Here is a 56983-nt window from a genome sequence, read left to right on the forward strand (position 1 = left end):
ACTAGATTTTATGGCTTCGATGGTCCGAATGCAGGTTTTGTCCGGTTCTGAGTTTGAATGGGGCTTTCGATGATTGTTTAGGATTGGGCCCCGCTTGGTTAATGCCGATGAGATATTCCCCAAGGCCGCTAACTCTGGAGAAGCTCTATACATCATCTTTCGTCGCCTAACTCTGACGGCGCTTGGGCAATCAACCTGGTTGTTATCGGCCTTGGATCAGAGAATCCATGATTGGAGATCTTGTGTTCGCAGGGTACTTGCTGCGTCAATGATTCACTCAATCCGCAACGGTTTTCCAATTGTGCTCCTGTTTGTACACCAAGTTTTGGCCCGTTTCCCTTAGTAAGGCTCAATCCCTGCGTCTTTGCATGTCGTTTAGATTGCTTTTTCGTTGTTCGGTTAGTCGAGACGCTTTCCGTGAGTAGTCCCATTCTGAGCCGGATGGTAATTGCGATTATAAATTTGCATAGCTGTGCAATTGGTGCTTGTCCGGCTTGTGAATGTGCAGGTAGAGACAGTTTCACTGATAGCGGCGCCAGCCCGGACTGACCTTTTGCCCGTGGGCGACGGTGTTGGCGCCTGTTCCACTTCGCCGTCCTTAGTCTCGGTGTAAGGCACAGTTTCGAAAAGCTTCCTACGGATGGAACGCATGAAAGTAGACATTCCACCGCCGATTTCTTTATTGCGATTGCAGCCGCGGACCGTTTCATCCTTGGGTGGCGGCGACGAGTGGGGGCACGGAGTTGCTATGGGCCTCACGGCGCCTTTTTAGTTTCGGGGGATCCCATCCGAACCGAGGTAAGTAGCCCTTTCAAGTTTTGTCGTTTCGTTTGCGTTGCGGCGGCTCTGCTTTCATCGTCCGCGGAGCGTTGTGTCTTAGTCGTTCGGGGTGACCTTAGGTCGCGGACTATAACTCCAAGTCTGTGGCTTGTTCGTGGTTGCTGTAACGGGTCGTGCTTGTTTGGTGGATCGCTCGCGTCTGGGGTGACTGCTTTCTGGTCGGGTCCAGGGCGCGATAGCGCGTGCACGAATGCTCTATCACGCCCTGTATTTTTAAGTGGGCGGGGCTTGGCTTTTGAAAGTTTGGAATGCGGGTTGGCGGTTTTTATTTCCTTTCTTTTTAGTGGGTTGGGCAAAAGATGAGTTTATGGAGTCTCGTGATTTTCCTGGTGAAAAGTTCGATGGGATCGACGAACGAATTAGAACATTTATGGGTGAAGAAAATTATGGGCGACGAGTGGCAAATTTGAGGAGAATTCGCGAGGCTTACCCGACAGTGGATCGGTGAATGAGATATGCGTTGCGGTCAGATGCATCGGGACGCGCATATCCTCCGCGTCGGCGGGATAGATGACGGGGTATACGGGGTCGCCAAGGATGGGTACACCGGCTTGCCACATGTGGAGTCTTAGCTGATGGGTCTTACCCGTCCTTGGCTTGAGCGTGTAGCGAGCGAGTGGGGGTTGCTTGCCATGAATGTTTTCGTAAGCGGTGTTGTCCACAGCAGTCACGCCGGCGAGGATGGTGATCGCGTTTACGGGGCCGTCCACAATCCGCCCTTGGATTTCGCCAGGGGTCTTTTCGATGCGTGACTCCCACACGGTGCCTGCCGCGACGTCGGAAAGCGGGGCGATAGCCTCGTAAGTCTTTTGCACACGCCTTTCCGCAAATAGTGTCTGGTAGGCGCCGCGTACGTCCTTCGTCTTTGTAAAAACCAAGATTCCGGAAGTAAGTCGGTCGAGGCGATGTGCCGGTGAGAGCTCGTTGATTCCGGTCTTGCGGCGCATCTGAACAGTGGCCGTCTGGACGATGTGCTTCGCGCGCGGCATCGTTGCCATAAATGGCGGCTTGTCTACTACGAGCAGGTGCTTGTCTTCATAGATGATCGGGATGTCATAGGGCACCGGTGCTTCGGGCGCCGGCATGCGGTAGAAGTACACGTCAGTGTCGGTGCTGAGCATTGTTTCCGGGCGCAGGACCGTTTGGTCGCGCAGAACCACCTCATCGTTGTCGAAGCGCGCCTGGAGCGCCGCGGCGTCGTCAAGCGGACTGCGATGGCGCTGTGCTGTAATCACTTCTTCCAAAAATGCCCAGGCTGTAATTGGTCCGGCTGGTACGCGCACCCTGGTCGGATTCAGACCATTTTTAATTGGCAATGGGCTGAACCCCTTGCGCATATGTACTAGTCTGTTTCCCATGGATTTTGACTCTCTTCTCGCACCGGTAATTGAATTCTTCTCCAACGGTATTGGCGCCGTAATCGCACAGATTGCGGAGTTCTTTTACTCCGTATTTTTCCCAGCTAATGCAGACGCTGCAACTACTGCGGATCTTGGTTAGTACGTACTAGACTGAGGGTATAACCAGCTGAAAGGAAAACATCATGGCCAAGGAAGACATTGTTGTTGTTGCCGTAGACGGTTCGGAAGCCTCCAAGAACGCTGTTCGTTGGGCTGCTAACACCGCAACCAAGCGCGGCATCCCGCTGCGCATTGCCTCCAGCTACACCATGCCGCAATTCCTGTACGCAGAGGGCATGGTTCCTCCGAAGGAACTCTTCGATGATCTGCAGGCAGAAACCCTGGAGAAGATCGAAGAAGGCCGCGCCATCGCTCATGAGGTTTCGCCGGATCTGAAGATTGGCCACACGGTGGCTGAAGGCTCCCCGATTGACATGCTGCTGGAAATGTCGAAGGACGTCACGATGATTGTCATGGGCTCCCGCGGCATGGGTGGCCTCTCCGGCATGGTGATGGGTTCCGTTTCAGCTTCCGTGGTTTCCCACGCTGCCTGCCCGGTTGTAGTTGTCCGTGAGAACAACAACGTCACCGAGCTGAACAAGTACGGTCCGGTTGTTGTCGGTGTCGATGGTTCTGAGGTTTCCCAGAGGGCTACCGCTTATGCCTTCAAGGAAGCAGATGCTCGTGGTGCTGAGCTCATCGCAGTTCACACTTGGATGGACATGCAGGTCCAGGCTTCCCTCGCTGGCCTATCCGCAGCACAGGCTGAGTGGGCAGACGTGGAAAAGGAGCAGGCAGAACTGCTCAGCGAGCGCATTGCTTCCCTCCAGGAGGAGTACCCAGGCGTTCAGGTGAAGAAGGTTATTGCCCGTGACCGCCCGGTTCGTGCACTTACCGACGCCGCCGATGGCGCCCAGCTGCTCGTCGTTGGCTCCCACGGCCGCGGCGGATTCAAGGGCATGCTTCTTGGCTCCACCTCCCGCGCACTCTTGCAGTCGGCACCATGCCCGATGATGGTTGTGCGTCCGGACTCCGGGGAATAGAGCGCTAGTTTCTGGGCGTTCCCTGGCAATTAACTAACGATTCATCAACGCTTCGAGGGGCGACCTGCGGAAACGCAGATCGTCCCTTTTGTGTTTATATTTTTTGCTGGCACCATAGTGCTTGTAGCTGAAAGAACTAATAAAAGGAGATAGCTATGGGCATGGGCCTTGGATTTTTCGGTTCGATCATCGTCGGTATTATCGCTGGCTGGTTGGCAGAGAAGATTATGAAGCGTGATCACGGTCTGCTGACCAACCTGATCGTTGGTGTTTTGGGTGGCCTTATCGGTGCGGGCATCATGTCCCTTATCGGTGGCAGCACCGGTAGCAGCTGGATCTTGATGATTGTCGTTGCAACCCTCGGTGCTTGTTTGCTGCTGTGGATTGTCGGCCTGGTTACCAAGAAGTCTCCCAAGTAAACAACGCTAATTAGCGTACATACCGGTTTGTCTATATTGTATAGATGAACCGGTTTTGTCGTTTTAGGAGAGGATATGCCAGAAAAGAAATCGCGCAGGAACCGTCCAAGTCCGCGCAGCCGACTCCTTGAGTCCGCAACCAATCTTTTCACCACCGAGGGCATTCGCGTCATCGGTATTGATCGCATTCTCCGCGAGGCGGATGTGGCCAAGGCATCCCTTTATTCCCTCTTTGGCTCTAAAGACGCCCTCGTCATTGCATATGTGGAGTCGCTTGATGAAAAGTATCGGGCCGATTGGGAAGCCCGTACCGCAAACATGACCGATCCGTACCAGAAGGTGCTGGCCTTCTTCGATAAAGCAATCGAGGAACAGCCAGGAATCGAATTCCGCGGCTCCCACTTCTTAAACGCGGCGGGCGAATATCCACGCCCTGAAACCGATGCTGAACGCGGCATCGTGGCAGCCTGCGTAGAGCACCGCACCTGGGTGCACAACACCATGACTGCGCTGCTTACCGCAAAGAACGGCTATCCTTCTGCCACGCAGGCAAGCCAGCTGCTCATCTTCCTGGACGGCGGCATGGCAGGCGCGCGCCTTACCCGTGAGCTTTCACCGCTGAAGACCGCGCGCGAACTGGCTATTCAGCTTCTTTCTGCGCCTCCTGCTGACTATTCGATTTAAGCTGCTTGCGAGCCTCCGCCACGATGCGCATGTTTTCCTTGCGCTTCGCCTTTGCCTCCTTGCCGGAACGGGCTTTCTTTTTGCGCTTTTCTTCCTTGGAACGCCAGCGGCCGATGGTCTCACGGCGGAAGGCATGGACTTCCTCTGGTAGCGGGTAACGGCGGCGCAGGATTAGCTCATAAACCACTGTCTGGATGAGCGTGTAAAGATACGTCCAGCCCCAGTAGTAAATGATTGCCACCGGGATAGGTGCGTTCATTGCGGTGTTCCACAGCAGCCACGGCACCAAGAAGATAAGCAGGACCGTAAACCAGAGCATGCGGCGGTTGAACTTCTTATCAAACTGCGTGGTCAGATAAGAGCGGTAAAGCGTGATGACCATGTTCAGAACGGTGAACAAAAGCGCTAGCACCAAGATGGGAATCACAAGATCCTTGTGCTCACGGGCGAAATCCGTAATCGGTACTCCGTTGAGCAAGGTGGTGCGGAATGCCGCGACGTCTGCGGGATTTAAAAGGCCCACATGGTCGCTGTTGCCCTCGCGGGAGGCGCGCAAAACCACCTGGTAGAGGCCCAAGAACATCGGCATGATGATGAAGATGGGCAGGCAGCCTACCGCCGGGTTGAATTTGAATCGCTCACGCAGTTCCTTTTGCTCGGTGAGGATCTCCATCGCCTCTTCCACCGTGGTTGCCTCTTTGAGGCGGGCATCGAGAGCGACCTGCTCGGGGCGCATGAGCGCGCCAATGCGCCCCGACTTCACCGAAAGCCAATTCAGCGGTGCAATAAAGCTACGGATTGTGATCACAAGGAAGACTATTGCCACCAACCATGCCAGCGAGCTATCGAGGAATTGGGCGAAAAGTATGTGCCACAACTTCATGATTCCGGAGACCGGGTACATGAATATTTCGAGCATGTTAATCCTTCACGAGGCGCGGATAGGGCTTTCTGTACTGTACAGCGATTAAGTTTAAATTATGAGCAAAAATAGAGTGAGCACCGTCATCGGTGAGCTATTGCTGACCATTGGCGTCATCTTGCTTCTCTTTGCCTTCTATGAGGCCTACTGGACCAACCTTGAGTCTGACCGCCTGCAGGAAAAGGCGAGCGAAAAATTGGAAACTCAGTGGCATAACCCCCGCGGAAAACTCCACCCCAAGCTGGGTGAGGCCTTTGCCCGGATGTATATCCCGACGTTCGGCTCGGATTTCCAATTCGCCATCGTTGAAGGCACGCAGGAAGAGGAACTGCTGCGCGGTCCAGGTCGCTACACCGATAGTCAGATGCCGGGGGAACTCGGAAACTTCGCCGTCGCCGGACACCGCGTGGGCAAGGGTGCCCCATTTAATGACTTGGCTAACCTTGAGACCTGCGATGCCATCGTGGTCGAAACCCAGTCGGAGTGGATAACTTACCGCGTGTTGCCAATCGACGGCGCGCCAGCTGATTGCTTTAGCCCTGAGCAGAAGGCTAAGCCTGAGTACCAAGGTTTGAGCGGTCGGCATATCACGCTGCCTGGCGACGTCGGGGTTATCGCCCCTGTCCCGGGCTGGGATACCCCGGTCGAGCAGGCGTCGGAAGCCTTGCTCACCCTAACCACCTGCCACCCGCAGTTTTCGAATGCGGAGCGCATGATTGTCCATGCCATGGAAGTCGCACATGAACCGAAGGTAGAGGGCAAGACCCCTGCCGTACTGGAGGAGGGCTAGATGTATCGCGCACTATGGAATCTTTTGCCAGGGCCCACCGCCGTTAAAGCGGTGCTGGCTCTCGCGATTGCGGTTGGCGTATTTTTCCTCCTGATGGAGGTTATTTTCCCGTGGGTTTCGACGATAATGCCGTATAACGACGTGGCGGTTTAAAGGCCTAAGTTCTTGATCGCCTCTTGGGCGATGAGCTCAGCCTTCAATGTCTGGAGCTGATTCGACCACACCAGCACGGCCTTGTTGTCCTTTTGCACGGCGTATACGGAATACGCTTCGTCAAAGACACCGCGGCCGCCGGACCAGCCTGCGAACTCGGCTAGTTCCGTGGAATCGACCGGGGCGGCCCAATCCACCACGGCACGGGCCTGTTCAACGTCCGGCATCTCGCGGACTACGACCGTGGCCTGCGGGTCTTCCGGATAGGACCAGAAGATGCACGCGGGGGTGCTAAAGCGCTTGTCGACGGCCGTGCGGGTCATCCTCTGCCCATTCGTATCAGCTACCCACTGGGTATCGAGATAGGGGCAGGCTTCTTCGGCATTCGGCTCGGCGGTGGCATCGACGGGCAGGCCGTCTCCTGGAGCCGCGGAAGACGGCGCGGCGTCGTGAGGCGCGGGTGCGGAGTCGGTGGATGCGGTCTCCTGGGAGCTGCAGGCGCCGAGGGCGAGCGTGACGGCCAGAAGGCCGGACAGTAGGCTTTTGCGCATGATGTCCACAATAGACCAGCGTTCCTCAGAGACTGAGGCTTTGCGCAATGGCATTCATATCCTTACCGCGACCTTGCTCGTGGTGGCCATCTTCAGCACGGTGCGCCTGCCGTTGTGGCAGGCCGTGATTAACCTGTTGCTGCTGACGGCGTTTGCGGCAATTTACTTCGCAGGCTCGGTCTTTTTGGAGCAATGGCCAAAGGGCGTGCGATACCTATGGCTGGTGATTCTATCCGTCGTGTGGATGGCAGACATGTTCGTCGCTCCCGTTGCGATTTACCTGGTCTTCGCGCTGTTCTTTTTGTATCTCTACGTACTGGACCTGTACGTGGGCATAGTCTGCGTCATTGCGGCGACGGCGATTTCGGTGATCATGCAGATCCCGGGTGGGTTGACCTTCGGCGGTGTCATGGGACCTGCGGTCTCTGCGCTAGTGACGGTGGCTATCTACTACGCATTCCGAGCCTTGTCCCTGATGAATCGCGAGCTCATCGAGACGCGTTCGCAGCTGGCGGAATCGGAACGTGAAAGCGGCATGATCGCAGAGCGCCAGCGCATCGCGCACGAGATTCATGACACCCTGGCTCAGGGGCTTTCCTCCATCCAGATGCTGCTGCATGCGGCAGATCGGGACTTGGGGAAGGAAGACATCAAGCGAGCCCAGGAGCGCATCGAACTCGCGCGGCGAACTGCGGCCGATAACCTGCACGAAGCCCGCGCCATGATTGCGGCGCTCCAACCACCCGCGCTGGCGGAGGCTTCACTGGAGGCGGCGCTTAACCGCATGGCTGAGAACTTCGCGGCCACTAGCGGCGTGAACGTCGAGGTGGAGGCAGAAGGTGAAGAAGTTAAGCTGCCGATGAAGGTAGAGGCGGCGCTTTTGCGTATCGCGCAGGGCGCGGTGGGCAACGTCGTCAAGCATGCGGGTGCCACCCGCGCGCGCATCACCGTGACTTATGCCCCGGACGAGGTGCGTGTCGACGTCGTGGATAACGGGCATGGCTTTGACGTAGCGGAGGTGCAGGACCAGCCCGCGGGCCTGGGGCATATTGGGCTCAGCGCTATGAGCCGGCGCGCGGAGGAGCTCGGCGGTGAGGTCGTGGTGGAGTCAACACCAGGTTCCGGTACTCGGTGTCAGTTAGTATGCCCTTGGGCGGCACGGTAGATTAAACTTTTGGATGATTGTCTCGACCACTTTAGGAGGAAGCGCGCGTGATTAGGGTCTTGTTGGCCGATGACCACGAGATCGTTCGCCTCGGGCTGCGATCCGTACTCGAAGGCGCTGAAGACATCGAGGTTGTAGGCGAGGTGGCAACTGCGGAGGCCGCGGTGTCCGCGGCACAGGCCGGCGGAATCGATGTCATCTTGATGGACTTGCGCTTCGGCGCCGGTGTGGAAGGCACGCGCGTGATGGGCGGTGCTGAGGCAACCGCAGCTATTCGCTCCTCCATGGCGCATCCGCCGAAGGTTCTCGTAGTGACTAACTATGACACCGACGCCGATATTCTCGGCGCCATTGAGGCTGGCGCAGTGGGCTACCTGCTCAAGGACGCTCCGCCGAACGAGCTGCTCGCTGCCGTGCATTCCGCCGCAGATGGTGACTCGGCGCTTTCGCCGATCGTGGCAGATCGTTTGATGACCCGCGTGCGCACTCCGCGCACCTCGTTGACCCCGCGAGAGCTAGAGGTACTCAAGCTGGTGGCTGCCGGCGCTTCCAACCGTGAGATCGGCCAAGACCTCATGCTGTCTGAGGCAACCGTGAAGTCCCACCTGGTGCACATCTACGACAAGCTGGGCGTGCGCTCGCGTACCTCCGCTGTGGCGGCTGCTCGCGAGCAGGGCGTGTTGTAGAGCCTTCTCGGCCCTACTGCCCACAAGGGGAGGGGAACGGGATATTACTGGGCGCCTGCTGCGTTGTAGGCGTCCACAATCTCGTGCGGAATCTTGCCGCGGTGAGCAACCGGGATGCCCCGCTTGCGTGCCCATGCGCGCACCTTGCTAGGCTCGATGTAAAGAAACCGCCCCTTTTTAAGGTTCTTATTAGAGGCCCAAAACTTGGTTGAGCCTTCATAAGAAAAATAAAAAAGGCGGCGTGGAGAACTGCTCTGCTGGTTGACCTTATGCGGACAGACGCTGCTGGATTTCAGCGGTGATGTTGTCAATCTCCGCGTTGATGGTCTTGTGCACGCGGCGGCGCTGCTGGTCGGTCATATACTCGGCGTTATCGATGGAAGAGTCAACCTCGTTGAGGCGCTCCTTCACGTCACGCTTGAAGCCGGCCGGGAGGTCAGAATCCTTGAGGGTGTTGCGGATGCCTGCGGTGCGAGCCTTTAAGGAAGCACCGTGGCCGGAGAATGCCGCCATCTGATCGGTAGTCAGGCCGGCTTTCTTAGCGCGGTTGGCCTCAAGCTGGCCCTGTGCCGCAACGATGCCACGGTAAACGAGCGGCAGCAGCAGTGGGGCAGCGGTGCGCAGAGCACCGGCGTAACGCTTGACATTGTCCTTGTTAAGGCGGCCGTGCTTGAGCTTATCGAGCTCGAGCTGTGCCATCTTCTTTTCGTGCTTGCGGCGCTTCTTAAGGCCCTTCTCCTCGGACTTGATGAGCGCCTTTTCCTGCTTGGCCAGGAGCTTCTGCTGGCGCTGCTGGGCCTTGGATGCTTCCTTAACCTCTGCCTTGACGCGGGTCTTGGCGGCCTTGACCTCGGCGCGTGCTTCGCGGCGAGCCTTCCTAATCTTCTTCACGATGCTCATAAATTTTTCCTTTACTTAATTGTCTGGGTTCAACTTTACCTTGCTGTTCTATTAAGCTCACCCGTTGTGAAGGATGTGCTTGGTGCTGCGGACCTCGTGGGGTGCCGCTATAGGCTGGTGCAGCGGCGTGCCCATCCGGAGATCCAACCAACTGAGGCCTCCAAGGCCCGGGCCGAAAGGCACGTGGCCGCCGTAGAAGCCGCGATGGCGAACCTGCCGGTCAAGGCTCCCGGCCGCTTCCGGCGCATCGACTTGGAAGGTGATGAGTGGGAGCGTTCTATGGCCACGCTAGAAGCGTTGGCTTATGGATACACGCATATTACGGGAGCCATTTTCGCCACCGGCGAATGGAAGGTAGAAATAGACCTTCTGCTGCGTGAGGGGGAGGCCTATACGCCGATCATCGTCTCGAATCACCGCGTAGCGCGCCGTAACGAAAATGCGCGCACTCTGGCGGTGCCCACCCACAGGGTAGGCCTTAGTGAACCACTAGAGGTGCCTTATAAGCTGCGGCATCATTCCGTCGACGGCTATCGTCTGGCATTTGCAGCGCGTGCGCTGGAGGACCTTGATCTAAATTCGGGCCGGGGTGGAGCGATTGGTCAGGATCGCTCGCGGGTATTTTTCACCGACACCGCACGTTTCGACGTCGCGAGTGCGTTGGCGCAGCCTTTGCCCACGGGTCCACGCCGCGTCAAAGAGTGCGCAACCTGCCGTTTCTGGAAGCTGTGCGAGCCTGAGCTGCGCGCCCGCGACGACATTTCACTGTTCCTGCCGGGCGATCGCGCCAAGCCCTATCGCGAAAAGGGCATTGAGACGGTGCAAGCGCTTATCGACGCCCAGTTGGGCGAGCCCTCCCAGCTCGCCAAGGCCTGGCGCGTGGGCGAGCCACTTTTGCGCCGCGATAAAGCTACACAGAGCGCTCAGCCCGGACTCACCGTGCCACGTGCCGACGTCGAAGTCGATGTAGACATGGAGGCCTACCTGGACCAGGGCGCTTATCTCTGGGGTGCTTGGTATGAGGGTGAGTACCACGCTTTCGTGACCTGGGAACCGCTCGGCGGGCGCGCTGAGGCTGCTAACTTCGCGGAGTTCTGGGAGTGGCTGATGGGCCTGCGCGCCCAGGCGCATGCCGCGGGCAAGACCTTCGCGGCCTATTGCTATTCCGCGCACGGTGAGAACCACTGGATGCGCATGTCCGCCAAGCGTTTTGGCGCCCCACAGCTTGAAGAGGTCGAAGAGTTCATCGCCTCGCCCGAGTGGGTCGACATGTTTGTCCAAGTCAAGCGCAACTTTGTGGGACCTTACGGGCTCGGCCTTAAGACCGTGGCGCCTGTTGCCGGTTTCCAATGGCCCGAGGATTTCGACGGCGAGGAATCCGTCAACGCCCGCCGCGAAGCTTTGGCAGGGGATATGGAAGTTCGCCAGCAAATCCTTGATTATAATTCTGGCGACGTGCAGGCCACCCGTGCCGTGCGCGACTTCATGAGTGCCGGCGCGCCGGGCGTGCCTGCGCTTATTTCTTTCTGATCTCTCTAACTCAGAGCTAGCTTAGGGCTAACTCAGAACGGAATATCCAGGTGTCCGCACATAAACCTGCGGCGAAGGTCGCTGTCCTTATCGCCGCAGTATTGGTTTTGGTCCTTATTGGTTTCGGCATTGGCCGCGCGCTCTCGGGCGGCGACGATGATGGGAAGGACCATGGAACGCAGGTGTCGGTGACCGCGGCGTCGGCAAGCAGCAGCTCCCAATCGGCCTCGCGCACAAGTTCCAGCAGCGCCTCGAAGACCTCGAGCGCCGAGCCCACGGTTACCGAAACGGCCTATGCTGAGCCCACCGATTTCCAGGCCACGGAACCTACCCTTCTCTACTGCGATCAAGGCGCGCTGACCATTTTGGGTACGTTCTCCGATGGAACGCGGCGCCCCACCCCGGAATGCGATACCGCCAACCACCGCAGGGCCGTGCGCGCGGAGACCGTGTGCGGCAGTCTCAACGGCCGACTGATGTACCCCGATGAATGGGTTGAGCTGTGCAACGGTGGCCGCCCGATGGAGTCGGGCGACCTCAACGGCTATCCAGACGACGATGACAGCTATAACTCGGATGACAGTTACGACGCGGACGCCAGCGACGGGTATGACTCCGCGTACGAGTCCAATTCTGGATACGGCGAAACCTCCGCTGCCAGCACCGAGTCTGCGTACTAGAACAGCAGCAGTGGCGCTAGGATGGCCGCGCCGATGCCCAGCTGGTGCCACGGAATGGTGGTTTCCGGGGCAGGACCCTCGGTCTTCTTCTGCAGCACTGCCTTTTGGGCTTTCACCGCGCGCACGATGAGCACCGGGTAAACCGCGAGGGAGCCGATGCACAAGAGGGCGGCGCACAGGGTGACCCAGACTGTCGTCGAGGACATCCAGATTGCCACGCCGCCGTTGATGAAGGTGGCGCGCAGCAGGCCTAAACGGTTGAGCTCCTGCAGGCCCGCACGGGTGGCTGCCGGGCCGCCGCCCATTGTGATGGGAAGCAGGTAGCTCATCACGCCAAAGAGGAGCTGCGCGGCAAAGCCCACCACCAGTCCAAGCGTGGGAATGCCGGGCTCAGGGCTAAAGAAGTGTTGCACCGTGTAGTAGGTCAGCGCGCCTACCAGCCAGAAAGCGGAGCACAGAACGGAGATCGAAGGGTAGTTCACCCGCCCACGCGGATCCTTAGCCACGTTTAGTACGTTGGTGACCCATCCCTCGAGGCTTAAGACCCAGCCCACGCAGTAGACCGCGAGCCCGAACTCTGGGTGGTTAACAATGGTGCCGACCAAGGTGATGACAACGCCGAGCGCCAACAAAAGGAAGCTCGGGCGCATACGCTTGTTGACGCCCTTGGTGCGCCAGATGGACGGGAACAAGATGGTCAGCGAGCCGGCCGCGGCCAAGCCCGCGAAGCCGGCGACGTTGGCCGTGACGTGGGCGATGAGCAGCTGTGGGAGAGCAGGATGCACCGAAAGCAGTGCGCCCAAAGCAGCGCCCACCGCGAGGAAGAAGGCGGAGGCGACGTAGGCGGCAATGACGGGGCGGAAGCGTTTGCCCTTGCTTCCACGCCACTGGCCGAACAAGGAAACGCCATGCCAGGCAATCATCGCAGCAACTATCGTGGCGCCGACCTGGGTGAGTATCCAGTGCTGTGACCACGCATGCAGAAGCAATTGACCGATAAGCACCAGCACAATGCCCGCGTTGAGCACGTAGATGCGGGTGAGCTGGGCGGGCCGGGCGGAATCCGGCAGGCGGGTTTGCACAAACTTCTCAGAAAGGTGCTGGGACCACACCACGATGGAGTTGCTCAGAATACCCAGCGTGAAAATGTGAATGAGCACCCAGCGGGCATTTGGGATAAAAGCATGGATGGCGCCCACAACGATAAAGACCATCATCCAGATTGTCACGGGACGCGAGGCCCGGCGATGCCACGTGCGCGCTGACCATTTATCCATAAAACACGAGTTTATTCGTTTTTTCTCAAGGTCAAAGTCAGGCCTGTCAGTACCAGCGCCGCGCCGCAGTAACAGGCGATGAAGCCGGCCCAGGGCAGGGCGTCGAAAAGCAGGCCTGCCACCGCGCCCAGGACGGAAGAACCAAAGTAATAACAAAAGACGTACATGCTGGAGGCCTCCGCACGGTCATGGGTGGCCAGGTGGCCCACCCAGCCGGAAGCCGTGGAGTGCGCGGCAAAGAAACCGACCGTCAGCGCCACGATGCCCAGCAGAACTAGCGGAAGGGGCCCAGCGCAGGCAAAGATGCCGAGCGTGAAAAGAAGGCAGGAAGCAAAAAGCGTCTTTCCATGGCCGATCTGCTGTACCAGCCGGCCTGCGCGAGCCGAGGCCCACGTGCCGCTCAAGTAGAAAAGGAACACCGAACCCGCCAGCGCTGGCGCCAGACCAAAGTGCTGGATGAGCCGGAATCCTAAGAAGTTGTACATCGAGACAAAGGTGCCCATCGCCAGAAATGCCACCAGGTATAGCCCCACCAGCTTGCGGTTTCGCAGATGGCCAAAGATGGCGCGTAGCTCGTTGCCAAAGCGCAGTGCCTTAGGGGTGAAGTTGCGCTGTGCAGGCAGCAACACGATGCAAACGAGGGCGAAAAACAACGAGACGCAGGCTGAGCCGAACAACGCCCAGCGCCAAGAGCTGAACTCCACGATGCCGGTGGGCACGAGGCGGCCGGTCAGCCCGCCGATGGAGGTGCCGGCGATGTAGAGGCCCATCGCGCGGGCGAGATCGGTGGCAGAAAGCTCTTCAGATAACCAGGCCATAGCCGTGGCTGGGGCACCGGCAATCACCGCGCCCTGCAGGCCACGCAAAGTAATGAGCAATGCTGCGTTTGGGGCCAGCGGTACGACTAAGCCCAGCAGCGTCGCACCGACCGCTGAGACGATGAGCAGGCGGCCGCGTCCGAATCGCTCCGAAAGGATGGAAGCGGGAATCACGCATAGAGCCAGCGCGCCCGTGGCCGCCGACACCGTCAGAGCGGCCTGCGTGGAGCTGAGCCCCATCTGTTCCACCAGCGTGGGCAGTAGGGCTTGGGTGGTGTAGAGACAGGAAAAGATCGCCAGCCCCACGAAGAGCATTGCGAGCATGGCGCGCCGGGTTCTAGTCATATAAACAGCATGCGTGGCGGCAATGCATGTGTAAAATGTCTGAAAATTAGAAATTTAATGCAGACGGCGCATATAGAAAAGTGGGTGCGGGAATGAACCTGGATGACGTTCGTGGCGTCGTCGCCGTTGCGGAGCTCGGGCAGGTGGGCGCCGCGGCCGATGAGCTAGGCATTTCCCAGTCTGCGCTCACCCGCCGAGTGCAACGCATGGAGCGTGCGCTGGGGGCAAGTCTTTTCAACCGCGTGGGGCGCAGGCTGGTGCTCAATACCCGCGGTGAGGCATTCGTAGTGCACGCACGGAAGATGCTCGCCGCTGAGCGCGCCGGGCGGGATATGGTGTCCCGGCTCATGGACCCGGAACGCGGCGCAGTTCGCCTAGATTTCATGCATTCGCTGGGCACCTGGATGGTCCCTGACCTGGTCAAGGCTTATCGCGCACAGCATCCGAACGTGGATATTCGTCTGCATCAAGGCGCGGCGCAAGAGCTGGTTGGCCGCGTACTCGCGGGCGAGTCTGACCTAGCGCTGGTGGGCCCGCGGCCTACTTTGCCCGAAGCGGCGGAGCCGACAACTAGTGCACAGATAGGTTGGCATCAGATCGAGAGACAGCGGCTGGGGCTCGCCGTGCCCGAGGGACACTGGGCCGCAGACCGCGCGGAGGTAGGAATCGCCGAGTTCCGCGAGGAACCCTTCATCGGCATGCTTCCCGGGTATGGCACGCGCATGCTTCTCGACGCCCTAGCAGACAGTGCAGGCTTTAGCCCACGGTTGGTCTTTGAGTCGATGGAGCTAACCACTGTGGCAGGACTCGTTGCCGCCGGCCTGGGTAGCGCGCTTCTGCCCCTCGACGACCCCTACCTGCAGGTAAGAAACCTCGTTCCGCTGCAGCCGCCCGCTTACCGCGAGCTTGGCCTCGTCTGGCGGCAAGGAGATGAGGCTCCGCCGGTCGCGCAGTTCCGCGACTTCATCGTGGAAGGCACCTGGGCAAAAGGCGGGGCCTAACAAGGGCTCGAGAAGTAGGTAAAACAAAAAGAAAGCCGGCCTTCCTGCCAATCAAAGGCGGGTAAAGGCCGGCTCTAAAAGCGTTAATTAACGCTTACTTGGAAGCTGCAGCGAAGCGCTCAGCAACGTCATCCCAGTTGAATACGTTCCAGACTGCCTTGACGTAGTCAGCCTTCACGTTCTTGTACTGGAGGTAGAAAGCGTGCTCCCACATATCCAGCATGAGCAGCGGGGTGAAGTTGATGGAGGTGTTGCCCTGCTGATCGGTCAGCTGCTGAACGAGGAGGCGGCCAGCGATGTGGTCGTAGCCCAAGACAGCCCAGCCGGAGCCCTGCAGGCCAAGAGCCGCAGCGTTGAAGGCCTTCTGGAAAGCCTCGAAGGAACCGAAGTCACGGTTGATAGCCTCTGCCAGCTCGCCGGTTGGCTCGCCGCCACCGTTAGGGCCAAGGTTCTTCCAGAAGATGGAGTGGTTGGTGTGGCCACCCAGGTTGAAGGCCAGGTTCTTGTACAGAGCGCGCAGGCGGTCAGCGTTGCCCTCGCCCTTAATCTCAGCGTCGATAGCCTCGAGAGCAGCGTTAGCGCCAGCAATGTAGTTTGCGTGGTGCTTGGTGTGGTGCAGCTCCATGATCTCTGCGGAGATGTGTGGCTCGAGTGCGTCGTATGCGTAGTCGAGTTCTGGTAGTTCGTAGACAGCCATTGTTAATTCCTTTCTTTGGGTACGGTGCCCAATGATAGGAGCGCTGAAAGTATTCCGCCACAATTTTTCCACCCCGCGCTACACTCGTCCGCATCGAAGAGCAGGCCTTGGCCCTAAACGGTGGCCAAACGGCCCGAAGAAAATTCGTGAAAACCATCAAATTCAAAGTGAAACGAGGAAGAAAACATGTCGTGGTTGTTTAAACCAGAACCGAAAATCGTTAGCCGGGAAGATGCTCTGCCGGGGCGCGCGGAACCGATCTTGGAGCCGCAGCCGCACGCTGTGTTGGGCACGCCGATTACCGGCCCCTGGAAGGAGGGGCAGAAGTCTCTCGTGATCGGCATCGGCTGTTTCTGGGGTGCGGAGAAAATGTTCTGGGAAACCCCCGGTGTGGAGTCCACGTCCGTTGGCTATGCCGGCGGCACCACCCCAAACCCCACCTATTACGAGGTCTGCCGCGGGCTGACCAATCACGCGGAGGTCGTGCAGATTACCTATGACCCGCAGCAGGTAAGCCTGAAAGAGCTCGTGGTCAAGGCTTTGGAGGCACACGATCCAACGCAGGGCTTCCGCCAGGGCAATGATGTGGGAACGCAGTACCGCTCGGCCTTTTATCCAGAGACCGAGGCCGAGCGCGTGGAAATTCAGGGCATCGTTGACTCTTACGCGGGCAAGCTTGCCGACGCCGGCTTTGGTGACACCACCACCGAAGTAGTCGTGCTATCTGAGACCGACGCAGGCGAGTATTACCTCGCCGAAGACGAGCACCAGCAGTACCTGCACAAGAACCCACACGGCTACTGCCCGCATCATTCCACCGGCGTGAAGTGCGGCTAAGAGTTGCTACGCACTAGGGCGAGAGCGCTATAGACGCTTTTTTACCTGGTGCCGGAAATCGGAAGGCTTATTTAGCTGGTCGCGCTCGACAAAGGCGCGCATGCGCTCTGCCAGTTCTGGCGTTAGCTGTGTACGCGCCTGTGAGCCGAGCACGCTATCCCAGTACCAGAAGGTTTCCTCGAAATAGTTATGCCCGTGTCCGCCAGGGACGTTGAGCGAATTGAGTTGGTCGAGAGCTACTTGCCAGAAGGTGATGAAAGGCACCCATGGCAGGCGCCTGAAGGTATCTGCGTACAGCGTCCTTGGGGCGGGTTCCTGGATCCAGTCTGGACGTATAAAGATGAGGCGGCGATCCCACCAGACGATGGCGTCGGATGCATGCTGGGCAAAGACCACGCGGGGACGCTGCCAGCGCTGGTATTCGTTGCCAAAGGCGTCGTGCTCCATGTGTTCTGGGGTGGAAGCGAACCTGACGTGTTGCCCGGCGTCGATAAGCGGTAGCCGCTCCAATGAACCGCGGTCGCGGGCGCGGGCCAAACGGCGGGTAAAAGCCGTCATCCGCGGCGGGCCGGTAAAGACCGCGCCATCGCAAGCCGCCAGCAATTCCTCCAAGTCCCGATAGTTTTCAACGATGCCGTAGCAGCCCAAAGATTCCCCGGCGAAGTAAAGCTTCGGCCGGTTATCCTCCGGCATATCGTTGATGCGTGATTGCACCGCGGCGATGAGTTCGCGCGCAGCATTGATTGGTGCTTTGCGGTCCACGACGTAGCAAAAGACCGAAGGAAGATAGGAAAACTGCAGCGTCACGGTGGCGCAGTCGCCATGGGTTAAAAACTCATAGGCGGACACCGAGTAGTTGTTGATCCACCCGGAACCTGCTGGCAACTCAATCACGATGGTGTCGCGGCGGAAGGCACCGGTGCGTTCCAGCTCGGCGAGTGCCTGTTGAGCGGCGGCGATGGGCCCGCGGCCTTGGACCAAGCCAATGAAGATGCGGATCGGCTCGTGCGCATCAGAGCAGAGCATGACGTCCTTGATGTCGTGCGCGCGGGGGCCGCGATCCAAAAAGGCGCGGCCTTGTGAGCCCACGGCAGTCCATGGCTCCAGGGACCACGGGCTGCCGGAGCGCTCAGGCTCCCACGGCATCACAGAGCCGGGATAGACCAGCTTATTAAGCTGCAGCGCCTGCATCGAGGCGTCGTGAATGAAGCGCCGCCACAGCATGCGGTCACTAAATAAAGCCATGAGATAACCCACGGTTGATCCGGCCAATGGCCACGCCAGCCAGCGTGGCAGCCAACGTTGGGCCTGGCGGGAGAGCTGGGTGACGGTGAGCTGGGCGGCCTCGCCGATGACGAGCAGGCTGCCATAACCTAGGGTTCCGATGGCGATGCCGAGTGCCGCTGACTGGGGGCCGCGCTCGTTGTACTTGTTGACCAGCTTGGCCTGCTCGCTCTGATTGCGCAGCGAGCGCGCGCCCATCAAAAGCGTGATTACGCCCAGGGCGAGGTGGGTGCGGCTACGGGTGGTGGGCCCAACCCTGTCTTGTGGGCGCTTACCGATGTAGCGCAGGCCGCGTTTAGTGATAAACGCAGCGGTGGTTGCCGTGAAATGTCCGGCTGCCTGACCGATGGCGACGTTGGCTGCGGTGACCCACCAAGGACGTGGCAAAAGCGACGGGGAGACTGCGGCCCAGGTAGCAATTTCCGCCACAAAGATGCCGGGCGCCATATTTTGTGGCAAACGTCTCCTGCCCGTCATGCGTACTCCAGGGGTAAGATCGCTGAGCACTTCCAGACCGAAAACCGCAGCTGAAAGGGTATGTATGGCTGCGGTGCGGGCGAATTTGCGGGCGATATCACGCATGCGAACCATTCAACCAGCATCCTCACCCTCGTGCAGGGGATGTTTGATCGGGCATAAATGATGTGAAATCGGACAGTCCCTTGTGTGAGATCGGGCGTACAACAGGCAAAGTTGGGAGACTCGGGGCACAATAGGGCTCATGGGAAATCATGTAGGAAACAAAGTCGTGCTCATCGGCGCAGGTGATGTTGGAGTTGCCTACGCATTCGCACTCGTTAACCAAGGAACCGTCGACCACCTGGCCATCATCGACATCGACGAGAAGAAGCTCGCCGGCAACGTGATGGACTTGAACCACGGCGTGGTCTGGGCGCCTTCGCGCACCCGCGTCACCAAGGGCACCTACGCGGATTGCGCTGATGCCGCAATGGTGGTCATTTGCGCCGGCGCCGCGCAGAAGCCGGGTGAGACCCGCCTGCAGCTGGTGGATAAAAACGTCAACATCATGAACTCGATCGTTTCCGACGTCATGGCCAACGGCTTCGATGGCATCTTCCTGGTTGCTTCCAATCCAGTGGACCTTTTGACCTACGCAGTGTGGAAGGCTTCCGGCCTGCCGCATGAGCGCGTCATCGGCTCCGGCACCATCCTGGACTCCGCGCGTTATCGCTACATGCTCTCGGAGATGGATGACATCGCTCCGACCTCCGTCCACGCCTACATCATCGGCGAGCACGGCGACTCTGAGCTCCCGGTTGTCTCTTCGGCCAATATCGGCGGTGTGTCCTTGTCCCACCGCTCCGAGGAGGATCCAGGCTACAACGAGCGCATCGAGAAGATCTTCGAAGATACTCGCGACGCTGCCTACACGATCATCGACGCCAAGGGTTCCACCTCTTACGGCATCGGCATGGGCCTGGCACGCATCACTCGTGCAGTCATCCAGAACCAGGCAGTTGTGCTTCCGGTTTCTGCGTACCTGCAGGGCCAGTACGGCGTTGAGGATGCCTACATCGGCACCCCAGCGGTGATCGACCGTTCCGGTATCAACAAGGTTGTTGAGCTGGCGCTCGACGAGCACGAAAAGGAGCGCTTCCGCGCTTCCTTTGAAACGCTCAACAAGATCAAGACTGAGATCTTCGGATAGTGAAAATTGTCGCGCACAGGGGATACTCCGGTAAATATCCGGAGTTGTCCTCTCTTGCATTTGCTAAGGCGCTGGAGCTGCCGATTCACGGCCTCGAGTGCGATATCCGCCTGTCCCGGGACGGCAAGGTGGTGGTCAACCATGACGCCACCCTTGACCGCACCGCGGGCCGCCCAGGCCGCATCGCGCAGATGGATTGGGAGGAGTTGCGCCAGGTCGACATCGGCGGCGGCCAGCACATGCTGCTGCTCGATGAACTGCTGGAGATGCTGGGCGATAACCCGCATCACCTTTACATCGAAACCAAGCATCCTTCCGGCCAAGGCGATGTTCTTGAAGAACAGCTGGTGCTGCGCTTGCGCTACGCCGGGCTTCTCGATGACCCCCGCATCCACATGATTTCCTTTTCCCACAAAGCAGTCCGGCGCATGCAGTCTCTTGCCCCGCAGGTCGATCGCTTCTATCTACGTCGCGACTGGGAGCGGCACTTCCCGGATGTTTTGCTTTCCCGCCCAACGGGCCTGGGTATGTCGTTGTTGCGTGCCAAATTGCGCCCCGATGACATCGGGGCCTTTGGGCTTCCTACCTATCTGTGGACGGTGGATAAACCGGATGACATGAAATGGGCGTGGTCCAACGGGATAGACATTTTGGCCACGAATCAACCAGAAGTGGCCCTACTCGCCATAGAGCTCTAGCCAGCAGGTAGATTGGTGAACATGGCCAAGAAGAAAAAGAACAAGGAACAGCTGCCTGAGGGAATGTCTCGCCGTCAGGCCAAGCTAGCTGCTCGCGCCGCAGAGCGCGCGGCCCTAGAAAAGGATGCCCGTCCCTTCGGTGGCTTGAGCGCTGAGGCTTCCCTCGTTGCGATGCAGGAATTCGTTCCTTCCGCGACTGCAAAGCTTTCCCTCAAGGGCTTTGACAAGGACGTTTATGTCGCCACCGTTCTGCCGGGCGCTTCTGCCGCACTCATCCGTGACGATGAGTTCGGCGGCGACGCATTCGTGGGCTTGCAGGTACAGTCCCACACCCACAACCCGGGCCGCGACCTCGCATTCGCCCTGAACTGGGTAAAGAATAATGAGCCGGGCTCTACCCTTGAGTCCACCGCGGCAGACGGCTCTGAGCCGGCTCTTAGCGAGCTGCTTGAGGAATCTGCAGACTTGGACATTAACGTCTACCAGGATTTCTCCTGGTGGATGCCAGAGGGCGCTCAGATCACCCCGCAGGTGGCGCAGTCTATGCAGATGGCAAACGACTCCGTCATCGAGTCCCACCAGGTAGGCAACGACATCGAGGGCATCGCCTTCTGGGCAAACGCCGGCGGCGGCAAGGCGCACATCCGTTGGGTACGCCCGAACGATGATGAGAACGCCTTCTTAAACGCCCTGGCCCGCGTTGCAGCACGCGGCGAGCTGAACCTTGGTGAAAACACCAAGTTCGCCGGCGTCTTCCGCACCCACGGCCTCATCGCGCCGGTCTTTGACCTGCAGCCAGAGGTAGCATTCGACTCCTACGAGGCAGAGCTTGCTCGTGTCGACAAGGCGCTCGCCGCAGAGATCGACAACGACGAGAACCTGAACTCCGACGAGCGCAAGCAGCTCGAGAACATCAAGTCCCGCCAGGTCACCCTGCGCTAGAAAGTAGCTGTTTAGTACTTTCCGCGCGTACGATGCGCCTACAAAAGACACAAAGAAGGGGAGGCACCTCCGATGAGGTGCCTCCCCTTTTATGATCGCTGCTTTACCGGGAGCGGTCTTACTTCAGCGAATCCCACAGCTGCTGGGTTGCTTCTTCATCCCAGAGCACCACGTTGCCTACCGTGGTGTCCTCGAAGCCGCCGATTGGCACGGTCTCGGTCTCCACGCCGCTGGCCATGGCCAGCGCCACGCGGGCCAGGTGCCAGACGTGGTCTTTTTCGCCCACGATGAAGGAGCTGGCGGTGTGGTTGACCAGGGAGATGGTCCTAAACGGATTGATCAGCGTGCTCGGCGAGGTGATCTTATCCAGCAGCGCTGCGAAGAATTCACGCTGGCGCTGGACACGGTCAAGGTCACCCATCGCGGTAGCGCGCGTGCGCACGTAGCCCAGCGCCTCCGGTCCGCGCAGCTCCTGGCAGCCCGGCTGCAGGTTGATTCCGGCGAGCGGATCATCAATCGCTTCCTTGACGCAGATATCTACACCGCCAACAGAATCAACCACGTTGGCCAGGCCGCCCATGCCGATTTCGGCATAGTGATCGATGTGCAAGCCAGTGGATTGCTCCACGGTTTCCGTCAGCAGCTGCGGGCCACCATAGGTAAAGGCAGCATTGATCTTGTCCATGCCGAAGCCAGGTACCTCGACGTAGCTATCGCGCGGAATGGAGACCAGCTTGGCCTTGCCGGAAGCCGGAATGTGCAGGACCATGATGGTGTCGGTACGGCCGACGCCCACGTCACCACCGGTGCCGAGCTCTGCCTGCTGTTCCTCCGTCAGCCCCTGGCGGGAATCGGAGCCCACCAACAGCCAGTTGGTGCCCGCTGTATTGGAGACCTGCTGTTCCGGCATCGCCTCGATGCGGGTCAGGCGCGAATCCGTCCACAAGGTAAAGACCAAGGTCAGCACGAGCATGATCGCCACGAACCAGCCCAGGCAGCCCAAAGACTTCTTAATCGGGTTTACCTTCTTGCGGCGGCGATGCGGACGCTGCGGTTTTACGCCCCTTGGGCCTTCAGGTGAGCGATAGCTGCGCGGTACATCTGGCGTTGCGCGCCGAGGCGCACGCTGGGGCATGCTCTGCTGTTCGCGCCGGGGCGGCGTGCGCCGTGGCGCGCCCTGATTGCGCTCCATGTATGCGCCCACATCAAAACGGGTTTCTTCCGGGCGGGGAGAGGTCGGGCGGGCGCTAGGGTTACTCGCCGCAGATCCTGCCCGCGGTGGGCGCGGCGCTGCTTGGCGACGCCGCACTGGGCGCCCAAAGCGGTCCCTTATAGGTTTGCCGTCAGCACCGAGCACGTAGTCTGCGGCCGAGCCTGCGCCGGAATCTGCTCCGGAGGCGGGCACAGGGCTATCACCTGCGCGGCGTGCCTCGCGATGCGGGTCTCGTCCAGATTGAGTCATGCGCTCAACTCTACATCGAATTCACTCCTGTCCCATATGTGTACATGCGTTTGTCCACATACGTTTGTTCCGAACTGGGCTGTGCATAAACAGAATGCGCCGTCTAGAAAAGCAGGGAATATCCCACGAAAGCCACTGCGTCGATGAGAAAGTGCGCGATGACAAGCGGCCAGACTTTGCCGGTCTTGGCATAGAAGTATCCGTAGACCAGCCCCATCACGATGTTGCCGAAACCTGCCGATACACCCTGGTAGAGATGATAGGAACCGCGCAGGATTGATGACGCCGCGAGGGTAGCCGGCAGCGCCCAGCCTGATTGGCGCAGGCGGGTCATAAACCAGTAGACCACCACGACTTCCTCGGCAAAGGCGTTCGCGGCCGACTTCAAAAGCAGCACTGGCATTTCCACCCAGGCATTATCGAAGGAGGTTGGGACCACTTCCTTGGTCCAACCAAAGTGCAGCGCAGTGTAGTACAGTGCGAGCCCCGGCAACCCGATGAGTGCGGCCAGGCCTGCGCCCTGCAGCCAATCCCTTACACGCAGGAAACGCTCAAGCATCGCCGCGGGTTTGTTCCGGACCGAAAGCAAATAGAGCGCCAGCGCGCCCCAGGAAAACAGCACGGCGGCGGAGCAGAGCTGCAGGCCCAGGTCCAGCCACGGGGAGACAGATTGGCTCGAGTTGATGGTCACCGATTGCGCGTTTAGTGGTGCTGGATTGAGCAGGTCATCGATGAGCCGCAGCACCGAGCGCACGCCCGAAATACCAAAACTCAAGGCCAAGACGATGAGGATTTCCGTCAGCCTCGTCCGGTTCTTTTGGTTTCCGGCCTCTTTAAGATGCCCGCGCGTCATGGGTGCAGCACCTTCGCTAAGCCGAGCAGCTCGGCGTCGTCAAGCGTTATGCCTCCCAAATGCACGCCCACCGGCGGGTGGTCTGGCACCTTCCAGGGAATCGAAACCGCGGGCAGCATCGCGACGTTGAACAGCGAGCCCCACGGCGACCACCGCGTTTGTTCGTCGAAATTCTCCTGGTGCGGGAGGGAGGTAAACGCGCCGCGCCTGGGCGGATCATAGGCCAGCATTGGCGTGAGAATGGCGTCTACCTGCCAGTACTCCGCCAACAACGCCGGCAGCTGCGCCGCGTGCTCGCGCGCCGCCGCGTGCTCGGCGTTGCTTACCTGCATCCCCAGTTGGCGGATCCACTCGGCGTAGCCGGTGGTCTCCGGGAGCTTGGCCAGCTTGCGCATGAATAGGCGCTGGAAAGCCTGGAAAGTCTCGCCTGCCTGCGGATAGGGCGAAATCGCCACCGTTTCAAAACCCTGGCCCTCCAGTACCTGCGCTGCTTCTTTGACCGCCTGCAGCATGTGCGGGGCAACGGCCGTGGAAGCAAAGAGCGGATCGACCAGCACGCCTACCCGTGCGCGTGGCGTCCGTGGGCGCAGTTCGTGGAGAAAAGCGGCGTCGTCAAGAGTGCGCGCAATAAAGCCCTGCACCGCCAGCTCCTCGCCGGAGGGCTTGAAGCCCACCACGCCACAAGCCGCAGCAGGCACCCGGATGGAGCCGCCGCCGTCCGAAGCATGAGCCGCACGCAGTAACCCTCGGGCCACCTGCACCGCCGCACCGCCCGAGGAACCACCCGGCGTCTTTCCTGGATAGAGCGGGTTATCCGGATGCGGCAGGCCCACCGGTTCCGTATCTACCCGCAGGCCCAACTCCGGTGCCGCGGACTTACCCACGATGCGCGCTCCCTGCTGCTCCAAGCGCTCGATGAAAGGATCGCTGAACTCTGGGAGATAGGTGCGCTGCACATGCCCCATGGTGGTAGGCATGCCCGCTACATCGTTGAGATCCTTGGCGGAGAGTATCCACCCGCTTAACCGGCCTTCCGCCTGCGGTGCGCGCTCCAAGTCGAGGTGGGTAAATCCATGCTCTTCGGCGCTTAAATGCGCAAGCGATTCGCGGAGAGCCGCCAAGCTGAAATCCGGGGAAAACTCCATGGCGCCACAGTCTAGTGGGCTAGGGTTGCCAGCATGAGCACCGCAACAAAAATTGCCTTCCTTGGTCCCGCCGGTACCTTCACCGAGGCTGCTCTGCAGCAGATGGCCAGCGAATTCGCCGCCGTGGAGCCGCTGCCAGTGGACTCGCCCGCGGCAGCTGTGAACGCGGTGCGCGCAGGTAAAGCGGACTATGCCTGCGTTGCCCTGGAAAATTCGGTCGACGGTGCGGTGACCGCCACGTCCGACGCCCTAGTCGATGGCGACGCAGTGCAGATCTATCGCGAAGTCGACCTGTCTGTTGCGTTTAGCATCATGGTCCGGCCCGGCACTAAGCCCAATGACGTGCGTACCTTTTCCACCCATCCGGTGGCCTTGCAGCAGGTCCGTGGCTGGTTGGCAGAGAATCTTCCCGCTGCCACGTTTGTTGCCGCCAGCTCCAATGGTGCCGCAGCCCAGGCGGTAGCTGCGGGGGAAGTCGATGCGGCAGCAGCGCCGACCCGCGCCGCGGAACTCTTTGAGCTGGACACGCTCGCCGATGCCGTGGCCGACGTCCAGGGCGCCACCACCCGCTTCGTCCTCGCGGGGCTGCCCGGAAAACCAACGACCCGCACCGGTCGTGACAAGACCGCAGTGGTCTTTACCCTGCCCAACGAACCAGGTTCGTTGGTCGGCGCACTGGAGGAATTCGCCCACCGCGGTGTGGATCTTTCCCGTATCGAATCGCGGCCTACCCGCACCGGACTCGGCACGTATAGGTTCCACGTGGAACTAGTAGGCCACATCGATGACGAACCCGTGGCCGCAGCGCTGCGCGCATTGTGGTTGCGCGCGGAAGAACTCGTCTTCTTGGGTTCGTGGCCCTCCTATTCGGATAAGGGCACGCAGCCGCGTGATCTATCGCGCTTGAAAGCGGCAGATGAATGGGTAGCGCGGGCACGGAAGGGCCAATAGTGTAGGAAACTATGAGCGGAAGAATCTTTCTCGTGCGCCATGGCCAGACCTACTCCAACGTCGAGCACCTGCTCGATACACGCCCGCCGGGAGCCGAGCTTACCGAGCGTGGCCGTGGTCAGGCCACGGACGTTGGCCAAGAGCTTGCGGAGCTAACCGCAGGCCGCAAGGTGCGCTTTTATTGCTCTATTGCGCTGCGCGCCCAGCAAACCGCGATGCTGGCGGCGGAGTCTTTTGCCAAGGCCACCGGCCAAATCCGTGTGCCTGTGGAGGTAAAGACGGGCATCCACGAAATTTTCGCCGGCGACTTCGAGATGGACGGCAGCGAGGACGCCCACCGTTCCTACATGGTGGCGCTGCGCGGCTGGCTCGACGGCGACGAGAACGCCTGCATGGAAGGCGGCGAGACCTACCGCAACGTGCTGGAGCGCTATCAGCCAGTTATTGAAGAAATTGCCGCTAACCTAGGCGAGGACGAGGACGCGGTCGTTGTCAGCCATGGCGCCGCCATTCGTGTGGTCAGCCGTCACGCCACCGGAGTCGACGCGGACTTCGCCTACACCGGGTACATGGCAAACGGACGTTTTACGGTGATGGAGCCCAACGGCCAGCCCTTTGGCAAGTGGACACTGAAACGCTGGGCAGATACCGATATGGAAGAATCCAGCAGCATCTAGCCGAGGGCGCTAACCCCAGCCCAGATGGTGTAGCTCGTGTTCTTCTAGCCCGAAGTAGTGGCCGAGCTCGTGGAAGACGGTCACCTCGACTTGGTGCGCCAGCTCTTCTTCCGTGTTGCACCATTCCTGCAGCGCACCACGGTAGATGAAGATGGTGTCGGGGAGAAAGCCCGTGTGGTCGAAAGTGCGATCCGGAAGGGCCACGCCCACGTAGAGGCCCAACAGGTGGGGATTTTCTGCGTTGAAATCCTCCACCAAGATGGCCAGGTTGCGCATCCGCTGGACGAACTCGTCCGGGAGTTTATCGAGCGCATCGTTGACCATCTCATCGAAGCGCTCTTCGCTTACTAAATACACCTGCTGCTCGTTATCGCCTTTTGTATTACCGATTTGCTCGGCTTATTACTGTGCGGCAGGTGCCGGAGTGTTAGCCGCCGAGCTATTGTCTGCTGGGGCGCCCTGTGCGTTAGGCGCTGGGGTGGGCGCTGCGGAAGGGTTGCGCACCGGATTGCGCTCTGGCTGGACTGCTGGTGGCGCGCCGTCGATAGTCAGAGCGTTACGGCCGCCAGTGGCTGAGCCGGTGATGGTGGAGAAGTGGCCATCGTTTGGGTGCATCAAAGAGCAGTTCACGGAGCGGCTGCCACCGTTCCATGCGGCCTCGTTGACCGAGCCCCAGAAGGGTTGCAAGGTGGACTGATAAAGGTTTTCTTCCTCGCCCAGGTACTCGATGGCGGCGGCCGTACAAGTTTCGTTGAGGTAGGAGTTGAGTTCCTCACCGTTGGGGTAGCCACCGGTGAAGTGCTCGCCCAGGTTCACGATGGATACGGTCTCCAGCTGGTGCGGCTGCGCACAGTCCACGGTGCGCACGATCTGCTTGTCATCGATGCTGCGGCATTCGCCAGGCTTGGCGACGACCGCCTGATCTACCGCTTCCACGTTGCCGGTATTTAGCTGTGGAACGCCTGCCTCATCGGTGGTCTGTAGGCCACAGAGTAGGGTGCGATCTCCTTGCTGCCATGCCGCCTGTGGCGGCAGGACGGATGCAATGTCGAACTTGCCGTTTGGATCCCATTTGCCGTGCAGGTAGCCCAGGGTGCTGGACTCGCACAGCTCATCGCGCAGGGCATTCTGGCGGGTTACGTCGGGACGTTTGGCGTCGGGGCCGAACTCACTGGTGGGGTAGGTGCTGAGATCCTCGCGGGCAGCAACCTCAAAGCGGTGCGGCTTATCGCAGGAAATCTCTGCGAAGTTAGAGATTTCTCCCTTGCCATCTATGTCCCAGGATAAGCAGGTGCCGGACTCGGCCGAGGTAAACGCAATTACCTCTGGCTCGGCGGAGGGCTGCTCTGCTTTATCGGGAGCAGACTGGTTATTCGTGCTGCCAGTATCCGGGCTAAGCAGCCCGTATGCACCGAGAAACGCGGCGGCTGCGAGGGTGGCCACCAAGAATAACCGGACGGCAAACGATGAGCGCCAAGGAGAATTTTTACTCATAAGGCCTCCCATAGTACCCGTCTGCCTGGGATTCTTCTTATCCTTTAGGCGTCGAGAGCGCGGCTGACCCGCGTGGTGAGCCGGTAGCGGTCGGTGCGATAGACCGAAGAGCACCACTCAACTGGGCGATCGCCCGAGCGGGACTTGCGGATGATGTGCAGCAGTGGGGTGCCGGGCTCGACGTCGAGAAGCTGCGCTATCTCCGCATCCGCCGCAATCGCCGTGACCGTCTGATCCGCCTCCGTGATTGGCAGATCGAAGTTGGAGTCCAGGATGGCGTAGACCGAGTTGTAGATGTCATTTTCCAGAAGGTTGGGAACAAAGGCAGAGTTATACCAACCGTCATCGATGGAATAGGGCTCCCCATCGCCCAAGCGGAGGCGGCGTAGGTGGGTATGCGTCACGGAAGGATCGGCGCCGAAGAACTCGGACACCTCATCCGGGGCTGACGCGCGGCCGCCCAAGAGGATTTTGCTGGAGGCCTGGACACGTTGGGCACCCATTTCATCGGAGAATGAGGCCAAATGCAGACGAGATACTAGGGGATTAGGGGCGACGAAGGTGCCTTTGCCGCGCACGCGCCGCAGGCGTCCGGCGGCAACCAAATCACCGATGGCGCGGCGCACCGTGATGCGAGAGACGCCATAAGTCTCTTCCAGAATGCGCTCACCTGGGAGGATGTCCCCTGGCTTCAAAGTGGTGTTGCACAGCTCGGTGAGGATGTCACGCAGCTGGGCATGCTTTGGGACGGGTCCATCGGTGATGATTTGTGCGGTCATAAACACATAATAATTCGCTGGTTATTACCACTGCAAGGGCAGCCTAGTGCGCTAAACTTTTAAGCGTGATTGATCTAAAGTTCCTCCGCGAAAACCCAGACGTTGTCCGTTCCTCCCAGGTAACCCGTGGTGAGGATCCAGCTCTTGTTGACGAGCTTCTGGCCGCCGACGAAGCCCGCCGTTCTGCCATCCTGGCAGCCGACGAGCTGCGCTCCGAGCAGAAGGCCTTCGGCAAGAAGATTGGCCAGGCCTCCCCAGAAGAGCGTCCAGCCCTGCTGGAGGGTTCTAATGAGCTGAAGGAAAAGGTCAAGAAGGCCGAGGCGGAACTGGCTGCTGCTGAAGAAAAGGTAAACGAGCTGCAGTTCCAGCTCTCCAACGTCGTGGAGGGCGCGCCGGCTGGCGGCGAGGATGACTTCATCGTCCTCGAAGAGGTTGGCACGATCCCAGAGTTCGACTTCGAGCCGAAGGATCACTTGGAACTCGGCGAGTCCCTTGGGCTTATCGACGTAAAGCGTGGCGCCAAGGTGGGCGGCGCCCGCTTCTACTACCTGACCGGTGACGGTGCCTTCCTGCAGCTGGGCATGCTCATGCTCGCGGCACAGAAGGCGCGCGAGGCTGGCTTCCAGCTGATGATCCCGCCAGTTCTGGTTCGCCCAGACATCATGGCCGGCACCGGCTTCTTGGGCCAGCACTCCGATGAGATCTACTACCTGCCGGCAGATGATCTCTACCTCGTCGGTACCTCCGAGGTTGCGCTCGCGGGCTACCACAAGGATGAAATCCTGGATCTCAGCGACGGCCCAATCAAGTACACCGGTTGGTCCTCCTGCTTCCGCCGCGAGGCTGGCTCCCACGGCAAGGACACCCGCGGTATCCTGCGTGTTCACCAGTTCGACAAGCTGGAAATGTTCGTCTTCTGCAAGCCGGAAGAAGCAGAGCAGATGCACCAGATGCTGCTGCAGATGGAAAAGGACATGCTCGCTGCGATGGAGCTGCCTTATCGCACCATCGACATCGCTGGTGGCGACCTTGGCTCGTCTGCTGCCCGCAAGTTCGACAACGAGGCATGGGTTCCAACCCAGGGCTGCTACCGCGAGCTAACCTCCACCTCGAACTGCACCACCTTCCAAGCGCGTCGTCTGCAGACCCGCTACCGCGACGAAAACGGCAAGACCCAGTACGCCGCAACCCTCAACGGCACCCTGGCCACCACCCGCTGGCTCGTTGCCATCCTGGAAAACCACCAGCAGGCCGATGGCTCCGTGGTTGTCCCAGAGGCGCTGCGCCCATTCGTGGGCAAGGACGTTCTACGTCCGCGCTAAAGCAGATTAGTTAACAGTTATATATACGTCCCCCGGGTTTTCCTGATCCGGGGGACTTGTCGTGCTTAACTAGTAATTGTTTTGTCCGAGCTACCTTTAGCCTCCACAAAGTCCCGCATTTTTAACCAGGGGGAAGAACTATGAACGCCGTTAAAGACTTCTTTTATCAACGCATTGTCACCCTGGCACGGGGCGTTACTATTGCGCAGGGGCTTAAGTTTCGCACCTGGGGCGAGGAGAATATCCCGGACAAGGGCGGTGCGGTGCTCGTGGTCAATCACACCGGTTACATGGACTTTGTCTTCGGCGGTTTTCTGCCGCATAAGAAGAAGCGCCTGGTGCGCTTTCTGACCAAGGCCGGCGTCTTCAAGACCCCAGTCGTGGGCCCACTGCTGAAGATGATGGGCCACATCCCGGTAGACCGTATCGATGGTGGAGCTTCCATCCGCCAAGGCATCGAGCTGGCCAAGGCCGGCGAGCTGGTCGGCGTCTTCGCCGAGGGTACGATTTCCCGCAGCTTCGAAATCCGCAGCATGCGTGGCGGCGCAGCCCGCATCGCTTATGAAGCCGGCGTGCCGATTATCCCGATGGTCACCTTCGGCTCCCAACGGTTGTGGACCAAGGGGCAGAAGAAGAACCTGGGCCGCAGCAATACCCCGCTGCTCATCCGTGCCCTCGAGCCTTTTAAACCGACTGGCGACGTCGAGGCAGACACCGCCGAAATTCGTCGCCGCATGCAGGAAGGCCTCGAGATGCTCTGGAAGGACTACGAGGCGGAGTTTGGTCCAATGCCGAAGGGCGCTTTTTGGGTTCCAGCCCGCATGGGCGGCGGAGCGCCGAGCCTGGAGGAAGCAGAGCGCGAGGATAAGGCGGTCGAGTCGGAGCGCTACCGCGTGCGCCGCCTGCGCGATGACCTGATGGGGCTCAAGACTCGCATCTCCGAAGCCACCTCTGAGCTGTTCAAGGACCGTCTGGCCATTACCGCAAAGCCGGCCAGCGGCGAGGTGGAGGAGCTCAAGCGCACCACCCCGGAGACACTCGAGTGGATCAAGGAAAACCTCAACATCGTCATCGAGGAGGCCACTCGTGGCTTGGGTGAGGGCCGCGACAAAGTCACCGAAATCATGGGACAGCTCAAGGTTGATGTGGCTGAGACGCAGGCCAACCTCGCCACCAGTAGCAAGGAAGTCTTCGCGGGCTCCAAAGTGGAGCAGGGCTTGTTGAGCGCTGCGACCCAGTCGCGCCTTATCGTCTCCCGCCTGCCACACCGCATGAAGGCGCACTTCACGCAGATCCCGCGCATCGTTGTGGCAGATGAATCCACCTTGAATTATGAGGATGGTTCCGTGACCAAGCGCCTGCATGATGCATTCGCCGGCGTTTATCCGGAGTCGCAGATGCTGGTGCTGATGTCCCCGCAGGCGGCGGCTTACCCAGACTCCACCTTTGCCAATATCCAGCAGGAACTTTGGAGGATTGAGCATCAGGGCGGCGTCGTCAAGCATGGCTCCGAGGTTATTGCCATGCATCCGCTTTCCGACGCCGCCGTTGCTGCCATCGAAGCACACAGCGACATTGTCGTCGAATGGGCCTACGAAGGTGGGGAAGTGGTCTCTGGTCATATCAAGCGCGAGCTGCGTGAGGTGAAGGACGTCCTGGGTGAAGTATCCGGTGCCCGTTTCGTGGACACCCCAACGGGGCTAATCGTGGTTGCAGATGAGGCATGTCGGTGGGCTGCTACTGAGCAGATTCTTGAGCTAGTGGGGGCGGCCCCGCGTGAGGTGATCGTCTTTGCTGGTGAGGCAGGAGACGAGGTTTTCTTGGACCACACGCAGGTGGTCGCGCTGGAGACCGCACCCATTGAGCTGGTCAAAGAAGCAGGTTCCGTGACCTACTCGGCAGAGCGCGCTGGCGTCTCCGAGGTGCTGGAGGCGATGGCGAAGTTGAATAAGAAGAAGTAGACCTTAATAAAGTTAGGGGAACCGCAAGGAGCGTCTGGATATGACCAGAGGCTCTTTTTATTTGTCCGCCTATACCCCCTTATAGGGGTGACATAAGTTTCTTTCCTTTATAAAAATTAATGAAAAATGCTGGTTACGGTGGAGGAACTTACGAGTGAGTAGCGCAACAGCGCGCTTTCTGTCGTGACCCCTAACATAAGATTCAGGAGAAAAGATCTTCAAGGCCCGAGGCGGGGAATGGACCACTTTGGGCGACCATGAGGCTCCGCCTGTCACCGTAGCGCGCGCCGTGCGAGAGCACGGCGACGGTATTGCGATGGCATAAGGGGCAAGTTAAGGAGATGAGTTTAGTAATGACAAAGCTAAGCAATCAGAGTTTCAACCCGGAATACTTTGAAAAGGCATGGGAGAACTACTCCGATGAAGAATATGACGTCGTCATCATCGGCGGTGGCTCCGTTGGCGCAGGTGCAGCGGTCGACGCCGCTACCCGTGGCCTGAAGACCGCAGTTGTCGAGTCCCGCGACTTCGCGGCAGGTACCTCTTCCCGCTCCTCCAAGATGTTCCACGGTGGGTTGCGCTACCTGGCGATGTTCGACTTCCGCCTGGTCGCCGAGTCTCTCCATGAGCGCGAGCTCAACATGTCCACCCTGGCTCCGCACCTGGTTAAGCCGCTGAAATTCATCTTCCCGCTGACCCACCCAGTCTGGGAGCGCGTGATGATGTTCGGCGGCTTTACTTTGTATGACCTCATGGGCGGCGCAAAGAGCGTTCCGATGCAGAAGCACTTGACCCGCAAGGGCGTGCTCAAGGTTGCCCCGGGCCTGAAGGATCACGCAGTGGTTGGCGGCGTGCGCTACTACGACACGCTTGTCGACGACGCTCGCCACACCATGACCGTCTTGCGTACCGCCGCCGAGTTCGGCGCCAGCGTCCGTACCGGCACCGAGGTCGTGGGCTTTGAAAAGGACCGCGGCGGCCGCATCACCGGCGCGCATGTCCGTGACGTTGCAACCGGCCGCGAGGCCACCATCAAGGGCCGCGTCTTCATCAACGCCACCGGCGTGTGGAATGACAAGATTCAAGAGATGGCCGGCGTGGAGGGCAAGTTCACCGTCCACGCTTCCAAGGGCGTGCACATCGTTGTGCCGAAAGACGCCCTCGACGCCGATGCTGCACTGTGCTTCGTCACCGAGAAGTCCGTCCTCTTCGTTATTCCATGGGGCGAATACTGGATCATCGGTACCACCGACACGGACTGGGAAAAGGGTCTGTCTCTGCCGGATCCAGCACCAACCAAGGCTGACATCGACTACATCCTGGATCAGGTTAACCAGCGCGTTTCCCGCACCATTACCCGCTCCGACATCGTCGGCGTTTACTCCGGCTTGCGCCCGCTTTTGACCGGTAAGTCCGACACCACCACCAAGCTGTCCCGCAACCACGCCGTGGCCAAGGTTGCTCCGGGCCTCGTCTCCGTTGCCGGTGGCAAGTACACCACCTACCGCGTCATTGGTAAGGATGCCGTTGACCTGGCCGTCAAGGAGCTGATTTTCGACGCTCCAGAGTCCGTCACCGAACGCACCCCAATCCTGGGTGCCGAGGGCTACCACGCTCTGGCTAACCAGGTACCGACCTTGGCTAAGCGCTACGGAGTGCACCAGGACGTCATCGAGCACCTGCTTGGCCGCTACGGCTCCCTGCTGGGCGAGGTCCTCGCTCCGGCAGAAGAAGACGCTGAGCTGCTGAAGCCGGTCCCAGGTGCAGAGCAGTACCTGTGGGCTGAGGTGCGCTACGCCGTTACCCACGAGGGTGCACTGCACCTGGATGACATCCTTTCGCGCCGCCTGCGCATCGCCATTGAGTACGCACACCGCGGCGTCGATTGTGCCGATGCGGTGGCCAACTTCGTCGCTCCGCTGTTGGACTGGGACGATGCTACCAAGCAGGCAGAAATCGCCGCATTCAAGCAGCACACCGAAGCCGAGCTGCAGGCAGAAGCAGCACTGACCGACCAAGAAGCAAACGACATCCTCGTGCGCGCGGCAGGCAAGCCGCAGGTATAAGGACCATTCAAGAGAAAGACTAAAAGCATGACCGCAATGGATGCTTTCCTCTGGGAGTTCATCGGAACTGCCCTGCTCCTCCTGCTGGGTAACGGCGTGTGCGCCTTGGTTACCCTGCGCACCTCCGGTGCCAAAGGATCTGACTGGATTGTCATTGCCCTGGGCTGGGGCATGGCAGTTTTCGTGGGCGCCAGCGTGGCGGACCCTTCCGGCGGCCACCTCAACCCGGCCGTGACCTTGATGGTTGCCATCAACGGCGGCCTTGAGTGGAACCTCGTTCCTGCTTACATCGCAGGCCAGCTATTGGGCGCAATGCTCGGCGCATTGCTTGCTTGGGCGGCCTTCAAGCAGCTTTTCGACGCCAATAACCTCGACGAAGCTGGCAATGAAACCGGTGCGAACGCCTCCACCGGTGGCATCTTCTTCACTGGCCCTGCTCACCCGAATAACTTCTGGAATGCGGTCACTGAGTTCATCGGTACCTGCGTACTGTTGATGTTCATTGCCTTTGGTCCTTCCGGCGGTGAGATTGGTGCACTGAAGTATTTCGCAGTCGCATTCGTCGTCGTTTCGGTCGGCCTTTCCCTGGGTACCCCAACCGGCTACGCCATCAACCCGGTCCGTGACCTGGGCCCGCGCTTGATGTACGCATTCGTCCTTCCCATCAAGGACAAGGGAAGCGCCAACTGGGGCTATGCCTGGGTGCCAATCGTCGCCCCGCTGCTTGCTGCAGTAGCCATCGGTTTCCTTTCCATGGCTTTGGCTTAAATACGCATCTCACCGCATCTTTGAAACTACGCAAGGAGTAAATCCATGAGCGAAAACAAGTTCGTAGCAGCAATCGACCAGGGCACTACGTCCACCCGCTGCATCATCTTCAACCACGACGGCGAGCAGGTCTCCGTCGGCCAGTTCGAGCACGAGCAGATCTTCCCGGAAAAGGGTTGGGTTGAACACGACCCGAAGGAAATCTGGGACAACACCCGTCGCGCCGTCGGCGAGGCTTTGGCCAACGGCGACGTCTCCGTCGAGTCAATCGTTGCGCTGGGCATCACCAACCAGCGCGAGACCACCGTCGTGTGGGATAAAAACACTGGTGAACCGGTCTACAACGCAATTGTTTGGCAGGACACCCGTACCACCCAGATCTGCAAGGAGCTGGCGGGGGAGGAAGGCCCGGACAAGTGGCGTCGCCGCACCGGCTTGGTCATCAACTCCTACCCGGCAGGCCCGAAGGTCAAGTGGATCCTCGATAACGTCGAGGGCGCTCGCGAGCGTGCCGAGGCTGGTGACCTGCTCTTCGGCACCATCGATACTTGGCTGCTGTGGAACCTGACCGGTGGCGCCGAGGGCGACGGCGACCAGCCGCCAGTTCACGCAACCGACGTCACCAACGCATCCCGCACCTTGCTCATGGACATCGAAAAGCTCGAGTGGGATGAGGAACTGTGCAAGGAGATGGGCATTCCTACCTCCATGCTGCCGGAGATTCGTCCTTCCCTCAGCGACTTCCGCACTGTGCGTGCCCGCGGCTCCCTGGCTGGTGTGCCGATTCGCGCCATCCTCGGCGACCAGCAGGCAGCAATGTTCGGCCAGGGCTGCTTCCGCCCGGGTTCTGCAAAGAACACCTACGGCACCGGCCTATTCTTGCTGCTGAACACCGGTACCACCCCGAAGTTCTCCGAGAACGGTCTGCTGACCACGGTGTGCTTCCAGCGCGAGGGTGAACGCCCTGTCTACGCGCTCGAGGGCTCGGTCTCCATGGGTGGCTCCCTGGTGCAGTGGCTGCGCGACAACCTGCAGATGATTCCGAACGCGGCCTCCATCGAGAACATGGCCCGCTCCGTCAAGGACAACGGCGGTGTTTACTTCGTGCCGGCCTTCTCCGGTCTCTTCGCACCGTACTGGCGCCCGGATGCCCGCGGTGTCATCGTTGGTCTTACCCGCTTTGCTAACCGTAATCACATCGCCCGTGCGGTTCTGGAGGCAACTGCCTACCAGACTCGCGACGTCGCCGATGCCATGGTTGCCGATTCCGGTGTGGAGATCACCGAGCTGCGCGTCGACGGCGGCATGACGCACAACGAGCTGCTCATGCAGTTCCAGGCGGACATCCTGAACGTCGAGGTGCACCGCCCGAAGAACGTGGAGACCACCGCAACCGGTGCTGCTTTCGCCGCTGGCCTGCAGGTTGGCTACTTCGAGGATCTAAAGAGCCTGGACACCGGCAGCGGTGAGTTCAAGGTCTGGAGCCCGAAGATGGATGAGGAGGAGCGTTCCAACCTCTACAGCGAGTGGAAGCGCGCCATCAAGCGTTCCCTGGCTTGGGAAGACTCTGAAGACGATGACGTCATTCAGTAGGCAACCCTCCCGCTAGCTCTCGATTAGCTAGCGCGCTCTAGGTCCCGCATCTTTTTGGTGCGGGACCTTATTTCTTGCAGGAGGTGCTAATTGCCTGCGGGCGCGAAGTAGACTGTGGGGCATGGTTGATTCCTTATGGGCGCCGCGCCTTATTGCCAGTGACATCGACGGAACTTTGTTGGATAAGAACCATCGCGTCACCAAGCGAAACCGTGAAGTAATAGCCCGAGCCGTGGCTTCGGGTGCGTACTTTGCGCTTTCCACCGGGCGCCCGTTCCGCTGGATTGCGCCCGTGCTGGAGCAGCTGCCCGTCCGCCCGGTATGCGTGACGTCGAATGGCGCCGTCATCTACGATTCCGCGGAAGATAAGCTCCTCAATGTGCACGCGCTCTCGCCCGCGGCCATCACAGACGTCATCGCCGTGGCGCAGGAGGTACTGGAGCCGCTTGGGGGAGCAGGCTTCGGCGCGGAACGCGGCGGGACTTCACTCGCTGATCCCGTGGAGGAGCTTTTTGTGGTGGAGCCCCACTATTCCGAGAACGCGCTTTTTGACGGCTTTGGGGTCGTTTCCATTGATGAATTAGCGGCTGAGCCCGCGGTGAAATTGCTTATCCGTAACACGCAATTTAGCGCCCCTGAACTCTACGATTTGATTGCTCCGCGGGTGGACCCAACGGTTGCCCATGTTACCTATTCGATGACGGAGGGCATCCTCGAAGTCGCTGCCCCCAACGTGACCAAGCGCAAGGGCGTGTCCTGGCTGGCGGAGAACTTCGGCATCGAACGTAGCGACATAATCGCTTTTGGGGACATGCCCAATGACATCGAAATGCTGTCGTGGGTGGGGCGCGGCGTCGCCATGGGCAATGCGCATCCTGCCGTGAAGGAGGCCGCTGACGAAGTCACCATGGCCAACCATCAATCGGGCGTGGCAAAGGTGCTAGAACAATGGTTCTAGCATCTTAATCCTGCAGGGGCTGACACCCCTGCCAACTAGTCGGTGAAGACGTTAATCTTCTCGGTTGCTGGGTCGTACTGGATGTAGCCACCCTGGAAGTCCACGCGGATTTCGCGGCCGTTGCCGGTGGAGACCTCGTCGGAGGTCGGCAGGCCGAGTTTGGTGGAGTTGTCGCCTTCGGACCAAGCCTCAGCGACCTTGCCCGTCAGGGCGTGGGTGCCCGTTTCCTTGGAAGAGAGAACGACGCCGTTTTCAAAGAGCTGGGAGACAATGCCCGCCTTGAAGTCCGGGCCGCCTACTGCGAGGCCGAGAACCGGGCCGAAGGCGTTCAGGATTGCCGTCCAGGACTGCTGCAGGCTCGGGTTGCCGGAGATCTGGACGACCTTGGAGACAATGTTTGGAATCTCCGAGGTGGTCAGGCCACCGACGACGGTCTTATTGCCGTCGACCTTCTGGCCCGAGCGAGCCAGGAATATGCCGACCAAGGTTGCGGCGATACCGGCAACCGCCTGGACTACTGCAACCGGCACCTGGACGCCGCCCAGGGAGGAGGTAGCGCCGTTCGTACCGGGGTTTCCGCCGGTGGTTCCGCCGGTGTTTCCACCCGGATTATTGGTGCCCGGCGTCGTGGTACCGGGGTTCGTGCCGGTGTTGGTGCCAGTGCCCGTGGTGGTGTCATCGTTGGATGGCAGCTGCGCACCGGAGCCGGCAGTGCCGTTCTTGATGGACTGGTATTTGCGGTAGGTTGCCTCACGGATATCGCCCCAGCGCTGCACCGCGTACTGGCCCGGGCAGGCGGTGTAGTGCAGGTCATTGTGGCCGTGGAAGGTCGGAACGTGAGCAACCGTGCCTGCTGGGAAACGGGAGCCACCGAAGCCGCCGGAGACCAGGTCGGTGTAACCCTTTGGATTGATGTTGGAGATCGCGGCCTTCCAGCCGGCGATTTCCGCCACGGAGTTCAGCATTGTCTCCGTCGGTGCTGCGGTCTCGTAGTTACCAATCATGGAGATGCCCCACGTGTTGGTATTGAAACCGCCAACGTGTGCGCCCTGCACGGCCTTATCGAGGCCGCCGTAACGGCCCTCGTAGATGGTGCCGTATTTATCCACCAGTGCGTTGTATCCGATATCGCACCAGCCCAGGTTCTGCGCGTGGTACTGGTAGATTCCGCGCACCTGCGCTGCAGCATCAGCCTTGGTGTAGTTGTTGCTGCCCGCGGTGTGGTGCAGGGTCAGTGCCTTAACGCCGTCGTCGTAGTCTGGCCCCATGCAGCGCTTAGACTCGTCCGCACCCCAGCCTGCGCGGGAGACGACCTTTGGCATGCCGTCGGTGACAGCGGTCTGCTCGATAGCCTCGCCAGCCTGCGCATTGCCGTCAATGAAGACAGCCTCCATGCCCTCGGTGCTGGTGTTGTTTGCCGACGCGCCGGAATCCTGTGCGTCAGAATCCTGTGCGCCGGAATCCTTAGTGTCCATCTCCTGCACGTCAGCCACCGGCGCAATGTTACCGACGTTGTACGGCAGCGGCGCCGGTTGCGGGTTGGCTGCTGCTTCCGCGGCCTGTTCAATCACGGACTGATTGGAGTCCTCCGCCGGTGCGGAAGCAGGCGACTGGCTTGCCGACGCCGCCGGTGCCGAGGTTTCCGGTGCCGCGGACTCTGGGGCCTGCGTACCGTCTTCTTCCACGGGGGTTTCCTCGAAGCTCTTGTCCAGGTTGGTGCCCGAGACAAGATCGACGTTGTTGATGGAAACCTGCACGTCGTTGGTGGTTCCTGTGTAAATCAGCTCGGTGCCGTTAGTGGCGTTCGGATCGTCGTTGGTATAACCCGAGTTGTCCATGTCGTACCACTGCGACCACGAACCGTCCGCCTGCTTGGCGCGCACGAAAGCGGCGACGTCACGAGCGCCCTTCCAGGTCACGGCGAACATGGAGAAAGGCTCGTCCCGGTGGAACTGCTTGACGGCGCGGGGGCCGTCGCCTTCGCCCTGGGCAGAGATAGCAGCGTCGTCGACCACAACGGTTTCGCCGTCGCCAAAGCTCGTCGAGGCGGAAGCTACTTCGATGGGGCCGGAGCCGTTTTCTTGGGTGCGCAGCACTTGGTGGCCACCGAAGGCGGCAGCCGCAACCATCGAGACAGAGGTGACAGCAGCGATGATCGGAGTGGACCACTTCGACTTGGTAGGAACGAGACGGCGTCGTAGTTGCACGTTATCTCCCTTGAGGTTTTGCGTAACGCGTGCGGGTGGTTTAGACAGCTCAAACCGAATTACGAAAGTTAACAGTTGCGCAAAATGTTACTTATGTTGTTTCTGTTAATTCTGTTCCGACACGCGTCAAAAGCGCATTCTTGATGAAGTTCTTTGTGGGTGTCATCCCCGGCGACAAGGGCGATCTCCAATAAGGTGGGGTACATGACTTCTTATGACCTCATCGTTGTTGGATCTGGATTCTTCGGCCTGACCGTTGCAGAACGTGCGGCCTCTCAATTGGGCAAGAAGGTGCTCATCGTCGAGCGCCGTAACCACCTGGGCGGCAACGCCTACTCGGAGGCGGAGCCGGAGACCGGCATCGAGGTGCACAAGTACGGTGCGCACCTGTTCCACACCTCTAACGAGCGCGTGTGGAACTACGTCAATCAGTTCACCGACTTCACGGACTACCAGCACCGCGTCTTTGCTATGCACGACGGCACCGCGTATCAGTTCCCAATGGGTCTGGGCCTTATCAATCAGTTCTTCGGCAAGTACTACTCGCCGGATGAGGCACGTCAGCTCATCAAGGATCAGGCCGGCGAGTTCGACGTTGATGAAGCTCAGAACCTGGAAGAGAAGGCCATCGCTCTTATTGGTCGTCCGCTCTATGAGGCATTCATCCGCGATTACACCGCAAAGCAGTGGCAGACCGACCCGAAGGAGCTGCCGGCGGGCAACATCACCCGCTTGCCGGTTCGCTACACCTTCAACAACCGCTACTTCAACGACACTTACGAGGGCCTGCCGGTAGACGGTTACGCGGCATGGCTGGAGAACATGGCAGACCACGAGCTTATCGACGTCCAGCTGGACACCGATTGGTTCGAGGTTCGCGAACAAGTTCGCGAAGAGAATCCGGATGCGCCGGTTGTGTACACCGGCCCGCTGGATCGCTACTTCGACTTCTCTGAGGGCGAGTTGGGCTGGCGCACCCTGGACTTTGATCTTGAGGTCTTGCCGACCGGCGACTTCCAGGGCACCCCGGTGATGAACTACAACGATGCTGACGTTGATTACACCCGCATCCACGAGTTCCGCCACTTCCACCCTGAACGGCAGGATAAGTACCCGAAGGATAAGACCGTCATCATGAAGGAGTACTCGCGCTTCGCCGAGTCCGGCGACGAGCCTTACTACCCAATCAACACTCCAGAGGATCGCACCAAGCTGGAGGCTTACCGACGCCTCGCAGCGGCCGAGGCAAAGGAGAACCAGGTTCTCTTCGGTGGCCGCCTGGGTACCTACCAGTACCTCGACATGCATATGGCCATTGCTTCCGCGCTGAGCATGTTCGACAACAAGCTGGCCCCGTTCTGGAACGAGGGCAAGGCCCTCGAACAGGAGCGCGGCCACTAAGCCGAACTTCGTCAACATAACACTTAATACTCAATACACCACCCAACACTCCACCCAACACTCCACACTGTGGAGTGTTGGGTGGAGTGTTGTATGTAGTGTTATGTAGTGTTGCGCAGACCGGAAAAATTATGATTGACCTGCGTGATCGTTCCGTGCTGTGGGGATTTCGGACGAGGAACACGTGCGAACACTACACAACACACCACAGTGTGTGTAGTGTTGTGTGTAGTGTTTGAGGGTGTTCAGGAGCGTTGAGCGCTGATAGGGGTGAGTGATTGTGGTCTGGGACGATGACCAGGTGGAGATCGCCGAGATCATTGGAAGCCTGCGATCTCAGGGCACCGATACGCGCGCCGTAGAGGTCAAGGCAGCTGTGGGAGGTTTTCCCAAGAAGCTCGTTCGCTCTATCTCTGCCTTTGCTAACGGGACCGGTGGAATCATCATCTTGGGGCTGGATGAAGACAACGGGTTCGTTCCGGTACCAGGCTTTGATGCTACTGCCATGGCGGATGCCCTGGCTGGCGCATGTGCAGACCTCGTGACTCCGTCGGTTCGCGCCCAGATCGACATTGTTGAGTGGGAGGGCGCGAGCATTGTCGTTGGCACCATTCCCGAATGTGCTCCTTTTGAGAAGCCTTGCTGGGTCGTTTCTCAGTCGAAGTATCACGGCAGCTATATCCGGGTCCATGATGGGGACCGCGTACTAAAGCCATACGAGATCGACCGGCTGGAGGAAAACAAGACCCAGCCGGAATGGGATCTGGAGCCGGTTCCGGATGCTGACATCGACGATCTGGATCCTGACATTGTGGCCGAGATCTTGGCCCGCGAGCGCTCCATCCATGAACGCATTTTTGGACGGTTGAGCGATGAAGAGGCGATGTTAGCGCTCCACCTGATTACCCGGAACGACAACGGAAAATTAGTGCCAACTCTGGGCGGGCTTATGGTAGCGGGCACTTACCCACAACAGTTTTTCCCGCGGCTCAACGTGACCTTTGCAGCATATCCCGGCACCGATAAATCGGCCGGGATGGGCAAGCAGCGCTTCCTCGACAACGAAAGTCTGGTGGGGCCCATTCCGGTGCTGGTCGCGGATGCCGTGCGGGCAGTCCGACGCAATATGCGCGTAGGAGGCGTAATCGAGGGAGTCTTCCGTAAGGACTTGCCGGATTATCCTCCGGAGGCTGTGCGTGAGGCAGTCGCTAATGCGCTTATGCACCGTGACTATTCGCCGCAGGCGCGGGGCACGCAGGTACAAGTGAACCTGTATTTCGACCGGCTGGAGATCCTCAACCCCGGTGGTCTTTATGGAACGGTCACCGTTGATCGATTGGGCACTGCGGGTATGTCTAGCGCGCGCAATCAGCATTTGTCTGCGTTGCTGGAGGTGACTCCTGCCGGTGACGGAGATGGGTACGTTGCGGAAAACCGTGGTACCGGATATATCGAGATTCTCGACCAACTGGAGCAGCAGCTGCTGCCGCCGCCGGTACCACGGGATTCATTAACTGAATTTGAACTCACCTTTGCGCGGCGAAATCCGACTACCCCGGAGCGCACCGCGGCGTTGGGTGGCGGAACCCGCGGGCGCGTGCTCGACTATCTTCGCGAACACAGGACAGCGTCCAGCCGCGAATTGGCAGGGGCTGCGGGGCTGTCCCTCAACGGCGTGCGCAGGACCATTAACGAACTTGTTGAGGAAGGCGTCATCGTGCGCACTGAGCCGCTGAAGAGCCCGAAGCAGCGCTATCGGCTGCAGGGCTAATCACGGTGTTCAACGTCACTTTGTTCGCGCGCCGCCGCTGAATACCTTGGCGCGAATTTCTCCATCTGTTCAAGCACGAGCTTGATGGCCTCCGGCGCCTTGTCCGGTGGATACTTGTAGTCGCGTAGCAACCTGCGGACCGAGCGTCGTAGTTTCGCACGTACGTCATCGCGTACTGTCCAGTCGGTCTTTGCGTCGCGACGCAGCATGGAAACGAGCTGCCGTGCGATTTCAGCAAGAACTTCGTCGTCCATGAGCTCGGTTGCGGATTCGTTTGTCGACACCGCGTCGAAGAAGGTGAGCTCGTCATTGCCTAGTGGCGGGGTGAATTGTTCACCGCGTTTGCTTTCCTTGACAATTTCCTTGGACAGGCGGATGAGTTCGGCGATGATTTCAGCGGCCGTGAGTTGTTGATTCGTGTACCGATTCATCAGCTCGGTGATTCGCTCGGAGAACTGCTTGGAGCGCAGCTCGTTGTTTCCTGTGGCGGTGTGGGCTTCCTGCTGGAGCTGGCGGCGCAACGCATCGATGAGCAACGAGACCTCAGAGGGGGATTGCTTGTCCTTGAACAGGTCGACGGTGAGATCTTGCAAGTTCGGAATCTCAATCCCGGCCTGGCGGTAGATGTCGATGACACCGGTGGCCTCAGCCGAATCAACGACCAGCTTGCCTAGGGCGTTGCGGATGGAGTCGCTAATCGGCTCGCCATTGGCCACGCGGTCGCCCGCATCGAGCTTGATGAGCCAGTTCTTGACCTCGGAATAGAACTGCACGCTCGAACGGAATTCATCGGCGGCAGGGCTGTTGGACGCTAGTGCCCATGCACGCGCGAGCCTTCCAGCCTGACGCTTGAACTCATCAGCGACGGGACGCGCGTTTGGCTTCTCGGGGTCGTAGTTGCCTTCGGTTCTTGGATTGCGAAGGAAACCAGTGACATCGAGCAAGGCACGGCGAAGGTTGCTGGCGACCGAGAGATCCGTGTTCTTCCAGTCCGTTCCCACGATGGCATCGAGACGAGCCAGGAATCCCTTCGCCAGATTGAGCGCTTCTTCAACGTCCTGGCCTGTGACCTTCGTGCCGTCGTCGGAAGGGTTAAGGGTGAACTCAGCCAGCGCCTTCTCCAGGTTCTCAACCAGCGGTGCGTAGGCGACAAGGAGGCCATCCTGTTTGTCTCGGAACGTGCGGTTGACGCGGGCGAGCGTCTGCATCAGCAGCGCGCTCTTGAGCGAGCGGTCAATGTAGAGCGTGTGCAGCGGCGGTGCGTCGAAGCCGGTGAGCATCATGGATTGGACGATGGCGATTTCCAGCTCGTCGTCGACGTCCTTGATGCGGTTCTTCACGGCTTTGAGCGCGCTCGGACGGCGCATGTGGACCTTGAGCTCCTCAGGATCCGAAGGCGCTGCAGAGTAGATCACCTTGATTTTTCCCTTGTCATCGGCATCGTTATGCCAGTCCGGTCGCAGCGCCACGATCTTGGAGTAGAGGCGCGCTGCGATGGAACGCGTGGCGGTGACAATCATCGCTTTGCCCGGAGCACCGATGAATTCCCGCATGTTCTCGCGGCGGTCTTCCCAGTGGCGAACAAAGTCCTCAGCGAGCGCATCCAAGCGGTCGTCGGAACCGTAAATGATTTCCAACGCGGCGACGGAGCGCTGAATCCGGTCGCGCTCCACCTCGTCGAGACCCGTGAGCACTTCCTCGGCAGAGTCATCAATATCGTCATCCGTGATTCCAGCAATGCGCTTGAGCGGGATGAGGCGCGGCTCGAAGTAGACGGGTACCACGGCGCCGTCCTCGACGGCGCGGTTCATGTCGTAGACATCCACGTCGTCACCGAAGACCTTGCGCGTATCGCGGTCCCATTCCTTGAGCGGGGTACCGGTAAACGCCAGCATGGTGGCATTCGGCAGCGCATTACGCAGGTGCTGTGCGTAACCATCGGCGGCGGTATCGCCAAAGCCATAGTGGGAACGGTGTGCCTCGTCGACGATGACCACGATGTTGCTCCGGTCAGAGAGCAACGGGTGCTCGGTCTCACGCAACTTACCCTGGCCGTTCAAGCCAAACTTCTGGAGCGTGGAGAAGTAGATGCCGCCGGAGGTCTTCTGCGACAGCAGCTCACGCAACTCAGCACGCGACTCGATATTGCGCGGTGCCTCCGGCAGGATGGTGGACCGGTTGAAGGTCTCGAAGAGCTGCTCATCTAGCTCGGTACGGTCATTGAGCACAATGACGGTCGGGCTGAGCATCTCGGACCGACGCATAATCTTGGCGGTGTAGAGCTCCATCTCCATGGACTTGCCCGCACCCGTCGTGTGCCAGATGACGCCAGCGCGCTTGTCGCCGCGCGCCGCCGTGATCGTGGAACCCACAGCCTTGGTGACCGCGAAGTACTGGTGCGGCTTCGCGATGCGCATGACTAGCCCCTCGGCCGTGTCATCGAATGCCGTGAAGTCGCTGTAGAGCTGTCCAAAACGCTCCACATTAAACAGACCATCAAGCAACAGATCCAGCTGCGTGACCGGCTCGCCGGCCACAACCATGTTGTCGGATGGGACAGGACGGCCGTCTTCATCTACATTCCAAGGTGCGAAGTGGTTCCACGGCGTAAACGGAGTGCCGTACTTTGCGCTGATGTCGTCCGAGGGAATCACGATATTGGCGAAGCGGAAAGCCATGCCGAATTCTTGAACGTAGGTCTGCAGCTGGTTGTACGCGCCCTCGACGGAGGTATTCGCGCCCGTCTTCTTCAGCTCGATAAACGCCAGCGGCATGCCGTTGACGTAGCAGACCACATCAAAGCGACGTTCCCCATCAAGGTTCGCAACGGTGACCTGGTTGAGCGACAAATAGTCGTTCTGGTGCGGCTGTGAGGACAGGAAATAGATGGTGGGGTTCTGAACGTTACCCTCGTGGTCGATGTACTCGATACCGCGGTAGCCTTCCACCAGAATCTGGTGAATGCGCCGGTTCTCCGCAATCGCGGACTGCGACTTCGGAGTGATGACCTCACCAATCGCCTGGTCGAGGTATTCCTCCGGTACATCTGGGTTGAGGTTGCGCACCGCATTGCGCAGACGCCCGCGCAGCACGATGTCATTCCACGTGTCGCGCTCGCCGGAGCCCGGCGCAAAGTCCGGGCCGTGGCCGGCCTGCCATTCCAGTTCGGCCAGGTGGTCCTGGACAATGAGCTCGAGGGATTCTTCGCTCAACATGTGCTTCTCCTTAGGGGTGTAGGGGTAGGGTGCTTAGCTTTCCGATGCCGCCGTGCCTGCAACGTCCGCAGCCTCCTCCGCTTCACCGACTGTGATCCGGCCGCTCATGAGGAGGGGGAGGAGCTCGTCGCGGGTGCGGGCGAGAACTTGGTTTTCATTTCGAAGCGCCGTAGCCTTCTTGAGGAGCGCGTCCGCGAGCTGCCTGTACTCTGTCAAAGCGCTTTCTGAGGGCCAAGGAACCGCAATTTCTTTGAGATCGCCGACTGCAATTCGTTGGCGTCCCGAGGTACCGGTTAGCGCTTTATACCCAAATCCTCGGAACTCAGGACTAGCGATAATGGCATGGATTGCAGCGGCAGGGATGCCTTCCTTGGGACGGAAGACGATGTACTCGGTAGAGCCCATTCCCACTTCGTCATCCTCCAGGAAGTCGACAATTGCCATCTTGCCGTTCTCAAAACACGGGGTGATGCGCGCGAGAAGGACATCACCGTTTTTGAACTTGGTGCCTCCCTTAGTCGCACGGCTTGCCCAGTGGTCCACGATCAATCCGAATTCCGGAAGGTCCTTCATTTCCAGGAAACTGCATTCACCACGATGCGGCTTCGGCATGCGAGGATTGACATCAGCGATACTGGAAATCGGCTGAGTCGAACTAGCTCCGGTGCTGGTGATGGCGTGCCATTTTGCGTGTAGTAGAGCATGTATCTTTTCAATCACCAGTCGGTTTGCAACTATTTTGTCGTCGATGGCCGACAACAGCTTTCCGATTCTCTCCTCGTCGCCTCGCGAGAATTTCGGGACCTTGATGGAGCTGAGGCTGGCCTTGCTCAGTTTTGGCTGAGCCGAACCAGTCACGTAAGCAGCGATGTTCGTGGATTCGATTGCATATCGGAAGAACGTGAGATGTTCGCGTGATACGCCGCCTAGCACTTGGAGGTGGTTATTAGCCCAGAATTTTCCATCCTGTACCCAGGCGATGGGGAGTGAACGCGTAAGCAGGTTGGCGCCGTCTTCGCTAACGCACAGGTAGGAGCCTTCGTGAGTGAACCCCTCCACATAATCGACTGTGCCCGATGCGCCTAAGTAGGGGAAAGGGCCAGGGACTCGATCACTTGATTTGACCGGTCTGCGCGCCTCGTTGAAGAACTGAAGCACCTCACCGATGTTTTGTTGCTGTGTAGCCATTACTTCAACCTCCCCAGCTGTTCGCGCACAACCTTGTCCAGGCGGGCGGCATCGTCAAGCGCGGCGGTGAGCTCGTTGGTGAGGCGGGTGATTTTCTCGTCGATGGGCTCGTCATCTTCCTCGGCTTCGGCGAAGCCGACGTAGCGGCCGGGGGTCATGGCGAAGTCGGCGTCGCGGATGTCGTCGAGGGACGCGGACTTGCAGAAGCCGGCGATGTCCTCGTAGGCCTCGTCCTTCGGAGCGGAGGTGCGGCCGCGCCACAGGCGGAAGGTGTCGGCGATCTTCTGGATATCCTCGTCGCTGAAGGTGCGCTCCGTGCGGTCAATCATGTGGCCGAGCTCGCGGGCATCAATGAAGAGCACCTGGTTGGTGCGGTCGATGGTGCCTTTGGAACCGGCCTTCTTGTCCTTGGCGAAGAACCAGACGCAGACCGGGATCTGCGTGCCGCGGAAGAGCTGTGCAGGAAGTGCGATGACGCAGGAAACGATGTCGTCTTCGACCATGGCCTTGCGGATATCGCCTTCACCGGAGGAGTTCGACGTCATCGTGCCGTTGGCCATGACAACGCCGGCCTCACCCTGAGAAGTGAGCTTAGAAATGATGTGCTGCATCCATGCGAAGTTGGCATTGCGCTTGGGCGGGACGCCGTACTTCCAGCGAGTGTCTTCCTCGTTGCGTGACCAGTCCTTGATGTTGAACGGTGGGTTGGCCATGACATAGTCCATCTTTTTATCCGGATGAATGTCGCGGGCGAAGGTGTCGGCCCAGCGCTCGCCGAGGCCAGCAGAGCTAATGGCGTGGATGGCCAGGTTCATCTTGGCCATGCGCCAGGTGCGTTCGTTGAGCTCCTGACCGTAGATGGCCAGAGCAGTGCGGTCCTTCTCTGTGGTCTCGAGGAACTTCTCTGCCTGCACGAACATGCCGCCTGAGCCACAGCACGGGTCGTAAACGCGACCCTGGGTCGGCTCCAGGATTTCTACGAGAGTGCGGACGACGGGGCGCGGGGTGTAGAACTCACCGCCACGCTTGCCCTCAGCACGGGCGAACTTCTCGAGGAAGTATTCATAGACCTCACCCAGCAAATCGCGTGCGCGTTCCGGACCCTCCGCAGTGAAACGCGTGGTGCTGAATAAGTCGATGAGCTCGCCCAAACGACGCTGGTCAACGCTATCCGAGGCGAAGTTCGTGGGCAGGGTACCTAATAGCGACTCATTGTCCAGCATGAGCTGCTTCATCGCGTTATCGATGAGCTTGCCAATGGACTGGTACTCCTGGCCGGCGTCGGCCGACTTGCCCTTCGAGTTGTCACGCAGGAAGGACCAACGAGCGATGGGGTCGACCCAGAAAACGTTCTTCTCACGGTAAGCGTCGATATCCTCCAAGTCTTCCTGGATGTACTCTTCGCTATCTCCGCGCTCCTCGCCTTCGGCACGCAGCTTCGCGCGCCGGGCATCGAAAGCATCAGTGACGTATTTGAGGAACACCAGTCCTAGGACGATGTCCTTGTACTGGGATGCGTCCATGGAACCGCGCAGCTTGTCTGCTGCCTTCCATAAAGTGTCCTTGAGCTCTTTGAGGGTGGTGGCGGAGGCAGACTCTACGTTCTGCTCATCCTTGACCGAGTTAGTCATTTTTCTCCTTAAATATAACGGTGTTTGTGCGTTTGAATGTTGAACTCTGTTATTAGCCTGGCGGGGATTGCGCACGAGATTCAGCGACGGTGACAGCACCGGTACCTATCGACATGACGAGGCCGTGCTCAAGTTCATCGAGGCTATGTAACTGTTCTAAGAGCTGTTGGCGTCGTGCGCGGAGCTGGTGCTCCACCGAGCCGAGGTGCTTCGCATTCCCACGTGGAAAGACGGGGAAGTACACCGATCCCAACTCGGAGGAGACAGCTTCGTTAATAGCCTTCTCTACGAGGTAGGGAATGCAGACCTGTTCCAAGGGAGTGTGGCTGCGTCCACGGAAGGCGCGGCATCGTAGTGCTTGAGCCGGTGCAGTGACTAGCTTGCCGCCTTCCTCATCGATGAGCGCGCGTGGTCTTGGGCTCTTGATGAAGACCACGTCCCCTGGTTCTGTGAGGGTGCCGCGCGGTGCAATGTCTTCCAGCCGGAGACGATCGATGCAACGTGTGCCCTGTGGAATGCTTCCCAGAATTTCGGGTTCACCGATGAGTTCCAGTTTTGCTACTGCTTCAGGGGCGAGATCACGTTCGGCAATGCGGGAGCCGCTGAGTTTCTGCAGCACCCCAGTGCGAGCGTTGGTCGCGGCCTTCCACGGTAGGTACTCAAGGCGCGTTGCCCCCGATTCAGCGCGCATACCAATCTTTGGCGGCGCGTCCTCCAACCCTGCTGAACTGATGTCTAACCCTGCTTGATGCGCGGTGTGCATGAGATCGGCGGCGGAAGACGTCGACGTAGAAGAAAAGATCGAGTCATCGAGAGAATGAGTACGACTGCGCCAGGCATCAGCGGCGCGAAGAATACGACCGCGGACAAAAGTGTGCTTGCGTGCTTCATCCGGTGTGGTGAGCATGGTTGCCCAGTCTGAGACGAGACCGGGTGTCTTAAGGTCCGGCACGTCAGCGATAACGGCAGCAGCATCGGCAGGGTTGCCTATGGCCTCGCGATTAGGGCGCTTGAGAATCCATAGTGCGCCCTGCTGCTGTCCGCGGCCTGGAAAAATGCCTCGGGGCAGCCGTGCACTGTAACGCAGCGGTGCAATTGCGCCGGTTTCAGTCGGTGCGAGGAAACGCCGTCGGACGACCTGCGCTAACGAGTCCTCGATAAGCATGTCTGCGGTGGAAATGCAGAACATTGCGCCGCGTTCGTTCAAGTTGTCGAGCAAGTTCTGGAGGTGCTCGAAGTATTCGGGCGCATTTTTGAGAGGTGAAGGAGCGGCGAGGACGATGAGAGAATTCGCTGGGATCTCCTCGTTAGCGTCGATGAAATCCACGCTTCGGCACGCTAGTTCGGCCCAATAGAGAGAGTCTGGTGCGCAGTCCTTTCGATATCCGATGTTGAGCGCCGGCGTTTCTTCGAGTTCCCGGGCGAGTCTAGTGACGAAACCTAGGCTGTATTCATCAGTAGGGATGATAGGTGGAGTTGGGTTCTCTAGCGTGAGGGCTTCCGATACTGCTTGCATAGCGCGGGAAGTAAATCGGGAAGAGAGTGTTACCTGGCGCTGAGCACTGAGGTCATCTGCAAGACGGGTGAGCGCGGCCGCGGGCCCGAAAGCTGCCTCGGCTACCTGCTCTGCTGCTTTTGCGATGTCAGCTTCAGAGGTATCAGAAGGAACGTTGTCTGCTGCGCGCTGGTACGCCGCGCTAAGAGAGTCGATTACTGCAGCAGAGGGCGAAAAACCCTGAGGGGAGGAAGCCGTGTTGCAGTTCAAAAGGCTCAAGGCCGCGCGTGCCGGATTGCGGAGCAGCATTCGGTAGAGCGAAGAATAGAAGAGGGCATCTTCAACGGCTGTGTCGCGGCGGCCGAGCTTAGTGGCTCGCAGCCAGTCTTGAATTTCGGTGATGGCGTAGTAGGGGTGGCCATCATGTTCTCCGCAAGGGGAGGGGAAAGGCGCGATGGATTCTGAGTTAAAGCGCTGAATCCACTCGTTGACCGCGGGGCGCGTAACGTCGGTCAGCCGGGCGACATCGGCGAGTGTCAGTGTTGCGGTCACTTGAGGCCTCCTTTCATAGGGTAGTGATGGGGAATAAGGGCGAGCGGTCATCGCTGACTGCTCTGTCCAATACGTTAAATGAACTCGAGTAAAGTTCCCAGCTTTCAGTCTGTTAATCGTCCTGAAGGGGGCTTAAGGCTGGTTAATTAATGCTAAAAGAGTGTTACCGAGATTGGTTTGGTTGTGTGGGGATCGGGCTTCAAAAGCGCATGACTTGCTGACGTGTTCGGTCAGGTCCGGTGCTAAAGCGGGGGATTGATGCGCACTCTGTGGCCGATTTCCTGCTTGTGAATGTGTTGGCTCGGGCTGTCTGTCGACGTCGAAATGTGCATGGTTATCGTCTCCGCGCTGAGCGTGTTCGACAACAAGCTGGCTCCGTTCTGGAACGAGGGCAAGGCGTTTTGTCGGTGCTTTGGCGGTTCTGCGCGAGCTGCGAGTTGGTGTTGAATGCGGGGCTAAAACTCCGTAAGGTTAACACTAGGTTAACAAACAGAGAACAGAAAGTGATTGGGTGAGTACCATGACGCATCTCAATGATCACCGCCTCGCGACCTTGCGCCAGGACCTCCACGACCTGTACGGCAACGCTCACGCTGCTGCGGAAATCGACGCCGAGGTAGACGTGGCAATCGCGCGCCATACTGCCGGTGCAACGGTCGAAGAATTCATCCCTGTTCTGGTTGAACGTGAGGTAAAAGATTACTTCGGCGAGCACCGCCTTCACGTGCGCTTTTCCGCTGGCGCAAATCAGGCCTTGGCACAGGAAGTTGTAGAGCTCGCCAAGAAGTATGCTGGCGACGCCTTGCTTGTCGACGCCGCGGCACCCCACGAGGAAGCCGACCCCGAAGGCCGTATGGTCGAAATGCCTGATTTCATCGTCTACCTAGGCCGCGAGATTCCGCGCGACGAGCCGGGCAAGGACATCAAGATCTGGGACATCGCAGAGGCTAACACCGAGGAAGAAAAGCGCGAGCTGCACGACGACCTCGGCGCCCGCGTGCTTTATATGTTGGGCAAGCTGGGTATCGAGCCAGTAAGCGATAAGGCCCCTGTCGAGGCCTAATCTCACAACTAGAAGCGATAGGCCGGTGGCAGGTTCGCAGAAATAGCGTTGTTGGACACCCAGAACTCGGCGTAGTTATAGGGCATGTAGTGCGTGCCCATGCCTGGATGCCAATCCTGCTCGCCTAGTTGCGGCGGGACTGCCCGCTGGTGATTGAGTTCGCCGTGGGCATAAAGCCGCTCGGGCAGCGCGCCGATGATGGGCCGGTAGTCGGCGAGAAGGCGCGCGAACTGCGCCGAGAAATCCGCGCGAGAAAGATCCTTTTCCAAGATCTCAATGCGCTCGAGAAGGGCGCTGATCGCGCTCGTCGCCGGAAGGTCTCCGCTTTCTGCCACTGCAGAAGCTCTCTGCATATCTGCTTTCAACCATCCCAACTCAGTTGACCGCGTGAGTTTTTCGCCCTTAGCCATGCGCTGGAGATCATCCAGCTGCGCCTTCGCAGTGCTGAGTCGGTGCAACTGGCGGTAACCCTGCGTAATTGATCCGCTGTGTTGGAAAAGTAGGGAAGTGCTAGCCGAAGGATCCATCGAATCCAGTGCCACAATATTCGGCTTTACCTGGCGATAGTCAGTCTTGATCTGTTCCCATTGAGCCTTGAAGGCTTCGTTAATCAGCGGGGTATTAAGTCCCGCGACGATTTTGTCGCCCTCGATGATGAACTTTGTGGCAGCCGGGAGGGTACCACGGTTGAAATCCAGCTGTTTGAGGAGTCGACGGGCGGTTACCCTGCGCGAATACAGAAATGAAGCCACGAGCATCGCGACCGCTAGCACTGACATCGCGATGAAGATGCTCCAGCCCGGAAGCCGTGTAGTCGATTTGCGGTAGATAGAGGGATCGCCCGCAGCCTTGGCCGCCAAAAGCAGGCCGACGGTGTAGTTGCCGCCCCGCACCGGCGCTTCCATCTGGTCCAGAATACCGTTCAGGCGCCCGGGCTCTTCGATGGAAATCGCTTCGCACACGTCATTACTGCAACGGGCAGTCGATGACATTGGATCCAAACCAACGCCGATGAGCAGCGTTCCTTCCCTAAGACTGCGCCCATCCGTGTTTAGCAGGCCGCGGGCGTTGTCTCGCAGGTATTCCAATGCATCAGTCGATACATCCTTGTGGTTGTGCTCATAGGTGAAGTACAGAATCCGGCTTACCTCAGGAGGTAGGTCCAGTTCCTCCGATTCCTGGCGCAGAGTTGATTCATCCGAGGGCGAAAGCAGATTACCTTCATCAAAAATTTCCACCGTGGGCGTAGCGGCGTGTGCCGTTGCTGGCAGCGTCACCAGCAAGAAAGCTACGGCGAGTAGCTGGAAGAGATATTTCATTAGATAAAAGAGTCCGCTCTTAAAAGATGGAGAATGCGAGCGCATTTATGGCTCTTTAGGCTCGGATCAATCGTAGTGCTCACGGCCGGATTGTATTAAATACGCGTCACTGCAGCCATGAATCCGTGTGGGAGCGAGGTTATCGGCCACAAACCACTAGGCTGTTTGACTGAATATTGTCATAAAACCGTTTGGAGAATCGAAGTAATCGTGACTGCCAACAATCCCTCCGCCAGCGCCGCTGGCAGCGAAACCCGCGTTTTCGAACCTGTTCAGCGAATCTTGCTGCCCAAGCGCGGCGAGCCTTTTGACGTCCGGATGCTCTATCTCATCGAGTCCGAGCAAAACCGCGAGCGCCTGAGCTGGACCAACCGCACTGCGGTGACGATTCCAGCGGGTGAAGAGGCTTCTTTCGAGACCTACTTCAACGCTTTCCCTGCTTCCTACTGGCGCCGCTGGTCCCAGCTGAAGTCCATCGTGCTCTCCCTCGAGCTCGAAGGCCAAGCCAACGTGTCCATTTACCGCTCCAAGCAGGACGGTCAGCGCATCTCCGTGGCCAACCACCTGGTCGGCAGCGGTCACCATGACTTCGAACTGCCGCTGAAGAACTTCGAAGACGGCGGCTGGCTGTGGTTCGACATCACCGCAGAGAAGGAAACCGTCCTTTCTAATGCGGCATGGTGCGCACCGCATGCCCCACAGGCACAGATCCTGCCCGATGGCACCGAACTGCCGGCTTCGGAAAAGCGCGTTGCCGTGGGCATTCCTACCTTCAACCGCCCAACCGACGCCGTCGCAGCGCTGCAGGCTCTCGCCGAGGACCCAGTGGTTGACGGCATCATCGACTACGTCCTAATGCCGGACCAGGGCAACCAGCACCCAGCAGACGAGCCAGGCTACGAGCAGGCCGTCGAGCACTTCGGCCCGCGTTTCCGCGAGTTCCGTCAGGGCAACCTGGGCGGGTCCGGCGGCTACTCCCGCATCATGTACGAGGCGTTGGAGAACACCGATTCCCCGTTCATCCTCTACATGGATGATGACATCGCCATCGAGCCTGACTCCATCCTGCGCGCAGTTCAGGCCGCGCGATACGCCGCAAAGCCGATCATCGTTGGCGGACAGATGCTGAACCTGCAGGAGCGCTCCCAGCTGCGCACCACCGGCGAGCAGGTCAACAAGCACGACTTCATGTGGGGCGGGGCGCCGCACGCGGTCTACGACCACGACTTCGCCAAGTACCCATTGCGCGCTATTGGCGACGCCCAGTCGCACCTCGACCCACGCAAGTACGACTCCCGCGCTTTGCACCGCCGCGTCGATGTCGAATACAACGGCTGGTGGATGTGCCTCTTCCCGCGCGTCGTAGCTGAGACCAACGGCCAGCCGCTGCCGCTGTTTATTAAGTGGGATGACACCGAGTACTCCCTGCGCGCAGCCGCTAACGGCTTCCCAACCGTGACTTGGCCAGGCGCTGCCATCTGGCACATGGCGTGGGCGGACAAGGACGACGCCATCGATTGGCAGGCGTACTTCCACCTGCGCAATCGCCTCATCGTCGCTGCGATGTACCACGACGGCGACGTCAAGGGCATTACGAAGTCCATCTTCAAGTCCACCCTCAAGCACACGATGTGCATGGAATACTCCACCATGGCTATCCAGCTGGAAGCTATGAAGGACTTCTTGGCCGGCCCAGATCACCTCTTCGACATCCTGGAATCCTCCCTGCCGCGCATCGCGGAAATCCGCAAGAACTACTCCGATGCCGTCATCATCGAGTCTGCCGACCAACTGCCGGCTCCGACCGGCGCGCCGGGCGTACCGACCCGCAACATCGGCGGCCGCCTCGGCAAGGTCAAGAAGCTGCCATGGCTGCTGAAGTCCGCAAAGCACCTGGTCACCAAGGAAGACCGCGCGCACTACGAGGCGCCGCAGCTCAACCTCACCCCAGACGAGGCGCGCTGGTTCACCCTGTCCCGCGTGGACTCCGCAACAGTTTCCACCGCAGGTGGCACCGGCGTGGCCTTCCGCAAACGCGACCGCGATCTGGCCACCGACCTCGTCAAGCAGACCCGCGGCCTGCTCAAGGAGATCGAGGAGAACTTCGACGATCTGAAGGCGCAGTATCGCGCCGCGATGCCGGAGCTGACCTCCCGCGAATCCTGGAAGAAGGTATTCGATGCCCAGTAAGCTTTCTGTAGCTGAATCACACGTTCTGGAAAGCATCCAGAACGCAGCTTTCGACGTTCCTGGAGTTGTACCTGCCGCCCGCGGCCTTAGCCACTTGGGTGAGCATGCCCTGGGCTGGATGGGAACTTCCGCTCTCATGTACGTGGTCAATCGCGCGGACAAAGCGAAGGCTCGCCAGTGGGCATACGTCGGCGCGAGTGCTTTTACTGCCCATGCGGCCAGCGTTGTGTTAAAGCGCATCGTTCGCCGCAAGCGTCCCGATTACCCGTACGTGCGTGTGGGCGTGGCAACGCCGTCTAAGCTGTCGTTTCCTTCTTCCCACTCGACGTCGACAACCGCGTTCCTCGTCGCCGTCGCACATCTTTTGTCCACCCCAGCGCCGCTTGTCGGCGTGCCCGTGATGATGGCTTCGCGTATGGTGCTCGGAGTGCATTATCCAACGGATACCGCGGTTGGAGCTGCGATCGGCGCAGTCACCGCAGAGGCATTAACCCGCTACGAAAGGAAGACCGCGTGAGCGATTCCCACCACGACGACGGTACGCAGCGCGTGTTCCACTCTGAACCGCATACCGCAGGCATCGACACTGGCCGCAAGCGTAAGCCGCCGAAGAACCTCGCCGACGGAATGGTAAAGGCCCTCCGCCCAAAGCAGTGGGTCAAAAATGTCCTCGTCCTCGCTGCTCCAGCAGCAGCGGGTGCGGACGCACTGTTCCATTCGCGCGTGCTTCTCGACGTCCTCCTTGCCTTCATCGTCTTCTGCATGGGCGCGTCCTCGATTTACCTCATCAATGACGCACGCGACGTCGAAGCTGACCGCGCGCACCCGACCAAGCGTTTCCGCCCGATTGCCGCCGGCGTCCTACCGGTTGGCCTGGCCTACGCCATGGCGGCAGTGCTCATCGTTGGCTCCATTGCTTTGTCCTTCCTGGCCACCGCTGGCCCACAGCTGGCAATCGTGATGGCTGTGTACATCGCTTTGCAGCTGGGCTACTGCTTTGGCTGGAAGCACATGCCGGTTATCGACATCGCGCTGGTTTCCTCTGGCTTCATGCTGCGCACAATGGCCGGTGGCGTTGCCGCGGGCATCGTCTTGTCGCAGTGGTTCCTGTTGGTTGCGGCATTCGGCTCGCTGTTTATGGCTTCCGGTAAGCGCTACTCCGAGATTCTTCTTGCGGAGCGCACCGGCGCCAAGATTCGCAAGTCCCTCGAGGGCTACACGCCGACCTACCTACGCTTCGTCTGGACCCTTGCGGCTACCGCTTTGGTCATGTCCTACTCGCTGTGGGGCTTCCAGCTTTCCAACGCCGCCGATGGCCCAGCTGGCGTCTGGTACCAGGTTTCGATGGTTCCGTTTACCATCGCTGTGCTGCGCTATGCCGCTGACGTCGACCGTGGCAATGGCGGTGCACCTGATGAAATCGCCCTGGAAGACCGCGCACTGCAAGTCCTTGCGCTCGCGTGGCTGGCCTGCATCGCTATGGCGGTCTACATCATGCCGATGCTGTAGAGAACAGGGTTCTCTGCAGGGGCAGGGCGCTCTACAGGAACGGAATATGACACCATAAAGAATGTATTCTGGCAGCACAAAG

At 59.5% G+C, this 56983-nt stretch carries 50 protein-coding genes; 29 read left to right on the forward strand and 21 right to left on the reverse strand.

Annotated elements, in window-relative coordinates; translation table 11 throughout:
• Positions 1–1208: 1208 nt before the first annotated feature.
• Positions 1209–2261, reverse strand: coding sequence for a pseudouridine synthase (locus tag HMPREF3158_RS06965; protein WP_168161758.1), 1053 nt, complete (start codon positions 2259–2261; stop codon positions 1209–1211).
• On the opposite strand from HMPREF3158_RS06965, the gene HMPREF3158_RS12960 reads away from it, so the two are divergent.
• The 4 genes from HMPREF3158_RS12960 (at position 2197) to HMPREF3158_RS06980 (ending at position 4386) form a co-directional block, all read left to right on the forward strand.
• A complete protein-coding gene (locus tag HMPREF3158_RS12960) occupies positions 2197–2340 on the forward strand; it encodes a hypothetical protein (RefSeq protein ID WP_167599040.1) in 144 nt (47 codons plus the stop codon). The genes HMPREF3158_RS06965 and HMPREF3158_RS12960 overlap by 65 nt on opposite strands.
• 43 nt (positions 2341–2383) lie before the next feature.
• Entirely contained in the window at positions 2384–3283 is a 900-nt protein-coding gene (locus tag HMPREF3158_RS06970; RefSeq protein ID WP_062036739.1) for a universal stress protein, read from the forward strand.
• A 155-nt stretch (positions 3284–3438) separates the two neighbouring features.
• The gene (locus HMPREF3158_RS06975) at positions 3439–3702 is read left to right on the forward strand and encodes a GlsB/YeaQ/YmgE family stress response membrane protein (RefSeq protein WP_062036742.1); all 264 of its coding nucleotides are present in this window, start codon (positions 3439–3441) and stop codon (positions 3700–3702) included.
• A gap of 75 nt (positions 3703–3777) precedes the next feature.
• The gene (locus tag HMPREF3158_RS06980; RefSeq protein ID WP_062043032.1) at positions 3778–4386 is read left to right on the forward strand and encodes a TetR/AcrR family transcriptional regulator; all 609 of its coding nucleotides are present in this window, start codon (positions 3778–3780) and stop codon (positions 4384–4386) included.
• Here HMPREF3158_RS06980 and yidC read toward each other — a convergent pair.
• The gene (gene yidC, locus HMPREF3158_RS06985) at positions 4343–5305 is read right to left on the reverse strand and encodes a membrane protein insertase YidC (protein ID WP_070497835.1); all 963 of its coding nucleotides are present in this window, start codon (positions 5303–5305) and stop codon (positions 4343–4345) included. The genes HMPREF3158_RS06980 and yidC overlap by 44 nt on opposite strands.
• 61 nt (positions 5306–5366) lie before the next feature.
• On the opposite strand from yidC, the gene HMPREF3158_RS06990 reads away from it, so the two are divergent.
• Complete coding sequence (locus HMPREF3158_RS06990) at positions 5367–6098, forward strand: class E sortase (RefSeq protein ID WP_062036750.1); 732 nt, start codon at positions 5367–5369, stop codon at positions 6096–6098.
• Positions 6099–6251 carry a hypothetical protein gene (locus HMPREF3158_RS12965; protein WP_167599041.1) on the forward strand — a complete coding sequence of 51 codons (153 nt, stop codon included), beginning with the start codon at positions 6099–6101 and terminating at the stop codon, positions 6249–6251.
• Here the strand turns inward: HMPREF3158_RS12965 and HMPREF3158_RS06995 are convergent.
• Positions 6248–6802: a DUF2020 domain-containing protein gene (locus tag HMPREF3158_RS06995; protein ID WP_061925122.1), complete on the reverse strand. Its 555-nt coding sequence runs from the start codon at positions 6800–6802 to the stop codon at positions 6248–6250. The genes HMPREF3158_RS12965 and HMPREF3158_RS06995 overlap by 4 nt on opposite strands.
• On the opposite strand from HMPREF3158_RS06995, the gene HMPREF3158_RS07000 reads away from it, so the two are divergent.
• Both HMPREF3158_RS07000 and HMPREF3158_RS07005 read left to right on the forward strand, forming a co-directional pair.
• On the forward strand, positions 6801–7967 hold the full coding sequence (locus HMPREF3158_RS07000; protein ID WP_070497837.1) for a sensor histidine kinase: 1167 nt from the start codon (positions 6801–6803) through the stop codon (positions 7965–7967). The two genes, HMPREF3158_RS06995 and HMPREF3158_RS07000, sit on opposite strands and share 2 nt — an antisense overlap.
• Positions 7968–8014: 47 nt before the next feature.
• Positions 8015–8653, forward strand: a complete 639-nt coding sequence (locus tag HMPREF3158_RS07005; RefSeq protein WP_061925116.1) for a LuxR C-terminal-related transcriptional regulator — start codon at positions 8015–8017, stop codon at positions 8651–8653.
• 44 nt (positions 8654–8697) lie between these two features.
• Here HMPREF3158_RS07005 and HMPREF3158_RS13390 read toward each other — a convergent pair whose 3' ends face one another.
• Positions 8698–8964, reverse strand: a complete 267-nt coding sequence (locus HMPREF3158_RS13390) for an Lsr2 family DNA-binding protein (protein ID WP_082787653.1) — start codon at positions 8962–8964, stop codon at positions 8698–8700.
• Complete coding sequence (locus HMPREF3158_RS07010; protein WP_062036756.1) at positions 8921–9553, reverse strand: DUF6474 family protein; 633 nt, start codon at positions 9551–9553, stop codon at positions 8921–8923. Before HMPREF3158_RS07010 ends, HMPREF3158_RS13390 begins: the two co-directional genes overlap by 44 nt.
• 66 nt (positions 9554–9619) lie before the next feature.
• Here HMPREF3158_RS07010 and HMPREF3158_RS07015 point away from each other — a divergent pair, with 66 nt between their 5' ends.
• Together HMPREF3158_RS07015 and HMPREF3158_RS12780 are read left to right on the forward strand one after the other, a co-directional pair.
• Positions 9620–11083 carry a TM0106 family RecB-like putative nuclease gene (locus tag HMPREF3158_RS07015; protein WP_082787654.1) on the forward strand — a complete coding sequence of 488 codons (1464 nt, stop codon included), beginning with the start codon at positions 9620–9622 and terminating at the stop codon, positions 11081–11083.
• 50 nt (positions 11084–11133) lie between these two features.
• Positions 11134–11763, forward strand: coding sequence for a hypothetical protein (locus tag HMPREF3158_RS12780; RefSeq protein ID WP_070497839.1), 630 nt, complete (start codon positions 11134–11136; stop codon positions 11761–11763).
• Here HMPREF3158_RS12780 and HMPREF3158_RS07025 read toward each other — a convergent pair.
• Together HMPREF3158_RS07025 and HMPREF3158_RS07030 are read right to left on the reverse strand one after the other, a co-directional pair.
• A complete protein-coding gene (locus HMPREF3158_RS07025; protein WP_246816193.1) occupies positions 11760–13040 on the reverse strand; it encodes a copper oxidase in 1281 nt (426 codons plus the stop codon). The two genes, HMPREF3158_RS12780 and HMPREF3158_RS07025, sit on opposite strands and share 4 nt — an antisense overlap.
• An 11-nt stretch (positions 13041–13051) precedes the next feature.
• The gene (locus tag HMPREF3158_RS07030; RefSeq protein ID WP_070497842.1) at positions 13052–14203 is read right to left on the reverse strand and encodes an MFS transporter; all 1152 of its coding nucleotides are present in this window, start codon (positions 14201–14203) and stop codon (positions 13052–13054) included.
• 92 nt (positions 14204–14295) lie between these two features.
• Between HMPREF3158_RS07030 and HMPREF3158_RS07035 the strand changes: the two genes are divergently transcribed.
• Positions 14296–15204, forward strand: a complete 909-nt coding sequence (locus HMPREF3158_RS07035; RefSeq protein ID WP_070497844.1) for a LysR family transcriptional regulator — start codon at positions 14296–14298, stop codon at positions 15202–15204.
• Positions 15205–15298: 94 nt separating this feature from the next.
• On the opposite strand, the gene HMPREF3158_RS07040 is transcribed toward HMPREF3158_RS07035, so the two are convergent.
• Positions 15299–15901, reverse strand: a complete 603-nt coding sequence (locus tag HMPREF3158_RS07040; RefSeq protein ID WP_070497846.1) for a superoxide dismutase — start codon at positions 15899–15901, stop codon at positions 15299–15301.
• A 186-nt stretch (positions 15902–16087) separates the two neighbouring features.
• Here HMPREF3158_RS07040 and msrA point away from each other — a divergent pair, with 186 nt between their 5' ends.
• On the forward strand, positions 16088–16738 hold the full coding sequence (gene msrA / locus HMPREF3158_RS07045) for a peptide-methionine (S)-S-oxide reductase MsrA (RefSeq protein ID WP_070497848.1): 651 nt from the start codon (positions 16088–16090) through the stop codon (positions 16736–16738).
• Positions 16739–16765: 27 nt separating this feature from the next.
• On the opposite strand, the gene HMPREF3158_RS07050 is transcribed toward msrA, so the two are convergent.
• Entirely contained in the window at positions 16766–18613 is a 1848-nt protein-coding gene (locus HMPREF3158_RS07050) for an alpha/beta-hydrolase family protein (protein WP_083291053.1), read from the reverse strand.
• A 130-nt stretch (positions 18614–18743) separates the two neighbouring features.
• On the opposite strand from HMPREF3158_RS07050, the gene HMPREF3158_RS07055 reads away from it, so the two are divergent.
• Genes HMPREF3158_RS07055 through HMPREF3158_RS07065 form a run of 3 tightly spaced genes read left to right on the forward strand, consistent with a single transcriptional unit; the run spans position 18744 to position 21331 of the window.
• Positions 18744–19691, forward strand: a complete 948-nt coding sequence (locus HMPREF3158_RS07055; protein ID WP_062036764.1) for an L-lactate dehydrogenase — start codon at positions 18744–18746, stop codon at positions 19689–19691.
• Entirely contained in the window at positions 19691–20389 is a 699-nt protein-coding gene (locus tag HMPREF3158_RS07060; RefSeq protein ID WP_070497849.1) for a glycerophosphodiester phosphodiesterase family protein, read from the forward strand. Before HMPREF3158_RS07055 ends, HMPREF3158_RS07060 begins: the two co-directional genes overlap by 1 nt.
• A 21-nt stretch (positions 20390–20410) precedes the next feature.
• A complete protein-coding gene (locus HMPREF3158_RS07065) occupies positions 20411–21331 on the forward strand; it encodes a DUF5926 family protein (RefSeq protein WP_062036768.1) in 921 nt (306 codons plus the stop codon).
• A 118-nt stretch (positions 21332–21449) separates the two neighbouring features.
• Here the strand turns inward: HMPREF3158_RS07065 and HMPREF3158_RS07070 are convergent, their stop codons facing one another.
• From HMPREF3158_RS07070 to HMPREF3158_RS07080, 3 genes are all read right to left on the reverse strand, one after another.
• A complete protein-coding gene (locus tag HMPREF3158_RS07070) occupies positions 21450–22793 on the reverse strand; it encodes an LCP family protein (RefSeq protein WP_070497851.1) in 1344 nt (447 codons plus the stop codon).
• 103 nt (positions 22794–22896) lie between these two features.
• Positions 22897–23646: a CPBP family intramembrane glutamic endopeptidase gene (locus HMPREF3158_RS07075; protein WP_061925099.1), complete on the reverse strand. Its 750-nt coding sequence runs from the start codon at positions 23644–23646 to the stop codon at positions 22897–22899.
• Positions 23643–24791 (reverse strand): amidase, encoded by a 1149-nt coding sequence (locus tag HMPREF3158_RS07080; protein ID WP_070497853.1) that lies wholly within the window; start codon positions 24789–24791, stop codon positions 23643–23645. The genes HMPREF3158_RS07075 and HMPREF3158_RS07080 overlap by 4 nt, the downstream gene beginning before the upstream one ends.
• Positions 24792–24824: 33 nt before the next feature.
• On the opposite strand from HMPREF3158_RS07080, the gene pheA reads away from it, so the two are divergent.
• Both pheA and HMPREF3158_RS07090 read left to right on the forward strand, forming a co-directional pair.
• Positions 24825–25742, forward strand: a complete 918-nt coding sequence (gene pheA, locus HMPREF3158_RS07085; protein WP_070497855.1) for a prephenate dehydratase — start codon at positions 24825–24827, stop codon at positions 25740–25742.
• An 11-nt stretch (positions 25743–25753) separates the two neighbouring features.
• Positions 25754–26419 carry a histidine phosphatase family protein gene (locus HMPREF3158_RS07090; protein WP_062036781.1) on the forward strand — a complete coding sequence of 222 codons (666 nt, stop codon included), beginning with the start codon at positions 25754–25756 and terminating at the stop codon, positions 26417–26419.
• 9 nt (positions 26420–26428) lie between these two features.
• On the opposite strand, the gene HMPREF3158_RS07095 is transcribed toward HMPREF3158_RS07090, so the two are convergent.
• Genes HMPREF3158_RS07095 through HMPREF3158_RS07105 form a run of 3 tightly spaced genes read right to left on the reverse strand, consistent with a single transcriptional unit; the run spans position 26429 to position 28692 of the window.
• Entirely contained in the window at positions 26429–26776 is a 348-nt protein-coding gene (locus tag HMPREF3158_RS07095; RefSeq protein WP_096337089.1) for a metallopeptidase family protein, read from the reverse strand.
• Positions 26777–26821: 45 nt separating this feature from the next.
• On the reverse strand, positions 26822–27913 hold the full coding sequence (locus tag HMPREF3158_RS07100; RefSeq protein ID WP_070497984.1) for a septum formation family protein: 1092 nt from the start codon (positions 27911–27913) through the stop codon (positions 26822–26824).
• 44 nt (positions 27914–27957) lie between these two features.
• Entirely contained in the window at positions 27958–28692 is a 735-nt protein-coding gene (locus tag HMPREF3158_RS07105) for a GntR family transcriptional regulator (RefSeq protein ID WP_070497857.1), read from the reverse strand.
• 65 nt (positions 28693–28757) lie between these two features.
• Between HMPREF3158_RS07105 and serS the strand changes: the two genes are divergently transcribed.
• The 6 genes from serS (at position 28758) to HMPREF3158_RS07135 (ending at position 37360) form a co-directional block, all read left to right on the forward strand.
• A complete protein-coding gene (gene serS / locus HMPREF3158_RS07110) occupies positions 28758–30014 on the forward strand; it encodes a serine--tRNA ligase (protein ID WP_062036787.1) in 1257 nt (418 codons plus the stop codon).
• A gap of 140 nt (positions 30015–30154) precedes the next feature.
• Positions 30155–31975, forward strand: coding sequence for a lysophospholipid acyltransferase family protein (locus HMPREF3158_RS07115; RefSeq protein WP_070497859.1), 1821 nt, complete (start codon positions 30155–30157; stop codon positions 31973–31975).
• Between the two features lie 353 nt (positions 31976–32328).
• Positions 32329–34041, forward strand: a complete 1713-nt coding sequence (locus HMPREF3158_RS07120; RefSeq protein ID WP_070497860.1) for a glycerol-3-phosphate dehydrogenase/oxidase — start codon at positions 32329–32331, stop codon at positions 34039–34041.
• Between the two features lie 27 nt (positions 34042–34068).
• Entirely contained in the window at positions 34069–34809 is a 741-nt protein-coding gene (locus tag HMPREF3158_RS07125; RefSeq protein ID WP_061925072.1) for an MIP/aquaporin family protein, read from the forward strand.
• 45 nt (positions 34810–34854) lie between these two features.
• Positions 34855–36402 carry a glycerol kinase GlpK gene (glpK, locus tag HMPREF3158_RS07130; RefSeq protein ID WP_062043075.1) on the forward strand — a complete coding sequence of 516 codons (1548 nt, stop codon included), beginning with the start codon at positions 34855–34857 and terminating at the stop codon, positions 36400–36402.
• A gap of 121 nt (positions 36403–36523) precedes the next feature.
• Positions 36524–37360: a Cof-type HAD-IIB family hydrolase gene (locus HMPREF3158_RS07135; RefSeq protein ID WP_062036802.1), complete on the forward strand. Its 837-nt coding sequence runs from the start codon at positions 36524–36526 to the stop codon at positions 37358–37360.
• 35 nt (positions 37361–37395) lie between these two features.
• Here the strand turns inward: HMPREF3158_RS07135 and HMPREF3158_RS07140 are convergent, their stop codons facing one another.
• Complete coding sequence (locus tag HMPREF3158_RS07140; protein WP_070497862.1) at positions 37396–39567, reverse strand: N-acetylmuramoyl-L-alanine amidase; 2172 nt, start codon at positions 39565–39567, stop codon at positions 37396–37398.
• A gap of 204 nt (positions 39568–39771) precedes the next feature.
• Here HMPREF3158_RS07140 and glf point away from each other — a divergent pair, with 204 nt between their 5' ends.
• Together glf and HMPREF3158_RS07150 are read left to right on the forward strand one after the other, a co-directional pair.
• A complete protein-coding gene (gene glf, locus HMPREF3158_RS07145) occupies positions 39772–40968 on the forward strand; it encodes a UDP-galactopyranose mutase (RefSeq protein WP_070497864.1) in 1197 nt (398 codons plus the stop codon).
• A gap of 280 nt (positions 40969–41248) precedes the next feature.
• Entirely contained in the window at positions 41249–42739 is a 1491-nt protein-coding gene (locus HMPREF3158_RS07150) for an ATP-binding protein (RefSeq protein ID WP_070497985.1), read from the forward strand.
• On the opposite strand, the gene HMPREF3158_RS07155 is transcribed toward HMPREF3158_RS07150, so the two are convergent.
• The 4 genes from HMPREF3158_RS07155 to HMPREF3158_RS07170 are packed head-to-tail and all read right to left on the reverse strand — an operon-like array spanning position 42736 to position 50820.
• The gene (locus HMPREF3158_RS07155; protein WP_070497866.1) at positions 42736–45954 is read right to left on the reverse strand and encodes a type I restriction endonuclease subunit R; all 3219 of its coding nucleotides are present in this window, start codon (positions 45952–45954) and stop codon (positions 42736–42738) included. The genes HMPREF3158_RS07150 and HMPREF3158_RS07155 overlap by 4 nt on opposite strands.
• A 33-nt stretch (positions 45955–45987) precedes the next feature.
• Complete coding sequence (locus tag HMPREF3158_RS07160) at positions 45988–47142, reverse strand: restriction endonuclease subunit S (RefSeq protein ID WP_070497868.1); 1155 nt, start codon at positions 47140–47142, stop codon at positions 45988–45990.
• A complete protein-coding gene (locus tag HMPREF3158_RS07165) occupies positions 47142–48773 on the reverse strand; it encodes a class I SAM-dependent DNA methyltransferase (RefSeq protein WP_070497869.1) in 1632 nt (543 codons plus the stop codon). The genes HMPREF3158_RS07160 and HMPREF3158_RS07165 overlap by 1 nt, the downstream gene beginning before the upstream one ends.
• 52 nt (positions 48774–48825) lie before the next feature.
• Entirely contained in the window at positions 48826–50820 is a 1995-nt protein-coding gene (locus HMPREF3158_RS07170; protein ID WP_070497871.1) for a hypothetical protein, read from the reverse strand.
• A 520-nt stretch (positions 50821–51340) separates the two neighbouring features.
• Between HMPREF3158_RS07170 and HMPREF3158_RS07175 the strand changes: the two genes are divergently transcribed.
• Positions 51341–51883, forward strand: coding sequence for a three-helix bundle dimerization domain-containing protein (locus tag HMPREF3158_RS07175; RefSeq protein WP_070497873.1), 543 nt, complete (start codon positions 51341–51343; stop codon positions 51881–51883).
• Between the two features lie 8 nt (positions 51884–51891).
• Here HMPREF3158_RS07175 and HMPREF3158_RS07180 read toward each other — a convergent pair whose 3' ends face one another.
• Positions 51892–53202, reverse strand: a complete 1311-nt coding sequence (locus HMPREF3158_RS07180) for a hypothetical protein (protein ID WP_070497875.1) — start codon at positions 53200–53202, stop codon at positions 51892–51894.
• Between the two features lie 210 nt (positions 53203–53412).
• On the opposite strand from HMPREF3158_RS07180, the gene HMPREF3158_RS07185 reads away from it, so the two are divergent.
• From HMPREF3158_RS07185 to HMPREF3158_RS07195, 3 genes are read left to right on the forward strand one after another with little or no spacing between them, the layout of a single operon-like run.
• On the forward strand, positions 53413–55392 hold the full coding sequence (locus HMPREF3158_RS07185; RefSeq protein ID WP_070497877.1) for a glycosyltransferase: 1980 nt from the start codon (positions 53413–53415) through the stop codon (positions 55390–55392).
• A complete protein-coding gene (locus HMPREF3158_RS07190) occupies positions 55382–55909 on the forward strand; it encodes a phosphatase PAP2 family protein (RefSeq protein ID WP_061925049.1) in 528 nt (175 codons plus the stop codon). The genes HMPREF3158_RS07185 and HMPREF3158_RS07190 overlap by 11 nt, the downstream gene beginning before the upstream one ends.
• A complete protein-coding gene (locus HMPREF3158_RS07195) occupies positions 55906–56901 on the forward strand; it encodes a decaprenyl-phosphate phosphoribosyltransferase (RefSeq protein ID WP_062036823.1) in 996 nt (331 codons plus the stop codon). Before HMPREF3158_RS07190 ends, HMPREF3158_RS07195 begins: the two co-directional genes overlap by 4 nt.
• Positions 56902–56983 lie beyond the last annotated feature (82 nt).

The organism is Corynebacterium sp. HMSC06G04, assembly GCF_001807365.1.
Taxonomy (GTDB): domain Bacteria; phylum Actinomycetota; class Actinomycetes; order Mycobacteriales; family Mycobacteriaceae; genus Corynebacterium; species Corynebacterium simulans.

Coding starts and splice junctions, on each gene's coding strand:
- HMPREF3158_RS07055 (WP_062036764.1), top strand. CDS start 18,744: ATGGGAAATCATGTAGGAAACAAAGTCGTGCTCATCGGCGCAGGTGAT.
- HMPREF3158_RS07155 (WP_070497866.1), bottom strand. CDS start 45,954: ATGTTGAGCGAAGAATCCCTCGAGCTCATTGTCCAGGACCACCTGGCC.
- HMPREF3158_RS07050 (WP_083291053.1), bottom strand. CDS start 18,613: ATGGTTCGCATGCGTGATATCGCCCGCAAATTCGCCCGCACCGCAGCC.
- HMPREF3158_RS12965 (WP_167599041.1), top strand. CDS start 6,099: ATGTATCGCGCACTATGGAATCTTTTGCCAGGGCCCACCGCCGTTAAA.
- HMPREF3158_RS07075 (WP_061925099.1), bottom strand. CDS start 23,646: ATGACGCGCGGGCATCTTAAAGAGGCCGGAAACCAAAAGAACCGGACG.
- HMPREF3158_RS07100 (WP_070497984.1), bottom strand. CDS start 27,913: ATGAGTAAAAATTCTCCTTGGCGCTCATCGTTTGCCGTCCGGTTATTC.
- HMPREF3158_RS06990 (WP_062036750.1), top strand. CDS start 5,367: ATGAGCAAAAATAGAGTGAGCACCGTCATCGGTGAGCTATTGCTGACC.
- HMPREF3158_RS07025 (WP_246816193.1), bottom strand. CDS start 13,040: ATGGATAAATGGTCAGCGCGCACGTGGCATCGCCGGGCCTCGCGTCCC.
- HMPREF3158_RS07040 (WP_070497846.1), bottom strand. CDS start 15,901: ATGGCTGTCTACGAACTACCAGAACTCGACTACGCATACGACGCACTC.
- HMPREF3158_RS07120 (WP_070497860.1), top strand. CDS start 32,329: ATGACAAAGCTAAGCAATCAGAGTTTCAACCCGGAATACTTTGAAAAG.
- HMPREF3158_RS07070 (WP_070497851.1), bottom strand. CDS start 22,793: ATGACTCAATCTGGACGAGACCCGCATCGCGAGGCACGCCGCGCAGGT.
- HMPREF3158_RS07030 (WP_070497842.1), bottom strand. CDS start 14,203: ATGACTAGAACCCGGCGCGCCATGCTCGCAATGCTCTTCGTGGGGCTG.
- HMPREF3158_RS06970 (WP_062036739.1), top strand. CDS start 2,384: ATGGCCAAGGAAGACATTGTTGTTGTTGCCGTAGACGGTTCGGAAGCC.
- HMPREF3158_RS07175 (WP_070497873.1), top strand. CDS start 51,341: ATGACGCATCTCAATGATCACCGCCTCGCGACCTTGCGCCAGGACCTC.
- glpK (WP_062043075.1), top strand. CDS start 34,855: ATGAGCGAAAACAAGTTCGTAGCAGCAATCGACCAGGGCACTACGTCC.
- HMPREF3158_RS07115 (WP_070497859.1), top strand. CDS start 30,155: ATGAACGCCGTTAAAGACTTCTTTTATCAACGCATTGTCACCCTGGCA.
- HMPREF3158_RS07190 (WP_061925049.1), top strand. CDS start 55,382: ATGCCCAGTAAGCTTTCTGTAGCTGAATCACACGTTCTGGAAAGCATC.
- HMPREF3158_RS07125 (WP_061925072.1), top strand. CDS start 34,069: ATGACCGCAATGGATGCTTTCCTCTGGGAGTTCATCGGAACTGCCCTG.
- HMPREF3158_RS07135 (WP_062036802.1), top strand. CDS start 36,524: ATGGTTGATTCCTTATGGGCGCCGCGCCTTATTGCCAGTGACATCGAC.
- glf (WP_070497864.1), top strand. CDS start 39,772: ATGACTTCTTATGACCTCATCGTTGTTGGATCTGGATTCTTCGGCCTG.
- HMPREF3158_RS07160 (WP_070497868.1), bottom strand. CDS start 47,142: ATGGCTACACAGCAACAAAACATCGGTGAGGTGCTTCAGTTCTTCAAC.
- HMPREF3158_RS07080 (WP_070497853.1), bottom strand. CDS start 24,791: ATGGAGTTTTCCCCGGATTTCAGCTTGGCGGCTCTCCGCGAATCGCTT.
- HMPREF3158_RS12960 (WP_167599040.1), top strand. CDS start 2,197: ATGGATTTTGACTCTCTTCTCGCACCGGTAATTGAATTCTTCTCCAAC.
- yidC (WP_070497835.1), bottom strand. CDS start 5,305: ATGCTCGAAATATTCATGTACCCGGTCTCCGGAATCATGAAGTTGTGG.
- HMPREF3158_RS06980 (WP_062043032.1), top strand. CDS start 3,778: ATGCCAGAAAAGAAATCGCGCAGGAACCGTCCAAGTCCGCGCAGCCGA.
- HMPREF3158_RS07165 (WP_070497869.1), bottom strand. CDS start 48,773: ATGACTAACTCGGTCAAGGATGAGCAGAACGTAGAGTCTGCCTCCGCC.
- HMPREF3158_RS07105 (WP_070497857.1), bottom strand. CDS start 28,692: ATGACCGCACAAATCATCACCGATGGACCCGTCCCAAAGCATGCCCAG.
- pheA (WP_070497855.1), top strand. CDS start 24,825: ATGAGCACCGCAACAAAAATTGCCTTCCTTGGTCCCGCCGGTACCTTC.
- HMPREF3158_RS07035 (WP_070497844.1), top strand. CDS start 14,296: ATGAACCTGGATGACGTTCGTGGCGTCGTCGCCGTTGCGGAGCTCGGG.
- HMPREF3158_RS06975 (WP_062036742.1), top strand. CDS start 3,439: ATGGGCATGGGCCTTGGATTTTTCGGTTCGATCATCGTCGGTATTATC.
- HMPREF3158_RS06995 (WP_061925122.1), bottom strand. CDS start 6,802: ATGCGCAAAAGCCTACTGTCCGGCCTTCTGGCCGTCACGCTCGCCCTC.
- msrA (WP_070497848.1), top strand. CDS start 16,088: ATGTCGTGGTTGTTTAAACCAGAACCGAAAATCGTTAGCCGGGAAGAT.
- HMPREF3158_RS07010 (WP_062036756.1), bottom strand. CDS start 9,553: ATGAGCATCGTGAAGAAGATTAGGAAGGCTCGCCGCGAAGCACGCGCC.
- HMPREF3158_RS07065 (WP_062036768.1), top strand. CDS start 20,411: ATGGCCAAGAAGAAAAAGAACAAGGAACAGCTGCCTGAGGGAATGTCT.
- HMPREF3158_RS07180 (WP_070497875.1), bottom strand. CDS start 53,202: ATGAAATATCTCTTCCAGCTACTCGCCGTAGCTTTCTTGCTGGTGACG.
- HMPREF3158_RS07000 (WP_070497837.1), top strand. CDS start 6,801: ATGATGTCCACAATAGACCAGCGTTCCTCAGAGACTGAGGCTTTGCGC.
- HMPREF3158_RS07090 (WP_062036781.1), top strand. CDS start 25,754: ATGAGCGGAAGAATCTTTCTCGTGCGCCATGGCCAGACCTACTCCAAC.